The 57,671-nt window shown below is 40.1% G+C and carries 38 protein-coding genes (1 of these 38 running past the window's edge); 26 read left to right on the top strand and 12 right to left on the bottom strand.

The window, feature by feature from the left end; genetic code table 11:
- Nucleotides 1-72: 72 nt before the first annotated feature.
- On the bottom strand, nt 73-1,725 hold the full coding sequence (hcp, locus tag QDN89_RS08595; protein ID WP_280769699.1) for a hydroxylamine reductase: 1,653 nt from the start codon (nt 1,723-1,725) through the stop codon (nt 73-75).
- Between the two features lie 406 nt (nt 1,726-2,131).
- Here hcp and QDN89_RS08590 point away from each other — a divergent pair, with 406 nt between their 5' ends.
- From QDN89_RS08590 to QDN89_RS21990, 8 genes are all read left to right on the top strand, one after another.
- Nucleotides 2,132-3,355 (top strand): PucR family transcriptional regulator, encoded by a 1,224-nt coding sequence (locus QDN89_RS08590; RefSeq protein ID WP_280769698.1) that lies wholly within the window; start codon nt 2,132-2,134, stop codon nt 3,353-3,355.
- A 12-nt stretch (nt 3,356-3,367) separates the two neighbouring features.
- Complete coding sequence (locus QDN89_RS08585) at nt 3,368-5,419, top strand: molybdopterin-dependent oxidoreductase (protein WP_280769697.1); 2,052 nt, start codon at nt 3,368-3,370, stop codon at nt 5,417-5,419.
- Entirely contained in the window at nt 5,416-5,967 is a 552-nt protein-coding gene (locus tag QDN89_RS08580) for a 4Fe-4S dicluster domain-containing protein (protein ID WP_280769696.1), read from the top strand. The genes QDN89_RS08585 and QDN89_RS08580 overlap by 4 nt, the downstream gene beginning before the upstream one ends.
- Before the next feature lie 461 nt (nt 5,968-6,428).
- The gene (locus QDN89_RS08575; protein WP_280769695.1) at nt 6,429-7,142 is read left to right on the top strand and encodes a TorD/DmsD family molecular chaperone; all 714 of its coding nucleotides are present in this window, start codon (nt 6,429-6,431) and stop codon (nt 7,140-7,142) included.
- A gap of 19 nt (nt 7,143-7,161) precedes the next feature.
- Entirely contained in the window at nt 7,162-9,738 is a 2,577-nt protein-coding gene (locus QDN89_RS08570; RefSeq protein ID WP_280769694.1) for a molybdopterin-dependent oxidoreductase, read from the top strand.
- 18 nt (nt 9,739-9,756) lie between these two features.
- Nucleotides 9,757-10,299, top strand: coding sequence for a DMSO/selenate family reductase complex B subunit (locus tag QDN89_RS08565; RefSeq protein ID WP_280769693.1), 543 nt, complete (start codon nt 9,757-9,759; stop codon nt 10,297-10,299).
- Nucleotides 10,300-10,480: 181 nt separating this feature from the next.
- Complete coding sequence (locus tag QDN89_RS08560; RefSeq protein ID WP_280769692.1) at nt 10,481-11,359, top strand: dimethyl sulfoxide reductase anchor subunit family protein; 879 nt, start codon at nt 10,481-10,483, stop codon at nt 11,357-11,359.
- A gap of 352 nt (nt 11,360-11,711) precedes the next feature.
- Nucleotides 11,712-13,502, top strand: coding sequence for a HEAT repeat domain-containing protein (locus tag QDN89_RS21990; RefSeq protein WP_425335385.1), 1,791 nt, complete (start codon nt 11,712-11,714; stop codon nt 13,500-13,502).
- A gap of 46 nt (nt 13,503-13,548) precedes the next feature.
- Here the strand turns inward: QDN89_RS21990 and QDN89_RS08550 are convergent, their stop codons facing one another.
- Nucleotides 13,549-14,139, bottom strand: a complete 591-nt coding sequence (locus tag QDN89_RS08550; protein WP_280769691.1) for a molybdopterin-dependent oxidoreductase — start codon at nt 14,137-14,139, stop codon at nt 13,549-13,551.
- A gap of 196 nt (nt 14,140-14,335) precedes the next feature.
- On the opposite strand from QDN89_RS08550, the gene QDN89_RS08545 reads away from it, so the two are divergent.
- Nucleotides 14,336-15,364 carry an LLM class flavin-dependent oxidoreductase gene (locus QDN89_RS08545; protein ID WP_280769690.1) on the top strand — a complete coding sequence of 343 codons (1,029 nt, stop codon included), beginning with the start codon at nt 14,336-14,338 and terminating at the stop codon, nt 15,362-15,364.
- A gap of 206 nt (nt 15,365-15,570) precedes the next feature.
- Complete coding sequence (locus QDN89_RS08540) at nt 15,571-16,233, top strand: GGDEF domain-containing protein (protein ID WP_280769689.1); 663 nt, start codon at nt 15,571-15,573, stop codon at nt 16,231-16,233.
- 140 nt (nt 16,234-16,373) lie between these two features.
- Here the strand turns inward: QDN89_RS08540 and tnpB are convergent, their stop codons facing one another.
- Entirely contained in the window at nt 16,374-17,546 is a 1,173-nt protein-coding gene (gene tnpB, locus QDN89_RS08535) for an IS200/IS605 family element RNA-guided endonuclease TnpB (RefSeq protein WP_280769688.1), read from the bottom strand.
- Between the two features lie 269 nt (nt 17,547-17,815).
- Here tnpB and QDN89_RS08530 point away from each other — a divergent pair, with 269 nt between their 5' ends.
- On the top strand, nt 17,816-18,673 hold the full coding sequence (locus QDN89_RS08530) for a S1C family serine protease (protein WP_280769687.1): 858 nt from the start codon (nt 17,816-17,818) through the stop codon (nt 18,671-18,673).
- A 348-nt stretch (nt 18,674-19,021) separates the two neighbouring features.
- The gene (locus QDN89_RS08525) at nt 19,022-25,276 is read left to right on the top strand and encodes a pullulanase (RefSeq protein ID WP_280769686.1); all 6,255 of its coding nucleotides are present in this window, start codon (nt 19,022-19,024) and stop codon (nt 25,274-25,276) included.
- Between the two features lie 325 nt (nt 25,277-25,601).
- On the opposite strand, the gene QDN89_RS08520 is transcribed toward QDN89_RS08525, so the two are convergent.
- The gene (locus tag QDN89_RS08520) at nt 25,602-27,662 is read right to left on the bottom strand and encodes an ATP-binding protein (protein WP_280769685.1); all 2,061 of its coding nucleotides are present in this window, start codon (nt 27,660-27,662) and stop codon (nt 25,602-25,604) included.
- Between the two features lie 338 nt (nt 27,663-28,000).
- On the opposite strand from QDN89_RS08520, the gene QDN89_RS08515 reads away from it, so the two are divergent.
- From QDN89_RS08515 to QDN89_RS08490, 6 genes are all read left to right on the top strand, one after another.
- Nucleotides 28,001-29,860, top strand: coding sequence for a sigma-54-dependent Fis family transcriptional regulator (locus tag QDN89_RS08515; protein WP_280769684.1), 1,860 nt, complete (start codon nt 28,001-28,003; stop codon nt 29,858-29,860).
- Nucleotides 29,861-30,061: 201 nt separating this feature from the next.
- A complete protein-coding gene (locus tag QDN89_RS08510; RefSeq protein WP_280769683.1) occupies nt 30,062-31,078 on the top strand; it encodes a thiamine pyrophosphate-dependent dehydrogenase E1 component subunit alpha in 1,017 nt (338 codons plus the stop codon).
- Nucleotides 31,078-32,112 carry an alpha-ketoacid dehydrogenase subunit beta gene (locus QDN89_RS08505; protein WP_280769682.1) on the top strand — a complete coding sequence of 345 codons (1,035 nt, stop codon included), beginning with the start codon at nt 31,078-31,080 and terminating at the stop codon, nt 32,110-32,112. Before QDN89_RS08510 ends, QDN89_RS08505 begins: the two co-directional genes overlap by 1 nt.
- A gap of 83 nt (nt 32,113-32,195) precedes the next feature.
- A complete protein-coding gene (locus tag QDN89_RS08500; protein ID WP_280769681.1) occupies nt 32,196-33,479 on the top strand; it encodes a dihydrolipoamide acetyltransferase family protein in 1,284 nt (427 codons plus the stop codon).
- Nucleotides 33,480-33,506: 27 nt separating this feature from the next.
- Nucleotides 33,507-34,904 carry a dihydrolipoyl dehydrogenase gene (gene lpdA / locus QDN89_RS08495; RefSeq protein ID WP_280769680.1) on the top strand — a complete coding sequence of 466 codons (1,398 nt, stop codon included), beginning with the start codon at nt 33,507-33,509 and terminating at the stop codon, nt 34,902-34,904.
- 198 nt (nt 34,905-35,102) lie between these two features.
- The gene (locus tag QDN89_RS08490; RefSeq protein WP_280769679.1) at nt 35,103-36,152 is read left to right on the top strand and encodes a 2,3-butanediol dehydrogenase; all 1,050 of its coding nucleotides are present in this window, start codon (nt 35,103-35,105) and stop codon (nt 36,150-36,152) included.
- A gap of 104 nt (nt 36,153-36,256) precedes the next feature.
- Here QDN89_RS08490 and QDN89_RS08485 read toward each other — a convergent pair whose 3' ends face one another.
- The 3 genes from QDN89_RS08485 to QDN89_RS08475 form a co-directional block, all read right to left on the bottom strand.
- On the bottom strand, nt 36,257-37,168 hold the full coding sequence (locus QDN89_RS08485; RefSeq protein ID WP_280769678.1) for an ROK family protein: 912 nt from the start codon (nt 37,166-37,168) through the stop codon (nt 36,257-36,259).
- 3 nt (nt 37,169-37,171) lie between these two features.
- Nucleotides 37,172-38,626 (bottom strand): glycoside hydrolase family 1 protein, encoded by a 1,455-nt coding sequence (locus QDN89_RS08480; RefSeq protein ID WP_280769677.1) that lies wholly within the window; start codon nt 38,624-38,626, stop codon nt 37,172-37,174.
- A gap of 380 nt (nt 38,627-39,006) precedes the next feature.
- Nucleotides 39,007-40,809, bottom strand: a complete 1,803-nt coding sequence (locus QDN89_RS08475) for a methyl-accepting chemotaxis protein (protein ID WP_280769742.1) — start codon at nt 40,807-40,809, stop codon at nt 39,007-39,009.
- A 604-nt stretch (nt 40,810-41,413) separates the two neighbouring features.
- Between QDN89_RS08475 and QDN89_RS08470 the strand changes: the two genes are divergently transcribed.
- The 8 genes from QDN89_RS08470 (at nt 41,414) to QDN89_RS08435 (ending at nt 53,020) form a co-directional block, all read left to right on the top strand.
- Nucleotides 41,414-42,469 carry a LacI family DNA-binding transcriptional regulator gene (locus tag QDN89_RS08470; protein WP_280769741.1) on the top strand — a complete coding sequence of 352 codons (1,056 nt, stop codon included), beginning with the start codon at nt 41,414-41,416 and terminating at the stop codon, nt 42,467-42,469.
- Nucleotides 42,470-42,506: 37 nt separating this feature from the next.
- Nucleotides 42,507-43,130: a YesL family protein gene (locus tag QDN89_RS08465; protein WP_280769676.1), complete on the top strand. Its 624-nt coding sequence runs from the start codon at nt 42,507-42,509 to the stop codon at nt 43,128-43,130.
- A 317-nt stretch (nt 43,131-43,447) separates the two neighbouring features.
- Entirely contained in the window at nt 43,448-44,806 is a 1,359-nt protein-coding gene (locus QDN89_RS08460) for an ABC transporter substrate-binding protein (RefSeq protein WP_280769675.1), read from the top strand.
- Nucleotides 44,807-45,339: 533 nt separating this feature from the next.
- The gene (locus QDN89_RS08455) at nt 45,340-46,281 is read left to right on the top strand and encodes a carbohydrate ABC transporter permease (RefSeq protein WP_280769740.1); all 942 of its coding nucleotides are present in this window, start codon (nt 45,340-45,342) and stop codon (nt 46,279-46,281) included.
- A complete protein-coding gene (locus tag QDN89_RS08450; protein ID WP_280769674.1) occupies nt 46,281-47,117 on the top strand; it encodes a carbohydrate ABC transporter permease in 837 nt (278 codons plus the stop codon). Before QDN89_RS08455 ends, QDN89_RS08450 begins: the two co-directional genes overlap by 1 nt.
- 165 nt (nt 47,118-47,282) lie before the next feature.
- Nucleotides 47,283-50,444: a hypothetical protein gene (locus tag QDN89_RS08445; protein WP_280769673.1), complete on the top strand. Its 3,162-nt coding sequence runs from the start codon at nt 47,283-47,285 to the stop codon at nt 50,442-50,444.
- 217 nt (nt 50,445-50,661) lie between these two features.
- The gene (locus QDN89_RS08440; RefSeq protein WP_280769672.1) at nt 50,662-51,975 is read left to right on the top strand and encodes an ABC transporter substrate-binding protein; all 1,314 of its coding nucleotides are present in this window, start codon (nt 50,662-50,664) and stop codon (nt 51,973-51,975) included.
- Between the two features lie 37 nt (nt 51,976-52,012).
- Nucleotides 52,013-53,020 (top strand): glycoside hydrolase family 16 protein, encoded by a 1,008-nt coding sequence (locus QDN89_RS08435; protein WP_280769671.1) that lies wholly within the window; start codon nt 52,013-52,015, stop codon nt 53,018-53,020.
- Between the two features lie 144 nt (nt 53,021-53,164).
- On the opposite strand, the gene QDN89_RS08430 is transcribed toward QDN89_RS08435, so the two are convergent.
- The 5 genes from QDN89_RS08430 to QDN89_RS08410 form a co-directional block, all read right to left on the bottom strand.
- Nucleotides 53,165-53,800, bottom strand: a complete 636-nt coding sequence (locus tag QDN89_RS08430) for a YesL family protein (protein WP_280769670.1) — start codon at nt 53,798-53,800, stop codon at nt 53,165-53,167.
- 17 nt (nt 53,801-53,817) lie between these two features.
- Nucleotides 53,818-55,428: a glycoside hydrolase family 43 protein gene (locus QDN89_RS08425; protein WP_280769669.1), complete on the bottom strand. Its 1,611-nt coding sequence runs from the start codon at nt 55,426-55,428 to the stop codon at nt 53,818-53,820.
- Between the two features lie 45 nt (nt 55,429-55,473).
- Nucleotides 55,474-56,340 carry a carbohydrate ABC transporter permease gene (locus QDN89_RS08420; RefSeq protein WP_280769668.1) on the bottom strand — a complete coding sequence of 289 codons (867 nt, stop codon included), beginning with the start codon at nt 56,338-56,340 and terminating at the stop codon, nt 55,474-55,476.
- Nucleotides 56,341-56,357: 17 nt separating this feature from the next.
- Nucleotides 56,358-57,239, bottom strand: coding sequence for a carbohydrate ABC transporter permease (locus tag QDN89_RS08415; protein ID WP_280769667.1), 882 nt, complete (start codon nt 57,237-57,239; stop codon nt 56,358-56,360).
- Between the two features lie 78 nt (nt 57,240-57,317).
- On the bottom strand, nt 57,318-57,671 hold the end of the coding sequence (locus QDN89_RS08410; RefSeq protein ID WP_280769666.1) for an extracellular solute-binding protein. The gene runs 996 nt beyond the window's last position; 354 of the gene's 1,350 nt are visible here — the last part of the coding sequence; the start codon falls outside the window, past its right edge; it ends in the stop codon at nt 57,318-57,320.

Below are 57,671 nucleotides of genomic sequence, written 5' to 3'. Positions count from 1 at the left end.
TCACGCACAAAATGTAAAACCGCCACACCTTTTTTAAAAAGGTGTGGCGGTTGGAGGAGTTGTCCATTTATCTTATGACATGAAAACTTCCATGTCTTCTTCCACTTCTGTTATGCCACTGATTCCGAACTTATCGACGAGTACTTTTGCTACGTTTGGTGATAAAAACGCAGGGAGAGTTGGTCCGAGTTTGATGTCTTTTACACCTAAATACAAGAGAGCTAACAGAACGATGACAGCTTTCTGCTCATACCAAGCAATGTTGTATTCAATTGGTAATTCGTTGATGTCGTTTAACTCGAAAATCTCTTTTAGTTTCATTGCAACAACTGCTAATGAGTAAGAATCGTTACATTGTCCAGCATCGAGGACGCGTGGAATGCCGCCAATGTCGCCGAGTTGCAATTTGTTATAGCGATACTTTGCACAACCAGCAGTTAAAATAACGGTATCTTGTGGTAGCGTTTGGGCGAAATCCGTATAGTAATCGCGTGATTTCATTCGTCCATCACAGCCTGCCATGACGAAGAATTTTTTGATGGCACCTGTTTTGACAGCGTCGACTACTTGATCTGCTAATTGCGTTACTTGATTATGGGCAAATCCACCAACGATTGTTCCTTCTTCAATACCTGTTGGAGATGGTAACGTCTTTGCATGTTCAATAATTTCAGAGAAATCTTTTTTCAAACCTTCTTCGCGATCTGGAATATGTTTAAAGCCAGGATAAGCTGTTGCACCAGTTGTATAGATACGATCTTTGTAACTTGCTTTTGGTGGGACGATACAGTTAGTTGTAAACAGGACAGGTCCGTTAAAACTTTCGAATTCTTCTTTTTGTTTCCACCAAGCGTTTCCGTAATTTCCGTAGAAGTGCTCATATTTTTTGAATGCTGGGTAGTAGTTCGCTGGAAGCATTTCAGAATGTGTGTAAATATCCACCCCAGTTCCTTCTGTTTGTTCAAGTAGTTCCTCAAAGTCTTTTAAATCATGTCCACTGACTAGAATTGCAGGATTATGACGTACATCAATGTTTACTTCGGTCATTTCTGGGTGACCGTATGAAGAAGTGTTCGCTTCATCTAATAACGCCATAATGTCTACCCCGTATTTCCCTGTTTCCATTACTAAATTGACAAGATCGTCGGCATCCAATGTATCGTCTTCTGTTGCGACTAATGCTTTTTCGATAAAGTCAGCAATCTCTTTGCTTTTATGCCCTAAATTTAATGCATGCTCAGCGTATGCTGCCATCCCTTTAAGACCGAATAAAACGAGGGAACGTAAACTTCGAACATCTTCGTTGTCAGTTGCTAGAATTCCAACTTGTTTTTCTTCTGATTTTCTTTCAAAAGTATATCGATGACCAGTCCATGTTGCATAGTCTGGATATAAACGTTGTTTGAAAACTCCATTAGCTTTTAATGCTTCTTTGATAGACTCTCGTTCTTGAAGAGCTTTTTCGATTCTTGTTGAAATAGAATCAGCATCAAAGTTAGCATTGGTGATCGTTGAGAAAAGACCATCTAAAATGACTCGTTCCGTTTTCGGTTGATTGATGCCAGCTTTACGTGCTTGCTGATTAAATTCAGAGACCCCTTTTAATGTATAAATTAATAAATCTTGAAGATTTGCTACCTCACTTGTTTTTCCACAAACCCCAGCCATTGCATCGCAGCCAGTGTTTCTTAGTGCTTCTTGACATTGGTGACAAAACATACTCATAAAAAACTTCCTCCCTATACCTGTTTGCTTTTTTGTATAAACTAAGGATAAAGGATGCATCTTCATTTGTGAGTGACCTATATCACAAACGTGTTGGGTGTCATAAAAAAGTCATAAATCAAATAAATCTCACGTGGCTTTCCGTTTAAATGGGGCGGAGTGCAACAAGTTTGTGCATGAGCGCGACAATAATGCGGACTAGTGCAACAAAGTGAAGAACGTCCGCCACAAATGAGTGGATAACTACTACAAGATGCGGAAGGCGGGACTAATAAAATAATTAGTAAATTTTTCTTCTCACAAAACATTCACGAATGGTCGTCAGAATACGACATATTTTGTGGCAGAATAGAAGTAAAGATAGATCGTATATTTACTAGAGCATAGAGAGGAAAGGTGATGAGGTATGGAACGGGATATTCACCTCCTCACAATGGGGATAATGGAAGAGTTATCAGATGGTCGAGGATATGGTGGGATTCTTAGACAATTTTGTCGTTTCTTCGAATGTGAAGCGGTTTTAACCGATGATTTGTATCAGACGTTGGCGCATTCTGTTGAAGATGGAAAACTTCTCTCTCCTGAGATGACATATGTTTATGATGATGGAAGTTATCAAGTTCTCAATGATCATACTGGTCAATCGTGGGAGGCAGCGAGTGTTGCCCTTACTGAAGAATCCGTGAAGTTTGCTGCTCTTTATATCCGCAAGTCAACTAGCGATCAACTTTTGAAACACCGTGATTGGAATCAAGGAGTTCAACTGCTTGCTCGGTCAGTGCTTATTGAACGACAAAAGCAGAAGGAGCTTACCGAAGAGGGGCGTCAGTATAGAGAAGCATTCATATTCGATCTCCTATATGGAAACATGAAGTCGAAATCAGACATCCTCTCCAAAGGTAAAATATGGGGGTGGGATTTTTCTGTGCCGCATATTGCCATCGTCTTTGAATTGTTAGATTATGAAATTTATTCTAATGATGATAGGTTTTTGGACAGGCTTTACCGTCAATTCGAAGTGACATTGACGAAGAAAATGATCGTTCCTGTGCTTTTGAATAAAAGAGAGGAAATTATTTTACTTCTTCCATTAAAAGATCGTGGCACAAAAAAGGAAAAGTATGAATCGGTAAAACAGACCATCTCATTATTAAAAAAAGTTTCGGAACCTTTGTTAGAAGGTCGAAAGCTCTCGGTTGGAGCAGGGAGAATGTATACTGAGCCAACCGAGTGGTTTCGTTCCTATCAAGAAGCAAAAATTGCTCGTGGGTTAGAAGAAGGGATTCAGGAGAGTGATGTGATATTTTTCAAAGACATAGGGTTAATGAAATTGATCTATCATCATGATCCACAGGAGTTACATGAATTCTATCAAGACACGTTCGATGAATTGTTAAGTTATGAAAAACAAAGTGACTTCTCCCTTATTGATACATTAGAAGGATATATTTTGAATAACTGCGACTTGAAACAAACAGCAGAAGCGATGTTTTTGCATCGGAATACGGTTCGATATCGATTAGCAAAAGTAGAAGAGTTATTGCAGATAGACTTAGATGACATGTCGACAAAGATCAATATCGCTGTCGCCTTTAAAATTAGAGAATTAAGGAAAATATCATACAACTAACTGGAGGTGATCATGATGGAAGAGGAGGTAACATTATATAAAAATGTTTGTCCGAGAAACTGCTTTTCTACGTGTAGCATGATCACCCATGTAAAAGCTGGTAAAGTGGTAAAAGTTGTTGGTGATCCTTCCCACGGTTTTACGAAAGGAAAGTTATGTGCGAAGGGATATGGTTACTCTCAGTATGTGAATAGCCCTGAGCGTTTGAAGTATCCTTTAATGCAAACGAAACGTGGGTCAGGGAATTGGCAAAGGATAACTTGGGATGAGGCGTACGATATTATTTCTGAAAAGATGGTCGCGTTAAGGAATCGTCACGGGTCGAATCAATCGTTAGCATATAATAAATTTTCCGGAAACCTTGGATTGCTTCATTTTGCGATCGAAGGGTTATTTGAGAGTTTTGGTTCCCATACGAAACCAGTTGGAAATCCTTGTCTAGGAACAGGGAGACAGGCCTTAAAATATAATTTACCTTTTGAATATAGTCCACCTCCCGAGGAAATGGCTTATGCAAAACTGGTTGTTATTTGGGGAAGTAATCCTGCAAGAACAAATATTCAGCAGATGAAGTTTATTCATGCGGCCAGAGATCAAGGAGCAAAATTGATCGTAATTGACCCTATTTTTACCGAAACGGCGAAAGTGGCCGACATGTATATCCAAATTCGACCGGGAACGGACGGGCTGCTTGCGATGGGTTTGACGAAAAGGCTTGTCGACTCCGCGCTCGTTGAGGAATGGGAATTAAGAAAACAGATAAGTGGATGGGATCACTATGCAGACATATTAAGGAACCTTGATATGAAAGAAGTTTGTGAAGAAACTGGTGTTTGCGAAGAAGCAATCGCTGAATTGACGAGTTTATATGGAACGAGGACACCAGTTGCGACGTGGATAGGTTACGGTCTGCAACGACGAAAAATGAGTGTGCAAAATGTCCGTGCAATCGATGCGTTAGTGACTGTTTCAGGAAATCGCTTTATTAAGCGAGGTGGCTTATATTATTTTCATCCTGAAGTGGAAAACATGCCTTTAAAAATATTGAAGGACAACAATCAAAAGAATGAGCAGAATAGAGAAGTGAATATCAATCACTTCGCTTCGGAGTTACTTAAATTAGACGATCCTCCAGTGGAGTTTTTATGGATTCATTCCCGAAATCCACTTAGTCAGGATCAAAATATCAGGGAATGGGATCGTCTCATGTCACAGCTAGAGATGGTTGTTGTTAGTGATGTGACCATGTCACATACAGCGAAAATGGCAGATATTGTTTTGCCAGCGACAACGCAATTCGAGGAAATGGACCTTCATGTGAGCTACTGGAATCACTGGCTTTCTTATAATCAGAAAGCAATCGAACCCGTTTATGAGGCGAAAAGTGACTTACAAGTTGCGAGAGAATTAGCGATGAAATTAAATGAGAAGCAGCCTGGGTTTTCACGATTTCCTGTAGAACTAGAAGCAAAAGACTGGATCGAAAAAGAAGTGACTGATGAGGTGAAAGAAAACTATTCGATTAAATCATGGCAAGACTTAATCGAAAAACCAGCTCATTTTCGATCACAGTTTGAGGAGTTTCAACAGATTTTAAAGGCGAAGCCAAAACCTTTTACGTTTTTTTCAAAAAAAGCAGTGGAAGATGGTCTTTCACCTTTCCCGATTTATCAACGTGATAGAGAGAATGCGAATCACCCGTTTTTACTATTAACCCCGCAGTCGTTATTAAAACTTCATTCTCAGTTTGGTCAAGTGGATTGGTTTGAAGCTTATGAGTCTTCGTTTGATATAAAAATCAATCGAGAAGTAGGAAAACAGATCGGAGTGGAAACTGGGGATGTGCTTGTTGTATATAATGAACAAGGGGATATGGAAGGGTTGGTTGAGCTGGATGCGTCCACGCCGAAAAATGTGGTGATCATGAATCAGGCTGGAAAGGAGCCGGTCAATGCACTCATTAGCACTCGGCTAGAATCGTATCCAGGGAAAGAGTCTCCGGAGCTTAGTTCTCCGTTTTTTGATATTTACGTTTCGTTACGGAAGGGAGGCGTTCGTCGATGATTCTTCAGTATGGCTTTTTATTTCAACCGGATCGCTGTGTATCATGTCATTCTTGTGTGATTGCATGTTTAAATGAACATCGACAAACGACTAAACAAAGCTTCCGTCGTATTGTGGATGTGAACGGAGAGTATAATCTATCATTATCGTGCAATCATTGTGATAGTCCAGAGTGCTTCCGAGTGTGCCCTGAGAACGCCTTTTCGAAAAGACGTGATGGGATAGTTGATTTGGATCAAACTCGTTGTAATGGTTGTGGTTTATGCTTAACTGCTTGTCCTTATGGGGCACTTCAATTTAATGATTTGTTAAAGAAAGTAGACAAGTGCAACTTCTGTTCGGATAGGCAAAAGCTTGGTGAGTTGCCAGCGTGTGTGGATGCATGCACAACGTCTGCGTTGTTATTTAAAAATGATATTCATTCTGATCGACCATACATGCAGAGAACAGTGCTCACAGTGGATGGGTTTTATAGTCCGTTATTAACGAGGCCGTCGATTCGATTTGTACCGATGGAGAAAAAAAGGCGATATTGGTTAAAGGAATAAATGAAATAATAAACGTGGGCTGTTGAGAAAGTTTCAACAGTCTGCGTTTTTGTTTAGCCGAAATGATGGATTTTTGAGTTGTGGATAAGTTTTAGGGTATCTTGATCATCAAGGGAGACCGTATATAGCAATCAAGTTGGAGCGATTCATAGAAGGAAAGCGAGTGGAAGTCTTCCATATCTTTTTATTTTCAGGACAAATATGAAGAGTGAGGGAAATCTATTGTAAGCATCATGAATGTTATCGTGCCCAAATGATAGTCATTGTTATTGTCCATTAGTTAGACATAATTACTTGTTTTAACGTACAAAAAAACAGTCTGTTTTTTTCACCCGAGTCTAAAGACCGTGAAAGGGTGATCACGTAAAGTTATAAGTGAGAAGAGAAATGAAATAGAAAGAGAGAATCATTGATTAAAAGGAGGAACAGATTCCTGCTTTGATCAGAGAGGGGTGATAGTGATGAACACTGTAAATGAGAGCATCAAGGTAGAAGATGTGCTGTTGTTAATGGATATTCGGATTGAAGCGTATGACTTGCTGCGGAAGTTATTTTTAGCAGAGCCGACAAAAGAAATGATGGAGGAATTAGCGACTAGAAAAGTATTTGATGCGTTCCCATTTAAAGATGTAAGTTCAACAATTCACAATGGTGTAAATACGATTTCGTCATTTTTTCAAGATCATTCTCCGACAGATTTGAATGTATTTGAATCTTTACACTGGGATTACACGAGAATGTTTATTGGACCATTTCAGCTCCCAGCACCACCTTGGGGATCTGTTTATCTAGGGGAAGAAAAAACATTGTTCCAAGAAGAAACGTTGCAAGTGAGACGAGCTTATTTAAAGTATGGATTTCAATCGAAACAACATGGTATAGAGGCAGATGACCATATTGGACTTGAATTAGATATGATGTATCAACTTGTAAAGTTGGCAAAGCAAGACGTTTTATCCGACAATCCGCAGTCGTTTTTGGAGATTACTAGAGACCAACTGCTGTTTCTGGAAAATCATCTACTTAGCTGGGTGCCGGCGTTTAGTCGTGACATGAAGAAGACGGCGAACACGGATTTTTACAAGGGGGTGGCGGAATTACTATATGGCTACTTGGAGCTTGATCGAAAAATGATCGATGAGATTACTGATTACTACGCGCTTAATCGTAATTAATACTTGGAGGTGAACGGACATGTTTAATCTGCTTTCAAAGGTAAAAGAATACAAAGTTAGTCGAAGGACATTTTTAGGTGCTGGGGCCGCAGTAACCGCGGGTGCCATGCTTCCGACAGCAAAATATGGTCTGAATAAGTTGGATCAGGTTCAAGCGGAAGAATTACAAAAGGAAGAAGGGGAGTGGATCCCTGCTGCTTGTTGGCATAACTGTGGCGGACGTTGTTTATTGAAAGCGTACGTCGTTGATGGAGTGGTCATGCGTCAGAAAACCGATGATAACCGACCTGACTCTCCTGATAATCCGCAGCAAAGGTCTTGCGTACGAGGGCGTTCGCAACGTCAGCAAGTGTATGGTGTGGATCGATTAAAGTATCCAATGAAACGAAAGAATTGGCAACCGGGTGGCGGCGATAAGGACTTACGGGGAAATGATGAATGGGTAAGACTTTCTTGGGATGAAGCGTTGGATATTGTTTCCGATGAAATCAAGCGTATTAAAGATACACATGGAAATCGTTCTATCTTAGTGACAGGTGGAGATATTTCTAGAGCATTGAACCTTTATGGTGGTCACGTTGGCACGTGGGGCACGACGTCTTGGGGATCGTGGCGTTGGGGACCTGAAAAGTTTGGTCTACAAGAAGGGTACTTCGAGCATAGTATCAATGACCGAATGGACCTTAGAAACTCTCAGCTTATTGTCATGTGGGGATTGAATCCTGCGTGGAGCTCTCCTGGATCACCAACATACAATTTCTTGCAAGCAAAAAAAGCAGGTGCAAGAGTCATAGTCATTGATCCGATGTATTCTGAAACAGCAGAACTTCTTGGAGATGAATGGATTCCAATCCATCCTGGAACAGACCATGCGATGCTTTTAGGAATGGCGTATACGTTACTAGAGAAAGATGACCCTACAAATAACCCGTTGATTGACTGGGATTTCTTGAAAAAATGTAGCGTTGGTTTTGATGAAGAGATGATGCCTGAAGGTGCGAATAAAGAAGAGAATTTCAAAGATTACGTGTTAGGAACATTTGATGGAACACCAAAAACGCCAGAATGGGCTTCAGATATTTGTGGTATTGAGCCAGATAAAATTCGTAAAGTAGCGATTGAGGTAGGTTCAGCCAATCGGGCCGCATTATTAACTGGATGGGCACCTGCTCGAATTAAAAATTCTGACTCATGGCCGCAAATGTTTATGACTTTAGGTGCCATGACAGGACATATGGCGCAACCAGGAAGAATGACAGGAGTTAGCTGTCACTTCGGCACAGGAAATGGTGGCCCGAGATTGGTGATGGGTGGCGGAAACGGTGTTCCTCCAGCAGCGGAGAATCCAATTGATGACAGTCTCGCTCATGCTGAAATGTGGGATGCGATTTTGAAAGGAGAATATACTGCAGGAGATAATGATTTACGAGACATTGATATTCAAATGATCTATCACGGTTTTGGTGCGACATTACAAACGCGTGATGGCCAATCGAAAGGGATAGAGGTTCATAGAAACGTAGAGTTTGTTGTATCGAATGGACATTTTGTCACAACAAACGCAAAATATTCAGATGTAGTATTACCAGCCACAACCCCTTGGGAACGAGAAGGTGGATTTAATGTAGGGAACCGTGACGCATTGTTTTATTATCGAAAAGTAACAGAACCTTTGTTTGAAACGAGAGATGATGCGTGGATTACAACGGAGATAGGTAAACGTCTTGGATTTACCTCTGAAGAAGTCTACGGTGACATTTCAGATAAACAGCAGTTATTTAACCAAATTACTGGTGCTCTTGTAATTAACAAAGATGGGACAGACTATGAGCCACTTGTGACCATTACGAAAGAAGATATTGATAACTGGAAAGTGGATGGCGAACCACAACAAGGTCGTATCACGATTGCAGAATTAGAAGATCAAGGTGTCTATTTAGTGGAACGAGAGCCTGGTGATAACTATGGTTATATCGCTCAAGAAGCTTTTCGAAAAGATCCTGAAACAAACCCACTTGGAACGGAAACAGGCAAACTTGAAATTCATTCGAAAGCCTTGGCTGAATTTATTAAAGGATACGGATTCACAACAATCGATCCGATTCCAACATACAACCCTGCTTCAGAAGGGTATGAAGAAACATACAAAAACTGGGATAACAAAGAGAAAGGGGATTACCCACTTCAAGTTGTGAACCCTCACTATTTAAGAAGAGCCCATACGATTTTTGATAACAACCCTTGGCTTCGCGAAGCATGGCCAAATGAAGTGTATCTCAGTGTGAAAGATGCGGAAGAACGCGGAGTCAAACAAGGGGATACGGTTAAAATTAAGAGTAAGCACGGACAGACTTTACGAATTGCTCATCTTACGGAGCGGCTAATGCCTGGCGTAGTTGGATTAATGCACGGGGCTTGGGTCGAAGTCGATGAAAAGTCAGGTATAGATAAAGCAGGATCAGATAATATTTTGACAGGTGCGATTTGTACAGGCCAAGGAATTTCTGGTTGGAACTCTACCGTCTGTGATTTTGAAAAATGGAGTGGTGAGCCGCTGAAAGAAGATAAATATTGGGAACCGCGGGTTGTACTTTAAATAGAGGAGGGATGCAGGATGGGTCAGCTCGGATTTTATTATGATTTGGAAAACTGTATCGGCTGTAAAGGTTGTCAAATAGCTTGTAAAGATAAAAATGATCTAGGAGAAGGCGTTCTCTTCAGGAAAGTGTATGACTTTGAAGGAGGAAGCTACCCTAATCCTTATATCGATCATGTGACGATTAGTTGTAATCACTGTGATAAGCCGAAGTGTGTAGAGAACTGTCCAACGGGTGCGATGCATAAACGAGAAGAAGATGGCGTCGTTGATTACGATCATGAGAAGTGCGTTGGCTGTAAAATGTGCATTTGGTCATGCCCCTATGGTGGACCAGAATACGACAAGGAAAAGGGAAAAGTTGCTAAATGCGACTTCTGTACCGATTTGATCGATCAAGGCGAAGATCCAGCTTGTGTGGCAGCTTGCACGATGCGTGCGATTGAATATGGTGACATTGATGAGTTGAAAGCAAAGTACGGCAACAATCAATCGATTCGTTATTTCCCAGACTTGTCGCTCACAAAACCAAATATCGTGGTGAAACAAAAAACAAGATAGTTGTATCAAACGTTCTAAGAAGAGGAACTAGATTTGTAGCTTAGTAAGCAAATAGAATAGAGGAGACATTTGAGTTCGTTGATGAACATGGTTTTTGAACGAATCGTTGTTAGATAATCGCCTCAAGTTCTAAGTGCACGTTCCCTTCTAGAACGTATATGAAAACGAAGGAGGTAATCCTATGTTTTATCAAGAATGGCCGTTGATTTTATTTACACTATTAGGTCAGTTGGCTGTTGGGACGTTTCTATTATTAATGATTGCTCGAACAGTTTTATCTAAAAAAGACAATCAAGGACTTTCTCGTCAGTGGACAAAAAATGGATTTTTGGCTGTTGCAGTGACGATGGCGGTAGGAATTGGATTGTCCATGTTTCACCTTGGTGCCATATCAAATGCTATCAATACGTTGAGTAACTTTGGTAGTTCATGGCTCAGTCGTGAAATTGTTTTTTCTGGGATGTTTCTTGCTCTAGTAGGGGCAACATTTCTGATGGATCATTATAAGAAAAATATCACAGCTGTCGGTTGGATCACAGCTGTAGTTGGTATCGTTGCGGTTTATTCGATGGCAAGCGTGTATACTACGACGATTATACCAGCATGGTCTCATGTGAACACGTATGTGGCTTACTTTGGTACGACAATGGTTTATGGAATCGTTGGGGTCATTGCTTGCATGCTTTTATTAAGTAAAGGTCAGAAGCTCCAGCCTTCTTGTCTAACCTTTCTAAGGTATTTGAGTATTGCGGCAATGGTTGTCGTTATCTTGCAACTTGCATTTTTACCTGCTTACTTTACGAGTCTAGCTGGAAGTGGTATTGCTGGACAAGCGTCTTTACAGCTTATGTTCGATAGTTATGCATTTACGATGGTTCTTCGCTGGCTGTTAACGCTAGCAGGAGGTGGATTGTTCCTATTCGTTTTTTACCGTTTTGCAGGCAATCTATCTACAAAAACACCAGCGCTTATCTACCTCGCAATTTCACTCATTGTAATAGGTGAGTTCATGGGAAGATACTTGTTCTACGCAGCAGGTATTCCGATGCAAATTGGCTAAATAATAGATGTTGAAAGCAAAAGCACGAATTGGATTAACCCAATTCGTGCTTTCTTTTTGTTGTGAGGAAATAATTTTTTAGTAGATTGGTAATAAAATGCGGGGGGAGTAGCAAGTGTGAGCATGAGTGCGTCAAGATGACGGACAAACTTCTTCAAACTTAAAATGGTTTAGTAAAGGACGTTTTATGTTGCGAAAAAAGAGGAATCGAGTATTGAAGTATGTAAAATTGTCATAAACAGGCTGAAATATGCGGTATGATAGAAATTCTTCTTGCTTTCCACTTTCATGGATGGATACACTTGAGGTAGATAAACTCTTTCGAAAAAAAGAAGAGGTGTGATGAAGTATTATGGATAGGCAATCATATTTAATTAAACTAGAAAACCATTTGGTTTCAGATAATCATATAACGAGAAAATTTATGTTAGATATACTAGCAACAAGTTTTGTAGGAGACGAAAGTACGTTCATGTTAGGGCTCGAGGCGAATAGAAAAAATAGAGTGATAACAGGTACAAATGAACATTTAGCTTGTCTGAAAAATTTGCCGATGCCTTCTGAAGGTGTAAGGCGATTGTTATCCGATTTGCGAGAGGATAGTTCGGAGCAAGCATCCCATTATGTAACTTTGCTTAATCATGCTGATCCTTGTCTCGTTAAGATGTTTCAAAAAGAGATAGCGGACGTTTTAAAAGATAAAGGAGTTAATGTCGCAAATTTATCATTTTATACCGATCTTTGTTCGGATCCGAAAGATATTATCATGCAGAAATTACAAAGTGTCATTCAGAAAATGAATGCTGCTGAATCGTTCAATCGCAATCATTTTATATTAGGAAAACAAATGATTGAATTAATGGCAAAACGAGAATTAATTGGAGATAACGAAGTTTTATACAGGTTACAAAAGATGAAGAGAAGACTGAAGCTGACGCAGAGAGATTTGTACGATATTGTTCTTGCCGGTGTGATGAGAATGGAAGCGGCGATTCCAAAGTTAGTTGTTTTGCTGACTTTACATAGCGAAGACGATATTTTTTCAGAAGAAGTCGTTAATGCACTCGCTAGAATTGGTACAGATGAAGTGGTGAATGCGGTTCGACCGTTGATAGAGGATAATCAAGTTTGCTTTCACGCGATTGACATTCTAGGTAATATCAAAACAGATTATGCTAAAAAAGTATTGTTAGACACATTTCATCAATCGAACCGATCAGATGTTAAAACAATGATCGCCGCTAGTTTATGTGAACAATTCTCCGCTGAAGCGATTCCTGTTATTGAAGAATTCATTGATGAAGGTTACGAAAGGTGGCTTTTACCACTAGAAAGACATCTATACTGTAACTGTGTTGTAAATGGGGTCGACCATCCTAAATTAAAAGAATGGAAATTAGTGGGAGAGAACCTAGCTCCGGATTTTTCAGATGAACACGAAGCTGATGATGCGGCAACATTAGAAGAAGTAACGGTACAAGAAACAGTAAATGAAGATCAAGAGTTATCATATGAAAAAACTGGGAGTTTAGAAGAACAAGATTCTTTCGAATTGGAAACAGATGAATCGGAAGAAGATCATACGAAAGCAGAAACAATAGAATCAGAAGAACGAGTTCAATATGAAGAGGTAGAATTGGAAGACATATCGAACGAAACGGCTGATCTAAAGGAAGAAAAGGAACCGTTTGAAGAGGATAGGACTGATGAACGGGACGCCATCGATGACGGTGATGTTTCGACGATGGATGAACAAATGATTGATGAATTTTCGAATAGTCAAATGGAGGAAACACAACAAGTTCCTGAAGAAGAACCACAGCCTATCATTAATCAAGAATCTGTAATGGAGGAATCGGTTGACTCTGTATCACAGAGATCAACTCAGAATGAGCTCAAAGATGAAATAGTAGAGGACGAGCATTCAGGAAAAACGGAAGAGGAAAAGAAAAAAACTTCACAAAAACGTTCAGAGAGAAAACAGACGCAACAGAAGGTTTCAAATGAGGAAATTCAAGCAGCTATGGAACGCCTTCTAAAAATAAGAAATCAAAATGAAGCTCAGAAAAAAGTCGTGAAAGTTGGTCGAAATGATCCTTGCCCATGTGGAAGCGGGAAAAAATATAAAAAATGCTGCCTGTAAAACGAAACAAGCACCTGCTTAAAAGTAGGTGCTTGTTTGTCGTACTTTATTTATAGCGTTCTTCTTTGAAAGGATCGGCTGTCATGGAATAACCTAATTCCTCCCAGAAACCTTCCTCGTCTTCTTTCATAAATTGGATTCCTGACACCCACTTTGTTCCTTTCCATAAATAGAAAGAAGCAGGAGGGATAAAGCGGAGTGGATACCCGTGTTTTGGGGAAATTGTTTCCCAGTCACGATGCTCGTCTTTCCACTTGTACACAAATAATGCGTCGTCCCCTAACAATTTTTCTAATGGGAGGTTCGCTGAATAACCAAACCGGTCCCCATTGTAATAGCCAAAAATTTTAACGAAGTTAACGTCTTCTTTTAGCTGAACTTGTTTTAACAACTCTCGAAAAGCGATACCTTCAAAAGCATTGCCAAATTTGGACCATGTTGTCACGCAATGCATATCGATCGACGAGGTTGTTTTTGGAAGAGACATCACATCATCGTATCGTAACGTGACTTCTTCCTTTACTTCGCCAAATAGTTTGAATGTCCACGTATCTTGATTAAATGAATAAACATCTCCTTGGTGCAAGACGGGCCACTTATCTGTTTCAAATTGCCCTGGTGGTAGTTGATTAGTCATGACAGTCACCTCTTTTTAGAAAAATATTTCGACTAGCTAAGCAAATTGTTGTGCTTCTATTATTTTCATTGATAAACTTACGAGTGGAAGGGAAACGTAGCTTGTATCCGTAACCACTTCATTCGTTTTTGTTTGAGATAAAATAGGAAGCTACGTTTGGAATGAAGACTTATGTAAAACGAAAGGGGACGCATTCATGTCTACAAATCATCGTAACAAACAAATAGAAGAAATACCATTGTCTGTGCTTGACCTTGCACCGATTGTGGAAGGGGCGGAAGCAAAGGATGCATTTAGCAATTCATTAAGTTTAGCCCAAAACACGGAGAAGTGGGGATACCACCGCTATTGGTTGGCAGAACACCATAACATGCCAGGGATCGCAAGTGCTGCTACATCGATATTGATTGGACATGTGGCCCAAGGAACGTCAACCATCCGAGTTGGTTCTGGAGGCATTATGTTACCGAATCACGCTCCGCTTGTCATCGCAGAACAGTTTGGAACTCTCGAATCCTTGTTTCCAGGTCGAGTGGACTTAGGATTAGGTCGAGCACCAGGGACAGATCAACGAACGGCTTCCGCGTTAAGACGAGGGCTTGGCAGTGGAGGAGATGACTTTCCTAACCAGCTGGAGGAGTTACGAACATACTTTAATCCAGACTTAGCAAACGGAGTGTTGCCTGTTCATGCAGTCCCAGGGGAAGGGTTGGACATTCCTATTTGGTTGCTCGGTTCAAGTGGTTTTAGCGCTCGTTTAGCTGCAAAAGAAGGATTACCGTTTGCCTTTGCCAGTCATTTTTCACCAGAGAATACGATTCCAGCACTGAATTTGTATAATGATTTGTTTGAGCCATCAGATGTACGAAAAGAACCGTATGCGATGGTTGTAGCGAATGTCGTAGCAGCCGATACACAAGAGGAAGCGGAATTTTTAAGCACGTCGATGGAACAGCAGTTTCTCAACTTGATTCGTAATACGCCTACTAAACTATTGCCACCGGTGAAAAATATGGACGAATTGTCTACTGACTATGAAAAGGTAATTTTGAAAAAGCAATTTGGTTCAGCCATCGTCGGAACAGGTGAGGTAGTGAAAGAGAAACTTCAACAGTTTTTAGAAGAAACAGGAGCGAGTGAAATGATGATTCATTCGCAAATATTTGATCACCAAGCAAGACTCCGTTCGTTTGAGATTGTTGCTGATGTAACAGAAAGAAAGTAATTTTATCGGAAAAATAACGTAAGTGGATCTTCAATGACATCTACTTAGCAACACGATACGAAAAACAGCTGGCGATGGTCAAGCTGTTTTTTTCTTTTAAAAATCACAAATAGTAACATTTGTTAAGTATAATAGAACCATAGTCGAAGTTAAGTACCTTTTTTACATAGATAATAGAAACATAGTTTCTCAAAGGAGGGAAAAAGGTGAGGATAACCGGAAGAACTTTCTCGATTCTGTTAGTTTTCTTCATCCAAACAGCTTATATTTACTATTATTTCCAAAGAGATGGTTTTGTAGGTATTGGTGGTTGGATGGGGTATCCACTCTTACTCCCAATTGGTTATTGGACGGGATATCAATTCGATAAAGCTAAGTTCCTCTCAGAAAAGGATTGGTTGACAGGTTTGTACAACCGTCATTTTATTGAGTCGAAGATGAATAAATTTGTTCATAAAGCAAAACGAAACGATGAGAAACTGTTTATCATCTTATTAGACTGTGACAAGTTTAAGGAAATAAATGATGGATATGGCCATAGAACAGGAGATCTTGTTCTAAAAGAGATAGCATTGAAACTGAAGCAATATGATCGAAAAGTATTTGCATCAGCAAGGTGGGGTGGCGATGAATTTCTCATTGTTGGTTCTTGTTCATCAAACAAAGATGCTAATGACTTTGTTGAAGACTTGCAACAAGAATTAGTCGCTCTTACTGTACCAAACCTCAACAAACCTTTGTCTGTTTCGATAGGTTTAGCCATTGAACATTCTCCAGAATCGAGCATGAGTGTGCAATTTCTTATCCAACAAGCAGATCAACATATGTATAAACGAAAAAAAGAGAAACATGAGCTAATTTATACGTAAATACATACCTAGGAATTGCAAACGTATTTGATAAATATGAATGAATTTAGTCTCTTTTGAACTACCCACCACTTCATTGCTCTTACGAGCTATTTGAAGTGGGGGATTCCTAAGAACACCTTCGTAACCGAAAGTTTTGATTAGGCTATCCCCGTCGCACCGACGGTTAGAAGCCTTATAGCTTCATTTTTAAGATTTAATCCTGCGTTAATATCACGGTCGTGATGCACGCCACAAACACACGTCCACTCACGCAAATTCAGATCTTTCACGTCTTTGTTTTTATAACCACAACTGGAACATCGTTGGGAGCTAGGGAAGGTTTTACTTACTTCCACCACCGTCTTCCCGTACCATTTCGCTTTATATTTCAACATTGTCTTAAATTGAAACCAAGATACATCAGCGATCGATTGCGCTGTTTTCTTATTTTTCATCATGTTCGATACTTGCAGACTCTCTACCCCGATAATATCGTGATTTTTGATAATATCCGTCGAAGTCTTATGCAAGAAATCTTTCCGCTTGTTTTCCATCTTTTCGTGCATTCGAGCGACCTTGATTCGTTGCTTATTCCAGTTGCTAGAACCGATGACTCGCCTTGATAGAACCTGTTGAGCCTTTGCTAATTTTTGTTCTATCGACTTGAAATAACGATTGTTTCTGTATCTTGTTCCATCTGCAAGGATAGCGAAGTCTTTTAGTCCTAAGTCAACGCCTGTACTGGCGTTTGTCTTCGGCATTTCAACAACTTCTGTTTCAGCTAAGATCGACACAAAGTACTTACCGCTTGGGTTGCGTCGTATAGTCGCATTGATGATTCGTCCATCCACGTCACGACTTTTAGCAAACCGAACAAGACCAAGCTTCGGCAACTTGATGTGTTTACTTGAAACAGCGATATTTCCATTGGTTTGCTTTGTGGTATAGGACTGTACCTTGTTCTTTTTACTTTTAAATGTAGGGGCTTTGGTTTGTTTTTTATAATACCGTTGGTAAGAATCAGCGAGGTTTTCAACGGACTTTTGCAGGGAAATACTATCCACTTCTTTTAAGAAAGTGTAATGCTCTTTTAATTGGCGAACCGCCTTAACTGACGCGTATTTGTTGAAAAACTCTCCTTTCCAGTTATTTGAAGGTAGCTGACCGTTTTGCACCATTTCTTCGACGATGTACCAGTATGCGTCTTTTTGTTTCTGCTTACCGAGGAAGAAATTGAAAACAAATCTAGAACAACCGAGCGTTTTATGAATGAGATCGACCTGTTTTTGGTTAGGAAAAATACGAAATTTGAACGCTTTTTTTACTACCATGACAACACCTCAATTACAGGAACGTTTGTTCTAATTATATCATGAGGTGAGTCTGTTGGCTATCGCCAATCGCCATTCATCTCCCCCTTATTTCTGGGCTAAAAGCCCTTCTCGCGATGGAAGAGAGAGTCTTCTGTCGGAAAACGATAAATTCCAATTTAATTGAAAATAATTGAAAAAAAAGTTTAGAGAAAATAGGTCAAAGCTCATCAAATTGATGTATAATTGTTAGAAAATAGATCAAATGGATGAAAAAGAGAGGGAATGCCATGTTCTGTCGAAACTGTGGAGTAGAATTGGTAGGATATAGTGATTCCTGCCCAAACTGTAGATTAAAGCAACCTCCTTCTCGAATGACTTATTTCGTATCTGTCCTCCTTGTCCTCGTGCTAGGGATTGGATTGGGCCTGATATCGATGTTTGCTTACGATTTTTATACGACATCGGAACCGGTCATTTCTACACAAGTATCAGAGTGGAAGGAAATTAATAAGGAGTCTGTTACATTTGCGGTGCCGAAATTCATTGAAGAAAGAGAAGCACCTAGACATCTACCGGAAGTAATAGCCGAGGCGCAACACTGTGTCTACACGGTTAGAACATATCGGGAGCAAGGATCAGGTTTTTTATATAACGAAGATGGGATCATTGTTACGAATGCTCATGTCGTCGCAGGGATGGAAAATGCAACGATTATCACTCAAAATGAGAACGAATATGAAGGCGAAATAATAGGTTTTTCTGAACGTTTTGATGTAGCCATTATTCGTGTAAAAGAATTTGAAGGGAGAGAACCTTTCCCTATAGATGTAGAAGAAGAATACATGACAGGAGAAGAAATTGTTGCTCTTGGAAGTCCTAGTGGCGTTCAAAATACGGCTACGGTTGGACATATTACGAACACAAACCGTAATTTAACGATCAATCGTTATGAATATGAAGACTTGTATGAGATTTCAGCAAAAATAAGTAAAGGAAGTAGTGGAGGTCCATTACTATCTCAAAAAAATGAGAAATTCATTGCTATTAATGCGGCTAAAAGTCTTGCAGACCCCTCCATAGGTTATAGTATTCCTCTATACAAAATTGAATCTCTTATCACTGAAATGATTGAAAACGAAGCATAGGATAGAATTGGGCTAAAAGGCATAGGTAACTGTGCCTTTTTCTTTTGTTGAGAAAGGAAAAAGTAGGATACTCATAGTCAATTAGACAGATGAATTATGAGAAAATTCCGTGTAACATTAGTAGATGAAGAAAGCGTTTGCATAAATGTGGTGTATGACCCGTGCAAACTAAAACATTTTTTTAGCCTTTTGTGCAAACGTTTTCGCAAAACTATTAAACGTTACGTTTTTAAAAGAAGGGGGTTAGCAAGGTTATAGTAACAATAATGCTGTTACGTAAAACCTACGAAAAATGAAAGCGGTTTTAACGTAGCTAATAGTCTATTAAAAGGAGTGGGAGAATCATTGATGAAGCGTAAAACGAAGCGTTATTCTGCAATGTTTATGGTAGTGGTCATGTTAATGAGTATAATGCCAACATTTTTGGGAGTTCAACCCGTTAAGGCGGAAGAAAGTTCAAATGAAGATACAGAAGGAACGCAAGAACGTTCGTCGATCGAAGACAATCATTTACGGATACATTTTGAAAATGGAGATCTTGACGTTTCCGAATTGGGACTTTGGCTTTGGGGAGATGTAGCAACAGCATCTGAGGAAGAAGGTGACTGGCCAGACGGTAAATCATTTACTGAAGACCAGATGACAGATTTTGGTCCTTACTTGGATGTTGAGCTAAACGAGAATCCTAAATTAGTTGAAATGAATGTATTATACGAAAGCGACAACTTACTAGAAGGACTAGAAGTAGACATTATCTCAGAAGATATGAACGAAGTATGGATATCTCAAGAGGGGCATGTTTCGCTTTATGAGCCAGCTGATATAGGTGAAAACCAAGTTCGTGTTCATTACTTAAATGAAGATGGATCGTATGAACCTTGGGGCGTTTGGGCTTGGGGAGATGTATCAGGTTCTTTTAATGAATGGCCGACAGATGCGCAACCGTTTTCCGAAGAACAGGTTGGAAAACATGGCGCTTATATAGATCTTGATCTTATTGAAGACGCTAGTCAAATTGGTTTCCTTTTTGTTAACCGTGAAGAAGGCGATGAACAGACTGATGACATGAGTTTTAATGATTTAGAAAATCACAATCAGATTTTTGTCCGAGAAGGGGACTTAGAAGTCTATACAAACCCTTATTACGTCTCGGAAGAGGAAGAAGAAGTGGATTACAAAGACGGAGAGTATGACATTTCTGTTAGTGGACAAGTCTCCTCTTCCTTTAATTACAATGAAAATGCTGTCTTAACTGTCAATATTGACAACAATGATGGCGTTGGTATTAAAGAAGTTTTTGCAGACTTGAGTGAGCTTGGTGGACCAAGTGAAAAACAAATCGTGACGGATACGAATGATGTATCGATTTCTGTTCGACACGACGTTGAACCTGGCGAGAAAAACATACCGTTAACTGTTATAGACGAAGATAACGGAGTATATACAGGAACGGCAACAGCTGAAGTTGAAGCGCGTGGCGAGAAAAACGGGGACTTTGACTGGGACGAAGCGATGATTTATTTCATGTTAACGGATCGCTTCTATGATGGAGACCCGAGTAACAACGATCCTTATGACATTGGTTATGAAAACTATGATAATGATCGTGGTACCTATCAAGGTGGAGACTTCAAAGGAATTACGCAAAACCTCGATTATTTAGATGATTTAGGGATTAACACCATTTGGATTAATCCAATTGTTGAAAATGTTGGACATGATGTTGAATTTGCTAGTGAGGACGGCTCATACTTTGGATATCACGGGTATTGGGCTAGCAACTTTGAAGAATTGAATCCGCATCTCGGTACGTTGGAAGATTTCCATGAATTAATTGATTCTGCAGCGGACCGTGACATGAAAATCATGGTCGACGTGGTTCTAAACCATCCTGGTTATGGCGTGAAAGAAGAAGACGCTCTTCCAGAAGAAGAACAACCTGACGGTTATCCAACAGCGGAAGATCGAGACCGTTTCGAAGGGATGATCCGTGACGAGCCTGGTTCCGACGATTTAACGATGGAATTAGCCGGTTTACCTGACTTCTTAACAGAAGAAGCGGATGTTCGTGAGACAATCATTGATTGGCAAACGAGCTGGCTTGAACGATCGACAACGGAAAGCGGCAATTCAATTGATTTCTTCCGTGTCGATACAGTAAAACACGTTGATGATACAACTTGGCAGCAATTCAAAAATGATTTAACAATGGAAATGCCTGAATTCAAAATGATTGGTGAATCATGGGGCGCTGGTCCGAATAATGACCACGGCTACCTCAATAGCGGGATGATGGATTCCTTGCTTGATTTTGATTTCAAAAATAGTGCACGAAGGTTTGCACAAGGGAATTTAGAAAGTGTTAACGCAGACCTTGAAGAAAGAAATGCTGGAATCGACAACACGGCGACACTAGGTCAATTCTTAGGTAGTCACGATGAATCTGGATTCCTTTCTCATCAAGTAGATGGAAATGAAGGCATGCTTAAAGTAGCGGCAGCGCTTCAAGTGACAGCTAAAGGACAACCTGTTATTTATTACGGGGAAGAACTTGGTCAATCTGGAGCAGATAACTGGCCGTATTATGATAATCGTTATGATTTAGATTGGGATAATGTCGAAGGCAACGACATTCTTGCGCATTATCAATCTGTCCTTGCTTTCCGTGGCGAGCATTCTGAAGTTTTCGCCCGTGGAGAAAGAAGCCATATTGCTGGATCAGATGAGGAAGAATTCCTCTTATTTGACCGTACGTATGGTGACGAAAGCGTTTATGTTGGTTTGAACGTCTCGGAAGAAGCGCGTGAGGTAACACTAAACGTTGATTCGGTAGACGTGGAAGTAACAAACCATTATAACGGAGAATCGTTTGAAGCGAATGAGGAAAATGAAGTAACGATCACAATGCCAGCCATGGCTGATGGTGGAACGGTTCTATTGACAGCTGCTGGAGGCGACATTATTAGCTCTGACAGTGGAGATGCTGGTGACGGAGATTCATTAAGAGTCCATTATGAAACAGAAAGCAACGACTTTTCTGACCTCGGTTTATGGGTTTGGGGAGATGTCGTAGAACCATCAAATGGTGACGAGTGGCCGATGGATGCGCTGCAATTCGCTGATGGTGGAACAACAGATTACGGTGCCTATGTTGATGTGGACTTAATTGACGGCGCAGAAATGGTTGGGATGTTAGTCGTCAATCATGAGGAAGAAAATCTTACTGGTGATATAGAAATTGAACTAGATGATTTCGATGAAATTTGGTTGTCACAATCTGGTGACGTGTCATATGAAGCACCAAGTTCATCAGAAATTGCAGATAACACGCTACGAGTTCATTATGAAAATGAGGAAAATGACTTTTCCGGACTTGGTCTTTGGGTTTGGGAAGATGTTGTAACGCCGTCAGAAGAAGTTGACGGATGGCCAGATGGTGCGACACCGTTTTCTGAAGGTGGAACGACAGACTATGGAGCATACGTAGATGTTGATTTATTGGAAGATGCTGAAAGAGTAGGTATGCTTGTCAATAACTCGAATGGAGAAAACATCACAGGAGATGTATTTGTTAACTTACTCTCCGATGATATGAACGAAGTTTGGCTTTCAGAAGAAGGAGACTTGTTCTTATATGAGCCGGTGGATCTTCCAGAAAATACGGTTCGCGTTCACTATGATCGAGAAGATGGAGCTTATGAACCTTGGGGATTATGGACATGGGGCGACGTATTAGAGCCGACAGATGGCTGGCCTGATGGCGCGCATCCATTTTCTAATGATAATGTTGGAAAACATGGAGCTTACTTTGACCTTGATCTTCAAGAAGATGCAGGTCAAATCAATTTCTTGATTCTCAACATGGAGACGGGAGATCAAACAGGTGATATGTCTTTCTCTGATCTAAATAACCATAACCATATTTTCCTTCGTGAAGGAGATGAGACGGTTTATACGAACCCTTACTATGTGTTTGAAGAAGGCTTAGAGCATGGAGAGGTTCTGTCTGATGAATTAATTGAATTACGTTTTTCATCAACAACTGATTTTTCCGAAGAAGAGTTAATGGAAGGGTTAGAAATCACAGATAGAGACGGAAACGAGATTAATGTTGATCGTGTCGAGAAAAACGAAGACGACAGAACGGTTAATGTGTATGGTACGTTTGATTTAGACCGTGCTCCGTTCACTGTATCGTTTATGGATAAATCTATTCAGGCGGCGATTGGATGGCGTTTGAAAGATGAAATGTACGCATACGATGGAGATTTAGGTGCTGATCTTCATGAGGACGGATCGGCGACGTTGAAAGTATGGTCTCCTAGTGCGGACAACGTATCGATTGTCTTATATGACGCTGATGATCAGTATTCCATTGTCACAGATGATGTGGACATGGAGCGAGGCGATCGTGGCGTTTGGGAAGTGACACTGGATGAAGAGAACACAGGAGTCGCGGACCTTAATGGATTTTACTATCACTATGACATTGAACGCGACGGGGAATCTGTGCTTGCGCTAGATCCTTACGCATCGTCAATGGCAACATGGGACAGTGGAAACGTTGATGAAGTGCCAATTGGTAAAGCTGCAATTGTGGATATATCATCCATTGGTCCAGAGCTGGAATTTGCTGAAATCGATGGCTTTGAAAAGCGAGAAGATGCGATCATTTACGAAATTCATGTACGTGATTTCACTTCAGACCCAGACATCGATGATGAATTAGAAGCACAGTTTGGTACCTTTGCATCGTTTGTTGAAAAACTCGATTACATTGAAGATTTGGGCGTCACGCACGTACAACTTCTTCCAGTAATGAGTTACTTCTTCGCTGATGAGTTTAACAATGATGAGAGAATGCTAGATTATTCTTCAACGCAAAACAATTATAACTGGGGCTATGACCCACATAGTTACTTCTCTCTAACGGGTATGTATTCAGAAGATCCGGATGATGCAGAGAAACGAATTGAAGAATTTAAATTGTTAATTGATGAAATTCATGACCGTGGTATGGGTGTGGTTCTTGATGTGGTTTATAACCATACGGCACGAGTTGAAATTTTTGAAAATCTTGAGCCAGAGTACTATCATTTCATGGACGCTGATGGCACGTCCCGAACGAGTTTTGGTGGCGGACGCCTAGGAACAACACATGAGATGTCACGACGAATCCTTGTTGATTCGATCATGCATTGGGTCGAAGAATACAAAGTCGATGGCTTCCGATTTGATATGATGGGCGACCATGATGCAGAAAGCATTCAGATTGCCTATGACAAAGCGAAAGAAGCAAATCCAGATATCGTCATGATTGGCGAAGGTTGGAGAACGTTTGTTGGTGATGAAAATGGTGGCGATGTCATGCCTGCCGATCAAGATTGGATGGAGTTTACAGAATCAGTTGGTTCTTTCTCTGATGAGTTTAGAAATGAACTGAAATCAGGTTTTGGTAGCGAAGGTCAACCTCGATTCCTTACAGGTGGGGCTCGTGACATTAAGCAAATTTTCGATAATGTAACGGCAAATCCACACAATTTCACAGCAACAAATCCAGGTGATGTGGTGCCATATATCGCAGCACACGATAACTTGACGTTGCATGATGTGATTGCCCAATCGATCAAAAAAGATCCTGAGCACAACCAAGAAGAAATTCACCAACGTATTCGCTTAGGAAACTTGATGGTGTTAACATCGCAAGGAACATCGTTCATCCATGCTGGACAAGAATTTGGGCGTACGAAACAGTTCCGCGCAGAAACAGACGAAGCACCATACAAGTCAACATATATGGAAAGTGAAGATGGTACGCCATTTGAATATCCATATTTCATTCACGATTCCTATGATTCAACAGATGCGATCAATATGATCGAGTGGGACAAGGCGACAGACGCAGAAGCTTATCCAATCAATAACCAGACACGTGAATACACGACAGGATTGATTGAATTACGCCGATCTTCTGACGCTTTCCGATTAGGTACGATGGATGAGATTGCGGAAAGAGTGTCCATGATCGAAGCTCCTGAAATCAACGATCAAGATTTGATTATTGGTTATCGAGCAGAATCTACAGATGACACAGGAGAGTACTTTGTGTTTGTGAATACTGATAATCAAGAACGAACGTTAACATTGGAAGATATCGATTTAACTGAAGGAGTCGTTGTGGTTGACGGCAATGAATCAGGAACTGTAGAAGTTGCCGATCCAACTGGATTTGAGCTTTCTGCTGATCATATCTCCCTTGATCCATTAACTGCCGTTGTTGTAAAAGTCGGTGGGGAAGAAGATATTCCAGAAGAGCCTCAAACGGCAGCAGACATGTTAGCTGATTTAGATGAGGTCATGAGCGATTACGTTGAATCTGGTGATATTCGCGGACCACTTGTTAATCAATTAAGCAACACAGTGAGACAAGCGAAGCACCATGAAAACAACGGTCGTCACTTGCAAGCAGTGAAATTTATGGAAAACTTCATGAAACATTTGAATCGGGGCCCTAACGCCCGTCACATTGAGGATGAAGCAAAAGAATCTCTAGAACAGCATGCAGAGATAATTATGGAACAATTGGAAAATGAAAAAGAATAACTAATTAAGCCGCAGTTCGGTCTCCTTCGAGGAGACCTGAGCTGCGTTTTTTATTGAAGGAAGGAGTAGTGAATCGGTCTAACCTGGGAATTTATTTACGTAATGTTTATTTTAAGTTACTCCTTGTTGTTTGTTGATCTGTTTTCAGAAGAATTTGGTAATAAAATGGGGATTAGTGCCACAAGTTTGAGCGTGACCGCCACAAAATTGGGAACGAGTGCAACAAGCGAGTAGTTAAGGGCTAGAAAATGAAGGTGAAAAATAGAATCCCACGATTTCATAAATAACACAAGACCTCCGAATATCGATTCGGAGGTCTTGTTAGCTAGTTTTCTTTCAATGGCAACGTAATAAAAAATGTTGATCCCTGGCCAATATTGGGGTGAACACCTATTGTGCCATTATGACGTTGAACAATTTCTTTTGCTATCGATAAACCTAAACCAGCACCTTCCGTTGTATATTTTGCCTCGTTACTTCGGTAAAAACGTTCAAATAGATGACTAGCTTCTTGTTCATCGATTCCGATACCTGTATCGATAAATTGAACGAGCAATTCATTATGTTTATTAATATCAAGGTGGATAGTAATTTTTCCGCTCCCCCCTTGCAATGCTTTTCTTGCATTGGTGACTAGATTGACAAACACTTGCTCCATTCGATATGGATCAATAAGGATAGTAAGCTGTCTATCTTCAGGAATGTGATCTTCATAGGAAAAGCACACGCTATCTTTCGTGAAATCGTTACGGTAGTTTTTGAAAAGAGAGTACCAGAAATGACGGGCGTCTGACAGTTTCAAATGAAATGCCATATCGTTTGTGTTTATTCTCGATAGCGAATCTAAGTCATTAAAAATCTTTGTTAAATAAATGACTTTTTGGTTGATGATTTGCATGTATTTTTCATTAAGAGGAATAACACCTTCAGTCATACCTTGAATGTAACCTTTCATCGTAGTAAGTGGTGTTCCTAGCTCATGAGACACGTTGCTTAACAATCTTTTTTGCGATTCGTGAGCTTCTTGAAGTTCTGTATTGGTTTCAGATAATTTTAGATTGGATGTTTGTAACTCGGCCGTTCTTTCTTCAACTTGATGTTCTAACGTTTCGTTGAGATCACTTAACCGTTTAGATAATCCTTCAATATGCTCGTAGGAGCGGGCGTGGTTTCGCGAAAGATTATACGATTGGGAAACGAGAAACAATAGCATCCCAACGGAAGTTAGTTCGGCTGTTTGAATGAGATTATTAAAGTATAAAATATCATTAAAGATAGTTAGCCAAAAGAAAATCATCGCAGCTAAACTTAATTTCATTCCGTTAGGTTTTTGAATGAAAGCAAGGATATAAACATAAACGAAATACAGAAAACTAAGAAAGATGATAATTTGAAAAGGCGTCATTGTTAAGGTATAGATATAAGCGGGTGTCACAATGACGAACAAACTGAAAATAGCGAATGATCCAACGATAATGTTGCGAATAAGTTTGTTCATTACTCTTTTAAATTGTGTGTAGGCGAACATTGCAAAAAACATCGTACCTAGCGAAGCACCTAGATATTCGAATTTAACCATGACTTCCCAACTCATTGATGGTAACAAATATTGCGCCAATCCTTCTTCGATTGTAACGGCTCTCGTAGCGATTGCTAAACATGTTGCAGAGAAAAAAAAGGAACGCCAGTCTTTACGTCGAATTGAAAATAAGGAAAAATAATATAAGCCTAGTGCAAATAAACTTGCAACGATGATAGCTCTGTAGATGATCGACGTTTCGTGAAATTTATAAAGGGTGTCTGGGTTTCCTAAAAGGATCGAATCATAAATTCCTGCTTTTCTCTGATGAAAATTGGATATTTGTAAAACAATATCGATCCTTTCTCTATCCGCATAAAAATTAACTACTTGTGGGATGTTATCTGGTTCACTGTTTTCTATGTTTTTTCCTACTGTTCCACTAGTCGCCAATGATTCTCCGTTTATCCAAAGTTCGTAAGAGGAAGCGACACTAGGTATGTAAAGAGAATGAACTTTTCCAATATCTTCTGGAAGGATATTTACTTCTAAGTGAAATGTCCCATATCCTTGTCTGGAAATGGTTTCAGTTGGGAGATCGTAAGAATACCAATCACTAGGAACCGGGACAATTTGAGCGCTACTTGTTGAATCTTTATCGATATCTTCTGGAGTCAATAACTCTTTCCAATGAAATTGCCATTCTCCATCCAGTTCTATTCCTTCATCAATCGGCTCATCTATATTGACAATCCCACTCGTTGCATAAGGTAGTTGGAGTTCGTCAGGGGCGCAAGCAGTTATGAAAGGAATCAATAGAAAAATTAGGTATAAAGTTTTGATGTTAATTTGATATTTATTCCTCATATTGCCCCTCCTTTTTTAGGCTAATTATACCATGCAGAAAATAAAAATCTGATTTTTTTCGACAAAGTTCTTTCTTTTTTAGTGAAAAAGCAGAGTGTTGATGGGTTCCTCCGACCATCCAATAAAAAATTCAGTTTATTTTCAGAATTTTCGCATATAATTTTAGTTAGACGTAGTATAATGAAAAGATAGACAAGCAGGCGGTAAAATTATATGTGATATTTTAAAAGTATTCGTGCATTTCCCCAAAGGATAAAGCTATTCATTAGGCTCACTAATTGATGATAGTCGTGTCGAATCAGCCATTATTTTTGATTATGTCATGTGGGGTGTGAAAAATGGAAGAGACGATGAAAAAGCAAGTTTGGCGGCGCTTTGTAGAGGATGGAGCGTTAGATTCAGCACGGATCAACAGGCGGATCATGGAGTCATGGTATTTTTGCAAAAGTTCTGGGGTGAACCCCTTTGACGGAAAAGGGGTTCAGTTACTGAGTCTCGATGCGTTAAAAGAACGACAGAGAGTGAATGCCCAATTGCTCGAAGTATCGCTTCCGTTTTTAAATAATTTGCACAATCTATTTAAACATACGAAGTCGATTTTGCTTCTGATCGATCCAGAAGGTTATGTCCTTAAAGTCATTGGCGGGTCCGATGCGTTGAAATACGCTCAGGACATTAATTTTGTCGAAGGTGTGAAATGGACGGAAGATTTAGTTGGCACAAATGCAATTGGAACGGCGTTAAGAAATCAAGAGGCTATTACGGTCGTTGGTGCGGAACATTATTCGATTGCTTCACAGAACTGGGTTTGTTCTGCCGCACCTATCAAAGATGCTGATGGAACACTGTTAGGAGTATTAGATCTATCTAGTAGGATCGGCACATGTGATCACGAGCATACGTTAGGAGCTGTGGTGGCTTCGGCTTATGCGATAGAACATGAATGGCAGTATAGAATGAAAGAAGAGGACGAAGAATTGTTAGAAGTGGCACAGCGATCAGAAGGAAGCGTGCCTCCTTTTGTTCTATGCAATCGAAAAGATGCGTTACTGTACGTTCATCCGAGTTTAAAACGTTTAACATCATCCCTTTCGAAAAAATTAATTAAAGCCGAACTAAAAGAGATGGGTTATACGATTACGATGAAGTTGCCAGTGTTTTCCGAAAAATCAGGTCGGTTGATCGGATATCAGCTTTGTCTCACTGAAAAATCGAGGGGAATGCAAGTGAACCTTAGCTTACCAGATAAAGCTCCGTTTGTTTTCCATGGTGTGACGGGAGTCAGTGGTCGCTTTCGTTCCGTGTTAAGGCAGGCGGAACAAGTAGCGGAGACTGATATCCCTGTTCATCTTACTGGGGAGACTGGTACGGGAAAAGAATTATTTGCGAAGGCCATTCATGAAAATAGCTCACGACAAAAGGGTCCTTTTGTAGAGCTAAACTGTGGTGCGGTTCCCGCAAGCTTATTGGAAAGTGAGTTGTTTGGTTATGTACCGGGGGCGTTCACTGGGGCAGGAAAAACAGGCTATAAAGGAAAGTTGGCCCAAGCAGATGGGGGAACGTTATTCTTAGATGAAATAGGTGAAATCTCTCATTCGATGCAAGTGGCCCTATTGAAAGTACTAGAAGATCAGCGCGTGACAGCATTAGGAGGAATGAAAGAAACGCAGCTTAATTTCCGACTCATTACGGCGACAAATCAAGATTTAACGGCGATGATGCAAGCAGGAATGATTCGAGAAGACTTTTATTATCGACTGTATGTATATCCGATTAAACTCCCTTCGTTACGGGAGAGAAAAGAAGACATTGGTCACTTTATTCATTGGTATTGTGATCGTCATCATTGGAACGTCCATTGGTCGAAAGGGATGATTGATGCGTTTATGAGTTTCTCTTGGCCAGGAAACATTCGTCAACTCTTTAACAGCTTGGACAGGATCCGGGTTTCTTATGGTGAGGAATTACCTTCCATAGAGGAGCTACGAAACTGGATTTTTCAGCAACAAGGGTGTGAACTTAAGAGCATTGGTCGTTTGCAAGTGTCGGATACGCTATTGACGTTTCGGGAAGAAATGGAGAAAAAAGAAATTCAAAAGGCGTTAGAAGAAGCAAATGGGAGGGTGCAAGAGGCGATTGAGAAGTTGGCGATGCCGAGAAGTACGTTTTATCGGAAGTTGAAAAAGTACCAGCTATAATTAATGAGACGATTTGAGACAAATTGGGACAGGCTCCCGTTTTGTCTCATTTTTTTATGAAGAGATATCGTTGCACATCAATGGTGTAAGCGCTTACTTAGTTGGCATGGATGTTGCATAGTAGTTAAGTAGTAAAGATATGAAGGAGGTGGCAAGCGCGGGGGAAGTCTCTTCAAAAACTTATAAAGGAGGAATCTAACAATGAAAGTATCTGAAGAAATGGTGCAAGGGATTACAACCGAAAAAGCGAAATGGATGTACCAGAAGATGTGTGAGATTCGGGTGTTCGAGGATCGTGTGCATGATTTGTTTGGACAAGGTCTTTTGCCAGGATTTATTCACTTATATGCCGGGGAAGAAGCGGTAGCTGTTGGTGTGTGTGCTCATTTAGATGATAAGGACAGTATTACGAGTACACATAGGGGACATGGACACTGTATTGCTAAAGGCTGTGAGCTGGACGGTATGATGGCGGAACTCTATGGGAAAGCGACAGGTTTGTGTAACGGCAAAGGTGGTTCGATGCATATTGCGGACGTGGAGAAAGGGATGCTCGGCGCGAACGGTATTGTCGGTGGTGGATTCCCACTTGCAGCAGGGGCAGGGTTAACGGCGAAGTTGAAGAAAACTGGTGCTGTTGCTGTCTGTTTCTTTGGGGACGGAGCGGGAAATCACGGAACGTTCCATGAAGGGATTAACCTCGCAGCAATTTGGGACTTGCCAGTTGTGTTTGTTGCTGAAAACAATGGTTACGCGGAAGCAACGCCGTTTGAATATGCATCAAGCTGTACGAATATTGCAGATCGTGCGAAAGGATATAACATTCCAGGAGAAGTTGTCGACGGGAAAGATGTCACAGCTGTTTACGATGCAGCCCAGAGAGCGGTTGAGAGGGCTCGTAAAGGAGAAGGACCATCGTTAATTGAGTGTAAAACGTATCGTAACTATGGTCACTTTGAAGGGGATGCACAAAAATATAAAACTGCGGAAGATAAAAAGAGTCACGTGGAGGAATTGGATGCCCTCAAAAAATTCCGTGACTATTTGATCGAGCAAGAGTTGGTTTCAGAAGCAGATTTGGATGAAATGGAACGTTCTGTAAAGGAAGCGGTGGAACATTCCGTGAAATTTGCAGAAGAAAGTCCATTGCCAACAGCGGACGATTTGACGAAGGACGTATACGTTTCGTACCAAACTCAGGAAAGAGGTGAACAATAATGGCGAGAATGATTACTTTTTCAGAAGCGATCAATGAAGCGTTGCAATTAGCTATGCGTAAAGATGAGAACGTGATTTTGATGGGGGAAGACGTGGCTGGTGGAGCGGAAGTCGATCACCTTCAAGACGAAGAAGCATGGGGCGGCGTTATGGGTGTCACATCAGGCCTTGTTCAGGAGTTTGGGCGCGATCGAATTCTTGATACGCCGATTGCGGAAGCTGGTTATATAGGAGCAGCGGTTACAACTGCTGCCACAGGCATGCGTCCAGTGGCGGAGTTGATGTTCAACGACTTTATTGGAAGTTGTTTGGACGAAGTAATGAACCAAGGTGCTAAACTTCGTTATATGTTCGGCGGGAAAGCAAAAGTGCCACTAACGATTCGGACGATGCACGGAGCAGGATTTAGAGCAGCGGCGCAGCACTCGCAAAGTCTTTACGGCATGTTCACCGCAATTCCAGGGATTAAAGTTGTTGTTCCTTCTACGCCATATGACGCAAAAGGATTACTTTTAGCAGCGATTGAAGACGATGATCCGGTCATTTTCTTCGAGGACAAAACGCTTTATAACGTGAAAGGGGAAGTTCCTGAAGGGTACTATACGATTCCGTTAGGACAAGGAGAGATCAAACGGCCTGGTAGCGACTTAACGATTGTTGGGATTGGAAAACAAGTGCAAACAGCTTTGACGGCAGCAGAACAACTGATGACAAAGGGCATTGAAGCAGAAGTCATCGATCCACGAAGCTTATCGCCACTTGATGAAAATATTATTTTAGATTCGGTCATGAAGACGAATCGATTGATCATTGTGGATGAAGCCAATCCACGCTGTAATATCGCAACAGACATTTCAGCGATGGTAGCGGATAAAGGATTCGATTATCTCGATGCTCCAATAAAAATGATTACCGCTCCTCACTGCCCAGTACCATTTTCACCAGCATTGGAAGACATTTATCTCCCAACGCCGGATAAAATTCTCAAGGTTGTTGCTGAAATGATCGAGGACGATTCGATCGTGAAACTCTAAAGAAAACATGATAGAGGTGTGGACAGACGCTCTGTTCGCACCTCCTTTACTAGGAGAGAATCAGGGAATGGAGGTCGATGTTGATGGCAGTGGAAATTATTATGCCAAAATTAGGAATGAGTATGACGGAAGGAACGGTCGTTCTTTGGCATAAAAACAAGGGCGATACAATCAAAAAGGGAGAACCAATCGTATCGATTAGCTCAGAAAAAATAGAAAATGAAGTAGAAGCACCTATGGACGGAGAGCTGATAGGAGTGAACGCCGAAGTAGATGATGTCGTTCCAGTTGGAAAGGTAATCGGCTACGTCGGAGAACCAGGGGAAAAAGCCCCCGAACAAAACAATGATGAACAAGCGATTGCTTCTGGCTCAACCGATCAAGAGCAAGAAAGCTCCTCCGTCGCACCTGCAACAGCTACAGCGACAGCAACGGCAGAGAAAACGGAAACAAAGCTGAAGTCAGCCCCTTCAACAGGTGGACGTAAACGCGTATCCCCTGCAGCAAAGAAGTTGGCGAGACAACAAGGCGTTGATATAGAAACTGTCGATGGGACGGGGCCACAAGGTCGAATTACAAAAGAGGATATCATGAGAGCAGCGGAAGAAAAACAAGCCGCACCTGCTCCGACAACACAACCGCCCGAACCACTAGCGGACACGATTGAAACAAAAGAACCAACAAAGAAAAACTTTGGTGGAATTCGCAAAGTTATCGCTCAACGGATGCATGAAAGCATGCAAAATAGCGCACAGTTAACGATGATGCGAAATGCAGACGTGACAGCTTTGATGTCATTCCAGAAAAACATCCGAAAAGACTTAGAATCAACGGAACGAGAACTGAAAGTCACGATAACTGATCTGTTAGCCAAAGCGGTTGCAATGGCGCTCATCAAACATCCAGAAATGAATAGTGCCCAAATCGATAACACGATTTATCAATACCATCACGTTCATTTAGGCATTGCCGCGGCCAATGATAAAGGGTTAGTTGTACCCGTGATTTTCCATGCTCACGAGAAAAATATCCAACAGCTATCAGCTGACATCCGTGCCCTTGGGCAAAAAGCAAAGGATGGCACGTTATCAACAGAAGAAATGTCTGGATCTACCTTTACGATTACGAACTTAGGCAGATCAGGAATTTCCTTTTTCACACCAGTACTAAATCCACCTGAAATAGGCATCCTTGGCGTTGGTGCCATCGAGGAAATGGCTGTATTCCAAGACGGAGAAGTTGTACCGAAAAACAGACTCCCACTAAGCTTGACGTTTGACCACCGCATCATTGACGGAGAGCCAGCAAGTCGCTTCCTTGATACGGTGATTCGCTATTTGGAGCATCCGTATAGTCTGTTAGTCTAACGACGACAGAGGAGGAGGAGAAGGAGCATGGTAGAAAAATGCGAAGTCGTGATCATTGGCACAGGTCCAGGCGGTTACGTTGCGGCAATCCGAGCCGCCCAGCACGGGAAACAAGTGACCGTCATTGAGAAAGCAGCCGTAGGAGGAACGTGTCTGAACGTCGGATGCATCCCCTCCAAAGCACTGATTACCGCCGGTCACCATTTCCAGAACATGAAACACGGTGGGAAAATGGGACTTCACGCTGAAAGTGCGTATGTAAATATGCAGGAAGTTCAGACGTGGAAACAAGGCATTGTTACCCAACTGACGCAAGGAGTTAAATACTTGCTGAAAGGAAACGGAGTCGAAACGATCGAAGGAACAGCTAAGTTCAGTGGACCAAACACGATAGACGTGACACAAACGAACGGTGACGTCAAGTCCCTTACGTTTGAACACTGCATCATTGCTACTGGATCACGTCCTATCGATCTTCCCGGCCTTCCTTGGGGACAGCGAATTCTTTCCTCAACAGAAGCATTAGCGCTCAACGAGATTCCAGAAAAAATCGCCATCGTTGGCGGAGGATACATCGGCATCGAGCTAGGCACCGTCTACGCCCAACTTGGCAGTCACGTGACCATCATCGAAGGCACCGCAAGTTTACTGCCCGGTTTTGAACAATCCATGGTCACACTCGTCGAAAATAAGCTCAACAAACTAGGGAACATTGACATTTATACAAATGCCAAAGTCCAGAAAGCAACAGAGCAAGAAGACACCGTCACCCTCCAGTTTCAAATCGGTGGAAAAACACATGAAACAGAAGCAACCGTCGCCTTTATCACCGTCGGACGTAAACCAAACACCGACCATTTAGGCTTGGGAAAAATCGAGGTTGACGTTGATGATCGTGGTTTTATTCTCATCAACGAAAGGTGCGCCACTTCGCAATCGGGTATCTTTGCAGTTGGGGATGTGTGTGATGGTCCAGCCTTGGCCCATCGTGCTTCTTTTCAAGGAAAGGTGGCAGCCGATAACATTGGAGGGCATGATGTCATCGATGAACAAGTTATTCCATCAGTTGTTTTTTCCGATCCAGAACTAGCAAGCGTTGGTCTAAGTTTCGATCAAGCGAAAAAGCAAGGGTATCAAGCGGCGAAAACCTCCTTTCCATTTGCAGCAAATGGGCGTGCCATGACTTTCAATGATACGGATGGTTTTGTGCAACTCGTTGTTGATGAAAATGATGGCAGCATTCTCGGTGCACAAATTGCTGGACCGTCTGCATCGGAGTTGATCAACGAATTGACGTTAGCTGTGCAATCACAGTTAACGATTGAAGATTTATCACTCGTTGTCCATTTCCATCCGTCCTTAGGTGAATCGATCATGGAAGCGGCGGAACTCGCCATGGGACATCCCATACACATGCTGAAATAAATGGATTTGCGGGGAGGTTCTTTACGTAAACGGGTGAAACTGACTGAAATGAACATAGAGTGAATAGATTTGTTATACCGAGTGAACTATAAACAGAATAAAAGACGGTTTTGAAAAATAAGAAACAAAGAAACAGACGTGTTTTCTACTTGTGGTGTACAAGGGGTACCACTAGATTTTTACAAGGAGGAAGATGAGATGAAAGCAGCTGTATGGTACAAGGCAAAAGATATAAGAGTAGAAGAAGTAGCGGAACCGACTGTTTCTGACCATGACGTAAAGGTGAAAGTGAAGTGGTGTGGCATTTGTGGAAGTGACCTTCACGAATACTTAGCAGGTCCAATCTTCATTCCTGTGGGAGCGCCACACCCAATTAGTAAAGACGAGGCACCGATAGTGATGGGGCATGAATTTGCAGGTGAAATAGTGGAAGTAGGGGACAAGGTGACGAAACTTCAAGTAGGCGACCGAGTAGCGATTGAACCTATTTTAGCACCAAACGAAAACGGGGAATACAAAGACGAAAAGTATAATTTAACCGAGTTACTCGGTTTTCACGGATTATCTGGTGGCGGTGGTGGGTTCTCCGAGTATACCGTAGTCGGCGAGCACATGGCTCATCGTATACCTGATGAATTATCGTTTGAACAAGGGGCATTAGTAGAACCAGCTGCAGTTGCGCTTCATGCGATTCGGCAAAGTTCCCTTAAAGCAGGGGATACGGCAGCCGTGTTCGGAGCGGGACCGATTGGTTTACTCGTCATCGATGCCTTGAAAGCGGCAGGAGCATCAAAGATCTTTGCTGTTGAAATCTCTGACGCTAGAAAAGGACTGGCAGAAAAGCTTGGGGCTCACGTCATTGATCCTAGCCAAATGGATGCCGTTGAGGAAATCCATCGATTGACTGGTGGAGGTGTTGACGTTTCATTTGAAGTAACGGGTCTTCCAAAAGTGTTGAATCAAACGATCCACAGCACTCATACGGGAGGGGAAACGGTGATCGTAAGTATTTGGGAATCAGAAGCATCGATTCAACCGAACGACATCGTTATTAAAGAGCGCACCATAAAAGGGATCATTGCCTATCGACATATCTATCCAGCTGTGATGGAGCTCATGAAACAAGGGTATTTCCAAGCAGAAACGATGATTACGAAAAAAATCAAGGTAGATGACGTCGTCGATGACGGATTTGAACTACTCGTCAACGATAAAAGCCATATCAAAATATTAGTCAGCCCAGAGTGACCAAAAGATTAGCGATAAAAAGCCAAGCCTCTTTTCAGAGAGCTTGGCTTTTTCGTGATTATTTATCAGATAAGTAAATCACTGAACCTATTATTAGCGACCTATTAAGAAGTCGCTGTTTCTTTGGGACTGTATTTGCTTTTATGGAAAGCTAACGCACCAACTAACCCAGCATCATTTTTGAAGAAGCAACTGTCGATGCCAATATGGAAAATCGTATCCACATACGTTAAGTGTCTTTGTAATTCCTCAATAAAAGTTGGACGACTTGTAATACCTCCACCTATCAACACTTTTTCAGGGTTTAAAACAGACGTAATATTATATATCCCGATAGCCAAGGTTTGATAGAAAGACTCGACGATGTGTAACGCTATTGGATCCTTTTCGTCGTATGCCTGAAAAACCATTTCCCCAGTTACTTCACTAAGGGGAAGGGAATTGTATGATGCATACTGCTCACGAATCCAAGGAATAGACGCTTTTGCACTTAAACCATCTGTATCTGCTCGATCAGAGTGAAGACCTTTCGTTATTATATAACCAAATTCTCCACCACGATACGAATAGCCACGGTAAAGTTGATTGTTTAAAAATAGCGCACCACCGATACCAGTACCGACAGTTAAACAAATAAAATCAGAAAAGTTTTGCGCATTTCCTCGCCATTTTTCAGCTAATGCAACACAATTGACATCATTTTCAACAGAGACGGGAATTGATAACTCTTTTTCTAGAACTTCTTGCAAATGAAAGTCATCAAATGCAAGAATAGCTCCGCCTTTTTCGATATAGCCAGTAGACGGCTGGATAAATCCAGGTGCAGAAATAGCAATCCCTTGAATTTGTGAGCTGAAATGAGTAATTTTTTCTCTAAGACCGGCTAAAATCGTCTCACCGTTTGCATTATTGGACGAGAAAGAACCTTTTTGTAAAATCTCAGCCTTATCATCAAGGAGACCCCACTTTACATTCGTTCCTCCAATATCAAAAGATAAATAGTTAGAAGCTTTCATTACTTATTCACCTTCCCTTTTATGAAGAGAGTTTCCATTTGATGAGATGACGTCAGAGTACCAGTAATAACTTTTTTTCTTTAGTCTACGCAATTCCTTTGGACCATCTTCATCTCGATCGATATAAACAAATCCATATCGTTTTTGGTAACCATTTAGCCAACTTAATAAATCTGTGAAAGACCATGTGCAATATCCAATAATCTCAACACCGTCAGAAATAGCTTTTTGAATCTCAACTAAATGATGATTAATATAGTCAATTCGGTAGTCATCGTTAATTTGATCTCCTTCTTCTAACTTATCAAACTCTCCTAAACCGTTTTCGGAAATCAATACAGGAAGTTGATAGCGGTTGTTAATTCGACGCATGCCAACGCGTAAACCAACAGGATCAATCACCCAGTCCCAGTTTGTTGTTTCGAGATTCGGATTGGTAATCGTGCGGAACATGCCTGGAACACCGGAATCAGAAGAAGTTCCTTTTTTTCCTGAAGTGTTCATGACACCTTCGCCAATACCATCAAGTGGATTACTAGCAACGGTGGCTGTTTGATAATAATTCACACCCATGAAATCCGGCTTTCCGGCTTTCAATAATGTCATATCTCCGTCTTCGATAACAGGAGCTATCCCTTGTTTTTCAAGGTACCTCATTGTTGTTTGAGGATATTCGCCCCAAGCATAAACATCCATATACCAATGGTTATTCATTTCTTCTGCATTTTCGTATGCAAGAATATTTTCCGGATGGCTATCGATAGGATAAACGGGACCATAGGCGAAACTAGGACCGATCGAACCATTTTTTACATATTTTCGAAACGACTGAATGGCTTTTGCATTGGCAAGAAAGGCAATGTGATTAGCTTGATGCATTCGTTTCAAATCTTTCACGCCAGGAGGGTGGATACCTGATCGGTAACCGAGACCAATAAAGATGTTTTGTTCATTTAATGTGACCCAATACTTCACTCTGTCGCCATAACGTTTGAAAAGTGTGACGCAGTATTGATTAAAGTCTTCAATGATTTCACGTGATTCCCAACCGCCGTATTCATCCATCAGTGCTTGAGGAAGATCCCAGTGATAGATTGTAATAATTGGCTCAATCTTGTTTTCTATTAATAAATCAATCAATCGATCATAAAAATCTAAACCAGTTTCATTAATTTTTCCTTTGCCAGTAGGAAAAATACGAGACCAAGAAATGGAGAAACGATATGCTTTAAGCCCCATTTCAACCATTAATTTGACGTCTTCTTCCATACGATTGTAATGATCTACGGCAATGTCACCATTCGTATTTTTGTAAGTAGTGCCTTCTTGTTTTGTGTAAATATCCCAGACAGATGGGCCTTTTCCGTCTTGATCCCACGCGCCCTCAATTTGATAAGCTGCTGATGCAGATCCCCATAAAAAGTTTTCCGGAAATGGTTGAACGTTCTTATGAAACATTGTTGATCCTCTCCCCATTTATTTTATAATTTTAAAAACGAGTTCAGACGTTTTTATTAGTTGCTTTATTTAATACTAGACTTAGCTAAAGTCAGTTGTTTACTTTGAAAATCAAACTCGCTTCCAGAAGGATCTCATATATTTTTCAACGACGAACCTATAATGAAAATGTAAGACTTTATAGACCAAATACGAAATCGGTTTCGTGAAAAGTATAATGGATTTAAGGCGCTTTGTCAAAACGAATCATACAAATAATTTGGGCTTTGTAAACACCGATGATCTTCTAAAGAAGAAGATGGTGATTTCATATGAATTTCGTCATATCCATGAATGGTAACGATTTCTATTTTGGTGATCCTATAAGCTCCATTTACATATTACGAAGCTCGTTTTTTAGCTTTTCGTTTCCATTCACGAAAAAATAAACGAATCATATTCTTTTTCTTGTCTTTGTTTTTTTCATCATCCACCCCTGTTTCTTTTTTTGTGATATAAAACCTTCTCATCGCTGTTTGAAGTAATCCGACATTTTCATTTAAATTTGTAGAATGTTGATTCATTTTATTGATCATTTCATTTTGTTGATAAACAGAATGACTGGCTTCATCAATAAAAGAAGTCGTTTTTGTCGAGAGAAGAGACAATTCTTCAATGGAAGAGTTAATTTCGCCACTTTCCGTTGCCATAGCAGATAAACTATTGGAAGAATCATCAATCCTTGCAACGAGTTGATCAATCAAAGTTTCAATTTCTAAAAGAGAATGAATATTATTTTCCATCTGTTTTTGCTCATGGAGCGTATTGTGGCTTGATGTTTTTAATTCATTGGCAAGGGTTACTGCTTCTTTCTCAAAACCTTCGATAATAAGGTTCATTTCATGAATGGACACGTTAACGTCTGAAGATAAATGTCGAATTTCTTCAGCAACTACGGCAAACCCTTTCCCATGATCTCCAGCCCTAGCAGCTTCAATAGAAGCGTTAATAGCTAAGAGATTCGTTTTAGCAGCAATATTATTAATGTTTTCTGTAAAGGTAGTCATTTCTTTCGCATGATGAACAAGTTCATCAACCCTTGAAGTGGAATGATCGACAGTTTGACTAATCATTTGCATTTTTTTGACGGAATCGTTCATTAATGAGATCCCATTACGCGTACTCTCTGAAACAGAAAAAGAAGAATTCTTCATTTCATGACTAGATTGTTCTATGGTATGAATGCGTTCATTAAATCGATTATTTGTATCTGATATTTCTGATAGAGAAGCAGACTGTTCTTCAACAATAGCAATCAATTCATGTAGTCGATCGGAAACTTTTTTACTTTCTACATCTAAAAATGAAGATGTTTGATCAAGTTCATCCGTGCGCTTGTCAATGCTAGAGGAAACAGTTGAAATTTCTTTAAGAATTGTCTCCAACCCTAACTTCATTGTGTTTAAAGAATTTGCAATTTGAGAAAATTCACCATTTCCTTTCAATGATAAATTGTCACCAGATAAATTACCGTTAGATATATCCTTGCTAAATGATAGAATAGAGCGCATATTTTTTTGTACACCTTTATTGACAATAAACAACATGATTATTCCGATGATGATTGATAATACAATAGAATAGAATAAAATGGTTGTTGTTCGATCGAAACTAGTATAGGTTGACTCTACAGCAGCACTTCTTTCACCATGGAGGATATTTCTTAATTCACCAAAAGAAAAAGAGCTAATTTGAAAAGACGATCCTGCTTCATCAAGGGTACGCTGATTTAATCTGTCGGTCTTTTCGTCTTCTGAAAGGTCAGCATAACCAAAGAAAGCATTCGCTATATCTTCGTCGTTTTCTAGAGCGGATTCAAGTAGTATTTGTTCTTGTTCTGATTGCAGATGTGGTTGAATTTCATCAACTAAACCATGGAATTCATCGTGTTTTTCTTGAAATAGTCGAGGCATGATGTCATTGGGATTGACCATAAATTGACTTAACATTAAGAACTTTTGTTGCGTTAATAGTTCCATTTCAGATAAGGTTTGAACATGGTTTGACGTCTCATTCATGTAAGTTACTTCATCTTCCGTATTAGATAGAAGAAAATGAACGAAAAAAGATGACAAAATAAATAAGATAACAGTGATAATAAAAACAGAACCATATTTCCAAGATAAACTTTGCATTTTATTCATCAATATCAATTCCTCCTTTGATCACGAAACCGACTAAGTGATTCTCAGGATCATTGAAAACTAACAATGTCTACACCTTTTAAAAGTTAGCTGTGTTAAAGCAAAGTATTGATTCAAGAAAAATCGAAAGCCACTGTAGGAAATTCACAGATAGTTTTTCAATAAACACTCGGGACTTGTCTTCAGGACGAGAGCTATGATTTTTTCAAAATAACATTGAGCAATAACAGAATCAAATTTTCTGAAAATATTCGGTTGACAATTAGAGAGCTAAGAAGTAGACTTTAAATAAACGAAACCGCTTTCGTTAAATTATATTATTAATCTGATACTTTGTCAAAGCTCTTTTATAGAAGATTCGTGGTGTACAAAATTTTATTGATCTTTCTTATCAAAACATAAACTGAAAGCGCTTAAAAAACTTACTGAATTTTTAAGCGTCTATGAAAAAAATTAAATTTCACAATATTGTTCTTAATGAAGTAAAGTAGTACTATGTTTACGAAACTTATTCGTAAATTCGATTGTTTGAAGTTGTTCTCATTGATATGATAAGGATACCCTCAATGAAATCGACAAGTGGGGAATTAATTATCGTGTAGGTATTAGAACATTTTATAAGAGGAGAGCCCAAATGAAAATGACCATTAAAGAAATTGCTAAATTAGCTGGCGTATCACAAGCAACTGTGTCAAAAATAATTAATAACTATGATGATGTAGGATTGAAAACGAAAAAAAGAGTGTTAGCAATCATGGACGAATATGGTTATCGACCATCTTATTCAGCTCAATCTTTAGCTCGAAAAGTAACAAAAGTAATCGGAGTCATTTACGCAGGGAAAATAAATGCCAACTTTAATCACCCGTTTTTTGTGGAAGTTGTTAGTTCCTTCAAAAAAACGATTGGTTTAGAAGGGTATGACCTATTATTTTTTTCGAATGAGCAATTCAATAAAGCGGACGAAAATTATTTAGCTCGGTGCCAACATTATAATGTAGATGGTTGCATTATTATCGGTGGGGAAGAAGTAGAGCCGTCTATTTATGATTTAGATAAAAGTGATATTCCTTGTATTGGCGTAGATATTGTACTTTCTGGAGAAAAATCAGGTTATATCATGACAGATAATAATCAAGTTTCTGCCCTAGCTGTGGAACATTTTTATTTACTTGGACAAAGGAAAATTGGTTTTATCGGTGGTAAAAAGGATTCGATGATTTCAAAAGAAAGATTTCAAGGATTTAAAGATGTCATGAATACGTATTCCTTACCAGTTAATGAAGATTGGATCGAATTCGGTGACTTCTTCGAGGAAAGTGGATATATCGCTATGAAAGAGATTCTTAATAAACCAGATTTACCTAAAGCACTTTTCGCAGCATCGGATTTAATGGCAATGGGAGCAATCAAAGCAATTAAAGAAAGCCATTTAGATATTTATGAGTTTTCTATCATTGGTTGTGATGATATTACTGCGTCAAGACATATCGATCCGCCATTAACAACGGTAAAGCAAGATAAAGAAAAAATAGGGAAAATGGCGGCCTATATATTGAAAGATATGATTAAAGGGGAAATTAATTCAACAGTTGTTAAAATAGAACCAGAATTAGTCGTAAGAGCTTCATGCGGAACTCAACAAAATCAAAGAGCATAAAGCAATAATTTAAAGGTAGGAAGGGAGGAGAATAACTATGGATCAGGGTTCATTAATAGGGAAATTAGAAGTTTTGACATTGTGGATTTATAGGTTCTCTATCCTCAATATTCTGTGGCTATTTTTCTCAATATTAGGTTTAATTATTTTTGGCGTAGCTCCTGCAACAACAGCAGCATACGGTGTGATTCAGACATGGATGAGACAAGAGCAAACAAAAGGGACGATCGTTTCTCTTTTCTGGCAAGTGTATAAAGAGACATTTATTCGTGCTAATACGTTATGGTTGATTCTTCTTGTTATAGGCTTTATTTTGTACGTTGATTTTTACTTTATTTTCAGGTTAGATAATGTGTTTGCTCCTGTATTGTTAGGAATAGGCGGATTTGTTTTCATGTTATATGTCATGGTGATCGTTTTTAGTTTTCCTTTATTAGTTCAACTTAATTTAAAAACATGGGCAACAATGAAATATTCTTTAATTTATGCTTTTACATCCCCAGTTCTTACGATATCGATTATCGTTAGTTTTGTTGCTTTTCATTATCTTATTTTTCAAGTGCCAGTCTTGTATTTATTTTTTTCAGTTAGTGTCATGGCCTATATCATCATGGCCGTTGTGGAAAGGAACTCCATGAAATTAGGGTTGCAAAAAAATTAAAATAAATGTTAAGAAAAATCAAAAGAAAGCGTTGACATTCTTAAAATTCAAGTATACAATGGCATTACGAAACCGATTTAGTTAATTGTTTTCACTACTTAAAAGTTTTATAGAATTAATCAAGTCTTGTTAACGCAAGTTTTTTATTATGAAGTTTACGAAACCGCTTTAGTTTTAATTAGTTGGCAAGTAGTACCACATAATAAGAAGGCTATTTTATATTAATTTTGGGAGGTGACCATTTAACGATCGTTACAGATAGTTACTATTTAAGTGCTTTTGATTGTTAAATAATTTATTTATAGGGGGATTTACTAATGAAAAGAAAGTTTGGTTTAATTTCATCTCTTTTAGCTTTCACGTTGATCGCAGTTGGTTGTGGCGATAATAACAATGGAAATGATGGAGACAACGAGAACAACGGAAACAACGGAAACAATAATGAAGCAGCAGCAGTAAATGAAGAAGATGAAGACGTAGAGATTACTGAAGTAGGATCAGATGATGCAGATGTAGAATTATCCTTCTGGTTATTTGGTGCCACAGGTTATCCTGAATTGGCAGAAGAATATATCGAAGAAAATCCTAATGTGAGCATTAACTTCCAGGAAATTGAAATGGGTGACCACCATAACAACTTATTCACTGCTTTATCAGCAGGAAGTGGTGCACCAGATATGGCTGCAGTCGAAGTTTCAGAGATTGATGGTTATAAAGATGCTCAAGACCGTTTCGTGAATTTGTATGATTTAGGAGCAGAAGAAATCGAAGGTGACTTCTTAGATTGGACATGGGAAAACGGAGAAAGTGTAGATGGTGATTTCTTATTCGGTATACCGACTGATATTGGACCTACTGTAATGTTTTACCGTGCTGATGTGTTTGAAGAAGCAGGACTTCCTTCTGAACCTGAAGAAGTGGAAGAGTTAATTAGTACTTGGGATGATTACAAAGAAGTGGCCCAAACGATCTTAGACGAGACTGGAAAACCAATGGCAGAAAATCCTGAAACTGTTTTCAATGCGAAAAGAGATCAGGCGCCTGAAGCATATTTTAATGAAGAAGATGAATTGATTTTGGAAGATTCTCCATATGTAGAAGAAGCATTCTTTCAAACTTCAGAAATGATTGAGAATGGACACATTGATAATTTCGGTATGTGGACACCTGAATGGGGCGCTGGAATGGCAGACGGAGACTTTGCTACGTTATTAGCTCCAGCGTGGATGCAAGGTGTTATTAAAGGAAATGCACCGGATGCAACTGAGTGGAGAGTAGCGGCAATGCCAGAAGGTGGAGGAAACTGGGGAGGTTCGTATGTAACGATCCCTGCAGAATCTGACTATGCAGAAGAAGCTTATGAGTTTTTGACTTGGCTCCTTGCTCCTGAACAACAGCTTAAAGCCTTCGAAAACATGGGATTATTCCCTTCGGCTCCTTCAGTATATGATATGCCTGAGTTTAATGAATACTCTGATGAATACTTTGGTGGTCAAAACACTGCTCAAGTGTTCGCAGACTCAGCTCTTGAAGGTGAACATGTTCATAAAGGTCCTCAATACGGAGATGTTAACTCTGAAATTCTTGCTGGATTAGATAATGTATATGATGGCATTGATCCTGAAGAAGAATGGGAAGATGTTCTTAGTCGAATTGAACAGCGTATTAACCGTTAAGTAGACATGTTTAAGCGGGTATGGTGAACATACCATACCCGCAATTCATTTTATACTTGAGTAAACGGTTATTCTATATATTGGCGCTGTTAAATAATAATAGATATTTTCTTAATATATAGTTTGATACTTTCCCTTTTGACCATGGAAAGGAAGAGGATATAATCTAACGAAGCCCTTGTAAGATAATACTCTTCATCATCAACAGAACGTTTAACAGAGCCTATATATCAGAATAGAAATTAAATTATTATTTTTCATAATGTCTATGGCAATGACTATTTTAAACTCCGTTTACTATATTGCCATATATGGCTTTCATTTTAAATGATTTCAATAACTCTAAGAAGCCCACTTTAGACGACTGGGGAAGGTGTTTTTGAGAGTGAATAGTGGTCAATTGAAAGCTATATCATAAAGTAGTGTACTAGGGATTGAAAAGGTATGTCCTCTTTAGCGACACTACCATTATTAGGAGGATCGAAATGGCTGGATTACAACGAGATACAGATAAATCAGATGATAATAACACAATGTCAGGTTCGAATAAAGAACCCCAAAAACCGAAAAAGAGGACGTTTTCTCAAAAACAAAGAAACATGGCCTCAGGATATATGTTTATCTCTCCTTTCTATTTACTGTTTGCCGTCTTTGGGATATTCCCAATCTTATATAGCTTTTATTTAGCTTTCTTCAGATGGGACGGACTTGGGGACATGGAGTATGTCGGATTTAATAATTTTAATATTATTTTCAATGACCCTCTCTTTTGGAAGTCTTTATATAATACAATCATTATCGGTTTGATGGGGACAGCTCCTCAGCTAATTGTGGCATTATTACTTGCTTTTGCATTAAACTCCGTATTAATTAAATATAAAAGTGTTTTCAGACTGGCTATATTCTTACCATATGTTACGTCAATCGTAGCTGTTGCAATTGTTTTTAGTGTCATTTTCAGTAACCAGGAATCAGGGCTTGTAAATGCTCTCCTAGGCATGTTCGGTGTTGAACCGATTACTTGGACGAGAGCTGAATGGGGAACGAAAGTAGCCATTTCAACGATGATCTTTTGGCGATGGGTAGGTTATAACACGATTATTTATTTAGCTGGCATGCAAAGTATTCCAAATGATTTGTATGAGGCATCTAAGATCGATGGAGCTAGTCTAAGACAACAAATTTGGCATATTACAATTCCGATGTTGAAACCTTTTATTATCTTTACTGTGTTCACATCTACAATTGGGGCACTTCAGATCTTCGCTGAGCCACATATTTTCCAAGGGCGAGCAGGAAGACCTGAAGGTATGAGTATCGTATTGTATCTATATAGAGATGCATTCGGAAGTAACTTCTTTGGAACGGCGTCGGCAACAGCGATTGTCTTGTTCTTTATCATCATTATTTTCTCTAGTTTAAATTTATATTTTGCGAATCGGATCGGACGTTCGAAAAAGGTAGGTGTTAAATAATGGAAACTAACAAGAATAAAGCACCAATTGCAAAGTATTTAGTCTACTTAGGCTTAGTAATAGTTTCCTTGGGATCACTATTTCCTTTTTACTGGATGTTTGTTATGGCTACGAATCCGAATAGCATGATCAATCAGACTCCTCCGGTTATGATTCCCGGATCTAACATGGCGGCGAACTTCCAACTTGTTCTAGATAGTATTCCGTTCTGGGGTGCTATGCTGAACTCTCTGATCGTTTCAAGTACCATTACGGTAGGTGTGTTAATTTTATGCTCCCTTGCAGGGTTTGCTTTTGCGAAATTGGAATTCAAAGGAAGAACTTTGTTATTTGTTTTCATATTAGGAACGATGATGATCCCTCCGCAGCTAGGTCTTATTCCGACTTACTTTATCATTACCCAGTTGGGATGGCTGAGTGATTTACGGGCGGTTATCGTACCTGGATTAATGAACGCATTCGGGATTTTCTGGATGAGGCAGTATATAGCTAGTGCTGTACCTGATTCGATTATTGAAGCAGCTAGAATTGATGGCTGTAGCAATTTCAGAATATATTGGAATATCATTGTTCCAACCATTCTTCCAGCCTTTGCAACATTAGGGATCATTGTCTTCATGGCAATTTGGGGAGACTATTTATGGCCGTTGGTCGTGTTACAAGATCAATCCATGCATACGATTCAAGTTGCGTTGCGATCTTTAATGGATGACAGAGTAAGAGACTACGGTATGATTTTATCGGGAACATTCTGGGCGACGGTTCCACTGATCGTTATATTCTTACTATTTAACAAGTTATTTATTAAGAGTATCACCGATGGTGCTGTGAAATAAAAAGGTTACGGTTAAATCATTAACTTTTTCTATTATATGGTTATATTCATAAAACAGGTAGTTTACTCAGCTGCCTGTTTTTGTTTTAGACCTTGCTAAACCGTATATTACATTCCCCTTTACTAAACGATATTTATAACAAAAAATGATTACGGAGGCTTCAAAATGTATCAGCTAAAAAAAGACCACTCATTTGAAATTAAAAATTATCAATCTCAAAAACCTTTTTCCAGCTTTCTACCTGGAATTGCTGGACTGACAGGCATTCCTATGTGGGCCTTTTATGTGAATAGAGGCCAAGGAATTGCAAGCTTTGGTATACAAGACAAAAATCATGCGATGATGGAATTCTTTCCGGCAGACAAATCCTATCAAATGGTTCACGTTCAAGGGTTCCGAACATTTGTAAAAGTTGAGGACTCAGAAGGAACAAAAGTGATCGAACCATTTGCTTCTAAGGGGGCGAATGAAGAGGGTATCACTGAAACGATGACAATTTCGGAAAATATGTTGCAACTTCATTACGTCAATCAGCATGTTGGTTTCTCCATGAATGTCAGTTACTTTATTCTGGCTCATTCACCTGTCAGCGGCTTAATTCGTCACGTTGAATTTAAAAATATTTCCAACCAAACGAAAACGTTTGAAATTCTAGATGGTATGCCAGCTATATTACCTAGTGGAGTAGCTAATACCCCATATAAAGAGTTAGGAAATACGTTGAAAAGCTGGTTCGACGTATACAATTTAGACGAGCGGGTTCCGTTTTATACATTGAGAGGAAGTATGGAAGATACAGCTGAAGTGAATGAAATCACAGAGGGGAATTTTTACTTTAGTTTGTTTTCACATAATGGCCAAGAGACAGTTATGACGCCTATTGTGGACCGGGATGTAATTTTTGGTTCAGATACTTCTTTACAGATGCCTGAGAATTTCATTCATTCCTCAGTAAGGGAACTGGCTAATGAGAAACAGTATACAACGAACAAGGTATCTTGCGGATTTACTCCCATTCAGTGTGACCTGAAAGAAGGAGAAGAATCGGTATTGTTCTCCGTCATTGGGCATGGGCGAAATCTGGATGCGGTTCAGTCTTTTGTAAAGTCTCAACTTACATTTGATTTCTTGGTTGAACAAAAGGAAGGGGCTCAATCCATTACAAGAGAACTAACGAAGCCGATTGAATCTGTAACTGGACAGCCGTTATTCGATGCATACAGCAGACAGAGCTTCCTCGATAATGGTTTGCGCGGAGGATTTCCGTTTGTCTTTAAAAATAAAGAAGAAAGTAAAGTCTATTATTTATATTCAAGAAAACATGGTGATTTAGAGAGAGACTATAACTTCTTTTCAATTAGTCCTACGTTCTATTCTCAAGGGAACGGGAACTATCGGGATATTAATCAAAATCGTCGGTGTGATGTCTTTTTCGAACCACACGTTTACGATAGTAATGTGAAGCAATTTATGAATTTGATCCAGTTGGACGGTTATAATCCGTTAGCGGTGAAGGGTGTTCGCTTTCAACTAAAAGATACATCTGCAATCGATTTATCTTCCTATGTTGAACAACAGCAGATTGACGTATTAAAGAACTTTTTCGAAGATTCCTTTACACCAGGAGAGTTAAAGCATTATTTATCTGATAAAGGTATTCAGTTACAAACGTCATTTGATGAGTTTCTCACAACGGTTTTACTAGAGGCCAAGGAGCATTACGAAGCAGAATTCGGTGAAGGATACTGGGTTGATCATTGGACATACAATTTAGACTTGATTGAAAGTTTTCTATCCGTTTATCCTGACGATAAAGAAGAATTCTACTTTAATCGATCTTTCGCATTTTTCCAAAGCCCAGCATCGGTTCAGCCTCGCCAACATAAGTACAAAGGAAAAGGCGATCAGCTACGACAATACAACGCGGTGGAAGAAGAAGAAACGAACGCAAGTGATAGTGGATCCAACTGGTTGAAAGGTAATTACGGTAAGGGAGACGTGTATGAAACGAATTTATATTCCAAGCTGCTTCTTCTCGCATTAGTAAAAACATCGACGCTTGCCCCATATGGTTTAGGAGTTGAAATGGAAGCGGGTAAACCAGGGTGGAACGATTCCTTAAACGGCTTGCCGGGGATGTTTGGAGCAAGTACATCTGAGTTAATGGAGTTATACAGGTTAATAGAACAGCTACAGGACGTAGACGGTCAACAGACAATTTATCTACCTGAAGAAGCGGGAGAATTCCTCGACGGAGTGTTGAGTCAAATACACAAATTGGACCCTGCAGCTGCAAAAGCAGAAACTGCTTATTGGAATGAAGTAACGACCTTAAGAGAAGGTTACCGTGAAAAGATTCGAAACGGCATTTCAGGTAAAGAAACGGTCTTGTCTATGGAAGAAGTGCATGAAGCATTAACGGCACTGAAATCAAGAGTGACGAAAGGGATAGAAAGATTAGCAGACTACGGTTCTTTACCTCCAACTTATTTTTATTTTCATGCCTCAGGAGCTGGAGTAAAAAGTGGTCTTATGAATGAGATCGACTGGAAACCTGTGCCTGTGACACCTTTCTTAGAGGGGATTGTGAAGTCATTAAAGATTTCACCTAATAAATCGGCAGCGAAAAAAATATACGATCAAGTCAAGGAATCTGCTATTTATGATCGGAAGTTGAAAATGTACAAAACATCGATGCCAATTGAAAACGAGCCGTTGGAATTAGGTCGTGCCAAGTCGTTTACACCGGGATGGCTAGAAAACGAGTCAATATTTTTGCATATGGAATACAAATACTTGCTTGAAGTGTTGAAATCTGGTTTGGCAGAAGAATTTTATGAGGACATGCAACACGCGTTGATTCCATTTCTTGATCCTTCTGTCTATGGAAGAAGTACGCTCGAGAACTCCTCGTTCATTGCGAGCTCAGCCAATCCGAATCCGGCGTTGCACGGACGGGGATTTGTTGCCCGCTTAAGTGGATCGACGATTGAATTTATGAACATGTGGATGGTGATGATGGCTGGCCAAAAACCATTTACGGTAGAAAAAGATCAATTAGTGCTCCGATTATCGCCCGTCTTAGCAGATTGGATGTTTACAGAAGCGAATGAAGTAACATTTACGTTGTTTGGAACGTGCAAGGTCACTTATACGAATCCACAGCGAAAACATACCTTTGGTGAAGATGCAGTTGTGCCAACACGTTTCGTCATTACTTACGAAAATGGTGATACTTTCGAGGTGAACGGTGGAGAATTAGTTGGAAGTCATGCAAAAGCTCTTCGAGAAGGTAAGATTCAAAAAATGACTGTTCATTTGCAGTAGTGGGAAGGTTTAAAGTAGATTCTTAAGTTGGATGAAAACGTTAGGGAGATGGAAGAATCAATCTCCCTAACACTGATTCCTTGATGGTACTTTTTCACCTTACATATCTGCAAATATGTAAGGTAATATGATCTGTTGAATAAAATGTCAGGGATCAGCTAAAATGAACGTACCATATTCTTTATGGGAGTATAGCAGGTCAAAGGGGAAGTAAATTATGAAAGAACACCGTTTACTATCCGCGCTACTTGTAATGGCATTGATTGTCGTTGGGTGCAGTAGCAATGATGGCATTGATAGCGGAAATGCTGGAAAAGGTGCCGAAGATGAAGGGAATGACCAAACCAGTATAGGGTCTGAAGAAAGCGAAGTGGAATTGTCCTTTTGGACGTTCGGTGCAAATTACGATTCATTAATTGAGGAATACACAGAAGAAAATCCAAATGTCACCATAACTATTCAACAGCTGGATATGGAAGATCATCATACGAGTCTATTTACAGCATTATCTGCAGGCGCAGGTGCCCCAGATATCGCCGCAATTGAAGTCTCTGAAATTGACTCTTATAAAAGGGCAGAAGATAAATTTATTAATTTATACGATTTGGGCGCGGCTGACCTAGAAGCTGACTATCTTGATTGGGCTTGGGAGATTGGTTCAAGCGTAGACGGAGACTTTTTACTTGGTGTTCCAACAGATATTGAACCTACTGTAATGTATTACCGAGCAGATGTGTTTGAAGAGGCAGGACTACCATCTGAATCAGGAGAAGTGGAAGAATTGCTGCAGACGTGGGAAGATTATCGTCAAGCGGCAGAGACTATTTTAGCTAAGACTGGAAAGAAGATGGTCGATAATTCGGAGCCAGTATTTAAAGCGAAGCGGGACCAAGCTTCTGAACAATATTTTAATGAACAAGGCGAACTTATGATTGAGTCTTCTCCATACATGAAACAAGCTTATGATGATACGTCACAATGGATCGAGGAAGGGTACATCGATAATATTGGAATGTGGTCTAGAGAGTGGAGAAATGGAATTCAAGAAGGCAATTTCGCAACGTTATTAGGTCCAGTATGGATGAGTGAGACGATTAAAGAATATGCACCAGATGATACGAACTGGCGAGTTGCCCACATTCCAGAAGGATCTGGAAATTGGGGAGGATCTTGGCTCACTATTCCGGAAGAGACAGACTACCCAGAAGAGGCTTATGAATTTCTGACGTGGCTGGTAGCTCCAGAGCAACAAATGAAATCTTTTGAAGAAAGAGGCACGTTCCCTTCGACGCCAGAAGCTTATGATGATCCTGATTTCACAAAAAAGATGAATGATCATTACGGCGGGGAAAATGTTGCAGAATTATTTGCAGAAGCGGCCTTGGAAGTAGAGTATGTTCATAAAGGATCACTCTTCGAAGATGTGAATGAAGAAATCCTTATTGGGTTAGATAATGTCTACGATGGAGCAGATCCAGAAGAAGAATGGCAGGAAGTCATTAACCGAGTTGAGCGAAGAGTTTTCAGATAATATCCAGGTAAAGGGAGTAAGAGTCGGAGGTAGTTATATGGTAAGAAAAAGTCTCGTGTTTATTTTGTTATTCTTGTTGTTGATGTCAGTCGGTGTTATTAGCAGCGCTGCAGAGAATAATAATGAGGAAGATACTAATGTAGATAATAATGATTGGAAATTAACTTGGGAAGATAATTTTGAAGGTACGGAATTAGATACAGATAAATGGACAATCGATACAGGGAATGGCTTTTATGACGCAGAAGGTAATTGGGTAGAAGGATGGGGAAATGAAGAACTTCAATCATATCAAGAAGATAACGTGATTGTAGATAATGGCACATTAGTTTTAGAAGGAAGAGAAGAGACCGTTTCTGATGATAAAGGGACATTCGACTTTACGTCAGGAAAAATTCAGTCTCAAGGAAAGTTTAGTCAAAAGTTTGGTAAATTCGAAGCGAAAATGGCTTTGCCTAAAGGACAGGGGTATTGGCCAGCTTTTTGGATGATGCCAGAAGATGATGTGTATGGGAATTGGCCTGCTTCAGGTGAAATTGATATTATGGAAGCAGCTGGAGGAAAACCTAATCATATCGGTGGGGCGATTCATTATGGTGGGGAATGGCCAAATAATACTTATACGGCTAAAGATTATGATTTCCCAGAGGGACAAGATATTACAGATTATAATGTGTACAGTGTTGAATGGGAACCGGGAGAAATTCGTTGGTATGTGAATGACGAATTATTTCAAACAGCCAATGATTGGAGTTCGACAAATGAAGATGGATCTGAAGTGCATGATTTTCCTGCCCCGTTTGATCAAGAATTTCACCTTATCTTAAATTTGGCTATTGGTGGCTGGTACGATGGCGACCCAGACGAGTCTACTGATTTTCCAGGTCAAGTGCAAGTGGAATATGTGAGAGCCTATGAATTAGCAAGTGAAGAAGAAGGTAATACCATTTTAAGTGCATTCAATCCCTTTGCAATTGGGACTTCATTCCTGCTGATTGTAGGAATTGCTGGTGGAATGGTATATTTCAAGAAAAAAAGAGTGTAGTGGACACAAAAAGTCGACTTCTTAGAATGATAAGAAGTCGACTTTTTGTTATGGATAAAAGAGCCGATTCGAAATTAATGGGGGAGAGCACCACAAACTATGGTAAGCACGCAATAAGGTCATGAACGTAATGCAAAATAACCTTTATGCATGTCGAACTTTCATCTTTTCGAAGGAGTAGTTAGATGCTTTCATAATAATCCAACCTAACCCACTTATTCCAAAAAAGATCGCGAAAACTGGAAAGGAGTAGACAATCATTCCAAAGCTGATGGCGCCGAAAATACTTATCAGGGAAGTTCGAAAGTCTGTAAATGGGAGAAGCAAAGCTACTTTCAAGTAATTTGTCCATGATAATTGGAATTGAACGTATACAGGAAACCAAAATAGAAGAGCGACGATGAAAAAGACACTTGTTCCAATCATTGCGGTTAACATGATTGTTAATGGAATCCCCTCAAATAATAGGATAAGGGAAGCATTAAACCAAAGTAGCCAACCTACGCTAATAAAAATCAAACCAAATCGATTGGATGTGAAAAATTCTTTTTTCCACGTTTGGAAGAATTCTTGAAACACGCCATATGAGTTGAAAGTTTCATCCTGACTTTGAACCATACGCCGTAACACAGTAAACATTGCTACTGTAGAAGGGAATAGTCCAAAAACGACGAACCCAAGGAACGTAAAGATTGCCCAGAAAAAGTTTAATAAAGCAAGCTTCATAAACCAGTCACTTATCTTATAAAATGGACTCGACATCCAACGCATTCGCATCATCGCTCACTCCTATTTGTTTATGGCTTCTCTTTATAGATAAAATAATCAAAGTCTGCTGGTTTGCGCATGCCGCTCAAATCCTGTGTGGCCATACCGACGAAAGTACCGGTAAATCGAACTTCAGGCTCTGATTCATCAGAAGTGAGAGTCTTAGAAGCGGAATCATCAGACATGTGCCTCACATCCAGTTCAGGACCGATCGACATCCAGTCCTCGTCGGCATCTTCCTTATAATAAAGCTCCGCTTTCTCATGATTGATCACTCCACGGAAATAGAGGCTTCCTTTTGGTTTAATGGGAATCGGTTCATCAAGCAGTTCATCATATTCTCCACTCTTTGTACGAATGATTTGAAGAGCCTTACCGTGTTTTTCATCATACGTCACATGCAGATACACGTGGTCTTTCGTGTCATAATAGATGACTAAACCGGCCATGTGCTGATAATACTCCGGATCATAGTCCAGTTTAGTTTCAAACTCACACTCAAAAGCTGTCTGTCGGCGGGCAATCAGACTCTGGCTGTGAAGGGAAGACAGCGACTCCATTCCTTTCAGCCGTAGGTAACCTGGCCGTTCTTCCAGCGAGCACCATGAAGGATCAGTGGGAATCCTTAAAGAGTTCCATGCATGGTGAAGGTCGCTCCCGTCAAAGTCATCCTTCTCCGGTTCCGGCTCAAAAGGGTGCTCAGGCAATTCAGGGGCCGTTGCAGTGTCCAATGGACTGTTGCGTCCGTCTTCCATCCGGAGCCAGCCATCCTCCGTCCATACTACTTTCTGAATCGCTGTTTCACGGCCGAGTGTGCAATACTGACCGTTTAAAGGCCTGCTGCACAAGTGGGCGAAGTACCATTCGCCTTTTTGCGTTTCGACGAAGCTACCGTGGCCGGCTTTCTGTAAGCCTAGTTCCGGCTTGCCATCCGATGTGATAAAAGGGTAATCAGGATCTGTTTCATATGGTCCGTCAATCGTTTTTGAACGGGCCAGGGTCGCCGCGTGTTCGTATTGGGTGCCGCCTTCAGCTACGACTAAATAATACCAGTCGTCTTTTTTATACAGGTGAGGTCCTTCGGTCAATTTAATATCCGTTCCTTTATAGATATTTTTGACGACACCCACGAGTTTCTGTTCTTTTGCGGAGTATTCTTGAAGTACGATGCCCGCAAAAGGATGGGTCTTTTTTCGGTGATCCCAGATCATATTGACCAACCATTTGCGCCCGTCGTCGTCATGGAACAGAGATGGGTCGAAACCGCTGCTGTTTAAATAAACGGGTTCGGACCACGGACCTTCGATATTTTCAGCCGTGACAAGATAGTTATGAGCATCTTTATAGGCACCGTGCCACTCTTTCACATCGGTGTAGATAAGGTAGAACATGCTGTCATGGTAGCTGAGGCAAGGAGCCCAGACACCGCCGGAATTCATATTTCCTTTCATGTCAAGCTGGGATTTCCTCGTTAAAGGGCTCGCGGCAAAGCGCCAGTTTTTCAAGTCCCTTGAATGATGGATCCGCACACCAGGGAACCATTCAAACGTGGACGTGGCAATATAGTAATCATTCCCCACCCTTAAAATCGACGGATCTGGATGGAAGCCTGTTAATACAGGGTTTTGAATAATATTCATTAGTAAAGCACCTCATTTTCTAAGATTTAAAGGAAAAATAATAGATCACCCTTTAACGGATCCTGATGTGATTCCTTCCACGATACTGTTGCTTAGAACAACAAATGCAAGTAATATTGGCAAGATACTAATGACAAGTGTAGAACCAATAGCTCCCCAGTCGGCTGAATACTGCCCGATAAAATTCTGAATCCCAACGGTAAGCGTTTTGTATTTGTCGGAACTAATGAATGTGTTAACAAAAACAAACTCATTCCAGTTGTAGATCATGTTGATGATAGCTGTGGTGGCAACAACAGGTGCTGTAACCGGCAGGATAATCCGGAAGAACATCCGGTGCACCGAGCAGCCGTCCATGATGGCTGCCTCTTCAAGCTCTCGCGGAATCGTATAGTAAAAACCAAGCAGAATCATGATTGTTAACGGCAAATTGAACGCTGTGTAGGTTAAAATAATCGACAGCGGGTGATTCATTAAGCCGATATTTAAATAAAAGTTGAATAACGGTATCAGTGTTGAATGCACTGGAATCATTAAACCTACCATAAATAGGCCAAGCACCAGTTTGTTCAGTTTCCAATTCATACGTGTAATAGCGAACGTTACAAAACTAGCCAGGAGCACGGTAAGTAAGACTGCTGATCCTGTGACAATCACACTGTTAAGAAAGTAGACACCGATATTTCCTTCTGTCCAGACTGTAACGTAATTTCCCCACTTTGGATCTTGTGGTAAAGCTAGTGGTGGTAAGTTAAACACTTCTTGGTTGTCCTTCAATGAAAAGAGGAAGAGCCAGACCAGAGGAAGTATTTGAACAGCAGCAATGATGATTAACAAAATATACAGAAAGCCGTGCGTTATTTTTTTTCTAATTCCTTTTTCAGCACCGACTATTGAGTTTTGCTGTGACATATGACTATCCTCCTTTTTTAATACTGGACATTATCGTCTTTTGAAGCTGTTAGTTTTCGGATAAAGTAGGTAACTAGTAGTATCAACACTAATAAGAAGAAACCTATAGCACTACCATAACCAAAATCATTGGTACGGAAAGCCAATTTGTACATGTAGGATGCCATCACTTCACTGGCACCGCTAGGACCGCCGTCTGTCATAACATAAATAAGGTCGAAATACTTTAACGATCCAATGACCGCGAGCACAATTGTTACTTTAATGATGCCTGAAATAAGCGGTAGTTTAATTTTATACGCGATTTGCAGCGGTGTGGCTCCATCAATTTTTGCTGCTTCAACAAGTTCTTTAGGGATATTTTTTAACGCAGCATAGTAAATGATGATATAAAAGCCTGCATATTGCCATAAAATTGGTACAAAGATTGCAAATAGGACGATATTTGTATCAGAAAGCCATAGTGGTGGGTTATCGATGCCAATAGACATTAAAAATCGGTTCATTACCCCATTTGATGGATGATAAATGCGCATCCAAAGTTGTGCAATTGCTACAGAAGAAAGCAACATTGGAATCAAATATACTTTTCGGAAAATATCAGCACCACGAATATTTGCGGATAGTACAACAGATACTGCAAGGTAAATAATGAGACTTAAAACAGAGAAGACAGCAAGAAGTAATGAGTGATAAGCACTTCTCCAAAACATACTATCCGTCATTAATACACGATAGTTTTCCAACCCTATAAACGTCATCTGACCTATGCCATCCCAGTCCATTAAACCGTAATATCCAGTTAAAACGATTGGAACATAAATGAGTACGAGAATAAGCATAAGAGCAGGAAGCGTGTAGAGGGCGATGATCATTTTATCTGACATTATTTTATTCATTATTAGCTCCCCTTTCTGCGATGTGTAAACATACGAAAGGGCATAGCCTCTGCGAAGTTATGCCCTTCCTTACTGGTATTAGTCTTCAGCAGAAAGCGCTTCTTCATGTTCTTTGGCAAAGTCCTCAGGTGATACTTCACCTCCGAACAATGTTTGAATCATATTAAGGTGAGTTTCTGCCACAGCGGGGCTCATCTGCACATCAGCAAATAACGTAATATCAGATGCATTGTTTAATTCGTCGAGAACTTCAATAAATAGGTCAGGAAGATCTACTTGACTCGTATCAACCTGAGTTCCGGGGATTACTCCCGCTTCCTCTACAGAAATCTTGTCCCATTCCTGAACGAAGTATTTAACAAATTCTTTTGCTTCGTCTTTGACATCAGAGTTTTCAGCAACGAAAAGACCGACCCCAGGTCCACCTACCCA

The organism is Salipaludibacillus daqingensis (genome assembly GCF_029891575.1).
Lineage (GTDB): Bacteria > Bacillota > Bacilli > Bacillales > Salisediminibacteriaceae > Salipaludibacillus > Salipaludibacillus daqingensis.
This window is presented reverse-complemented; position numbering and strand designations above follow the sequence as displayed.

Bases quoted from the DNA above. Each gene is read 5' to 3' on its own strand.
- hcp (WP_280769699.1), bottom strand. From the start codon at position 1,725: ATGAGTATGTTTTGTCACCAATGTCAAGAAGCACTAAGAAACACTGGC.
- QDN89_RS08590 (WP_280769698.1), top strand. From the start codon at position 2,132: ATGGAACGGGATATTCACCTCCTCACAATGGGGATAATGGAAGAGTTA.
- QDN89_RS08585 (WP_280769697.1), top strand. From the start codon at position 3,368: ATGATGGAAGAGGAGGTAACATTATATAAAAATGTTTGTCCGAGAAAC.
- QDN89_RS08580 (WP_280769696.1), top strand. From the start codon at position 5,416: ATGATTCTTCAGTATGGCTTTTTATTTCAACCGGATCGCTGTGTATCA.
- QDN89_RS08575 (WP_280769695.1), top strand. From the start codon at position 6,429: ATGAACACTGTAAATGAGAGCATCAAGGTAGAAGATGTGCTGTTGTTA.
- QDN89_RS08570 (WP_280769694.1), top strand. From the start codon at position 7,162: ATGTTTAATCTGCTTTCAAAGGTAAAAGAATACAAAGTTAGTCGAAGG.
- QDN89_RS08565 (WP_280769693.1), top strand. From the start codon at position 9,757: ATGGGTCAGCTCGGATTTTATTATGATTTGGAAAACTGTATCGGCTGT.
- QDN89_RS08560 (WP_280769692.1), top strand. From the start codon at position 10,481: ATGTTTTATCAAGAATGGCCGTTGATTTTATTTACACTATTAGGTCAG.
- QDN89_RS21990 (WP_425335385.1), top strand. From the start codon at position 11,712: ATGGATAGGCAATCATATTTAATTAAACTAGAAAACCATTTGGTTTCA.
- QDN89_RS08550 (WP_280769691.1), bottom strand. From the start codon at position 14,139: ATGACTAATCAACTACCACCAGGGCAATTTGAAACAGATAAGTGGCCC.
- QDN89_RS08545 (WP_280769690.1), top strand. From the start codon at position 14,336: ATGTCTACAAATCATCGTAACAAACAAATAGAAGAAATACCATTGTCT.
- tnpB (WP_280769688.1), bottom strand. From the start codon at position 17,546: ATGGTAGTAAAAAAAGCGTTCAAATTTCGTATTTTTCCTAACCAAAAA.
- QDN89_RS08530 (WP_280769687.1), top strand. From the start codon at position 17,816: ATGTTCTGTCGAAACTGTGGAGTAGAATTGGTAGGATATAGTGATTCC.
- QDN89_RS08525 (WP_280769686.1), top strand. From the start codon at position 19,022: ATGAAGCGTAAAACGAAGCGTTATTCTGCAATGTTTATGGTAGTGGTC.
- QDN89_RS08520 (WP_280769685.1), bottom strand. From the start codon at position 27,662: ATGAGGAATAAATATCAAATTAACATCAAAACTTTATACCTAATTTTT.
- QDN89_RS08515 (WP_280769684.1), top strand. From the start codon at position 28,001: ATGGAAGAGACGATGAAAAAGCAAGTTTGGCGGCGCTTTGTAGAGGAT.
- QDN89_RS08510 (WP_280769683.1), top strand. From the start codon at position 30,062: ATGAAAGTATCTGAAGAAATGGTGCAAGGGATTACAACCGAAAAAGCG.
- QDN89_RS08505 (WP_280769682.1), top strand. From the start codon at position 31,078: ATGGCGAGAATGATTACTTTTTCAGAAGCGATCAATGAAGCGTTGCAA.
- QDN89_RS08500 (WP_280769681.1), top strand. From the start codon at position 32,196: ATGGCAGTGGAAATTATTATGCCAAAATTAGGAATGAGTATGACGGAA.
- lpdA (WP_280769680.1), top strand. From the start codon at position 33,507: ATGGTAGAAAAATGCGAAGTCGTGATCATTGGCACAGGTCCAGGCGGT.
- QDN89_RS08490 (WP_280769679.1), top strand. From the start codon at position 35,103: ATGAAAGCAGCTGTATGGTACAAGGCAAAAGATATAAGAGTAGAAGAA.
- QDN89_RS08485 (WP_280769678.1), bottom strand. From the start codon at position 37,168: ATGAAAGCTTCTAACTATTTATCTTTTGATATTGGAGGAACGAATGTA.
- QDN89_RS08480 (WP_280769677.1), bottom strand. From the start codon at position 38,626: ATGTTTCATAAGAACGTTCAACCATTTCCGGAAAACTTTTTATGGGGA.
- QDN89_RS08475 (WP_280769742.1), bottom strand. From the start codon at position 40,809: ATGAATAAAATGCAAAGTTTATCTTGGAAATATGGTTCTGTTTTTATT.
- QDN89_RS08465 (WP_280769676.1), top strand. From the start codon at position 42,507: ATGGATCAGGGTTCATTAATAGGGAAATTAGAAGTTTTGACATTGTGG.
- QDN89_RS08460 (WP_280769675.1), top strand. From the start codon at position 43,448: ATGAAAAGAAAGTTTGGTTTAATTTCATCTCTTTTAGCTTTCACGTTG.
- QDN89_RS08455 (WP_280769740.1), top strand. From the start codon at position 45,340: ATGTCAGGTTCGAATAAAGAACCCCAAAAACCGAAAAAGAGGACGTTT.
- QDN89_RS08450 (WP_280769674.1), top strand. From the start codon at position 46,281: ATGGAAACTAACAAGAATAAAGCACCAATTGCAAAGTATTTAGTCTAC.
- QDN89_RS08445 (WP_280769673.1), top strand. From the start codon at position 47,283: ATGTATCAGCTAAAAAAAGACCACTCATTTGAAATTAAAAATTATCAA.
- QDN89_RS08440 (WP_280769672.1), top strand. From the start codon at position 50,662: ATGAAAGAACACCGTTTACTATCCGCGCTACTTGTAATGGCATTGATT.
- QDN89_RS08435 (WP_280769671.1), top strand. From the start codon at position 52,013: ATGGTAAGAAAAAGTCTCGTGTTTATTTTGTTATTCTTGTTGTTGATG.
- QDN89_RS08430 (WP_280769670.1), bottom strand. From the start codon at position 53,800: ATGATGCGAATGCGTTGGATGTCGAGTCCATTTTATAAGATAAGTGAC.
- QDN89_RS08425 (WP_280769669.1), bottom strand. From the start codon at position 55,428: ATGAATATTATTCAAAACCCTGTATTAACAGGCTTCCATCCAGATCCG.
- QDN89_RS08420 (WP_280769668.1), bottom strand. From the start codon at position 56,340: ATGTCACAGCAAAACTCAATAGTCGGTGCTGAAAAAGGAATTAGAAAA.
- QDN89_RS08415 (WP_280769667.1), bottom strand. From the start codon at position 57,239: ATGAATAAAATAATGTCAGATAAAATGATCATCGCCCTCTACACGCTT.